Below are 56,523 nucleotides of genomic sequence, written 5' to 3'. Positions count from 1 at the left end.
CTTGCTGCCACCAACAGCGGCGCTTCTACTCCAAGCCCCACAAGTCAGACACCGTCACGACTTTGCCGGGGCCCTGCCCCGCACATAGCTTGTCTCCGGGCACGACGCAGAAGTCCCGACGTCCCTCGGTCACGTCCACGAGGACGTAGAACTGGATCGACATCGCTGTCATCTTGTCGATGTCCGCGATCATCAAACTGCCCTGCACGACCGCCGTCCTACCGTTGATAGTCACGAGGTCTGCGCACCATGCAGACTCGCCGAATTGCCATACAAAAACGCCTCTGTCCACCGCGAGGCGCCGCCCAGCAAGGCGCTTCTAGTGGTTGCTCGGAGCCATCTGCTCTCCTTCGAGGGGTAGAACGAGGGGTTGCGGGCTACGACGGCTGCCAGCCTGCGTCGATCGCATCCTTTAGCCGATTACTGAACACGGCATGCGCCTGCCGATACTCGTTCTCCCGATCCGCCTTGTAGAACGGCGCCTTATACCCGCCAGGCACTGGATTCAGCCTCGGGCCGTCGAGGTACGCCATGAGTTGCTCGATGCCTTCTTTATTTTGTCCATCACCATATGAGTATGGATCCTCAGCAATTCTGCGCCCTGCTGCATCGAACCACATCGAAGCTTCACGATCCGTCAGAATCGGATATCTGGACTTAAGGAGCGCGATCAGTTGTTCGACTTCAATGCCAAGCCAAACCGCGACCAGCGCATCAAGCTCAACGAGGAGCGCACGACGTGCATACTCACTCCGCAGGGGAGTTCCCAGGTCCCACGTCGGCCGAACCTCCCCGAGGGGGCCAAGGAATGACCAATCCCCCGCCCATGCTTCACTTAGCCATGCTTGGTCGAAGAGTTCAGCCCAAAGGTCCGCGTATGCTCCAGTAAGGCAATTGAGGCGAAGGGTGCGAAGCAGTAGCGCGGACGCTAATGGATGGTCCGACTGGGGGGCAGGCATCGACTGACAGTCAGCCGGAGTAAGGTCTGCACGACCCGTAATTCGTAAGTAGTAGTCAAGCGGAAGAGACGCCCAGAAGCCAGCAGTCAGCACTGTAAGAAGGTCGTTTTCCAAAACCATCGAGCGGATGGTGTTAACATGGGCTGGGCCGGGGGGAACAACTGCAGCAAAGAGGGATCTTTCGGTGTTGAAGGGGACCATCCTCCGCCACATTAGCCTGTAGAATTCGGTGCTACTCCGACCGCCCCATTTGTCTTGGCCGGATCTCGTCTTCGCCTCATTGCTCGACAGGACGTAATTTGCCCGCGGAACAAAGTCCTCGGACAGAGTTGTCAGACGAACCGACCTCCAATCGCGATTGCTTCGACAGGGCACTTTTGGCTCTTTCGCCCAAGGTAGCGCAATTCCGAAATGCGGGCCCTGGAGCACCAGTTCTTCAAGAGATCCCGTCGCGCGCTGCTCCCAGCGTATCAGCCCATCCCGCCGCGCATTCGATTCATCGTATCCACGACTAATTCGTGGGGAGTAGCCAGCGAGGCGGCGTTCGAATCTCGCAAGTGCGGAGATCGCATCCGCCTCGAACACTGTGATCGGGAAAAGCATCTGCGCCTCATCGACCGGGCCATCCGCCTCCCCTCTGAGCCGCTGCCACTCGGACATCAGGCGCAGGTCAACATTAACAACGCGCGCTAGATGCGGGCGCGTGTCCCATTTACCCTGATGCTTCAGGCCAGGCGGATCACCCTGTCCGTTATGGGAAAGGGACGCCACGAGGGTGCTTGCGCTATAGAGGCGACTGAGGTGCTTGAAGCTAGGATTCTGCGCTCGACCATAAATGTGAACACCGAATTCAAGGCTTCGCACCGCGTCATCGAAGGCCCAATTAGCGCCGTTCACCAGACTGCCGTGGACGCGCATTCGCCGATAGGCTTCCTTTCGTAGGCGCCCCTCCTTCACGCCACCGAAGTGAGTATCTGGATGAACCATGCCGGCCGCTCCCTGAGGTCGAGCGTTGACCCAAACCCGACACATCATGGCACGATACAGGTCTGGCTGGGTTCCAACGATCAGGGGATAGGTAGTGATATCGCCTAGGAATTCCACCACGCCGCTATTGTTTGCAGCTTCGGCCAAAAAGCTGGAACGAATGCCAGCACTCGCAAGAACATCGTTCATGCGTTCGCGCCAAAGCTCCGCAGACGCTCGCTCTACGAGCTTAAACCACGGCTCGTGCTCAGCAAGCACTACGTCCGCTTGCCAACGTGGGCGGACCCAAGGTGGATTGCCTACCTGGAGGTCAAATCCGCCGTTGGTGAAGGCTTGAGCGAAGGTGAGTTCCCAGTGGAAGAAGCCCTGCCGACTGGCAATCTGGTCGGCGGCGAGGAGCCAGGGAAAGCGGTCGGAGAGGGTCCAGGGCGAGTCCACACCGATGACGCCGTCGAGCTTCCGCTCAAACTCGCTCATCTCGCTCAGGCTCGTGAACGTCCGGCCATAGAACCGCTCGGTGTTCTCGTCCAAGTCGCTCCGGCCGATGAGCGCTTCGGCGAAGGTCAGCCACTCATCCAGGTTGGACAACGGCACCTGCTGGCGGAGCTGCTCCGCAACCGTCATCCGCCGAGTGCCCCCGGTCGGCTTCGTCGGGAGCTTCATCTGCTGCGGCTGCACGTTGCCGAAGATGTCCGCGACCTCGTAGGCGGCCGGCTCCTCGTACGCCGGCTCGTCCTTGATGTGCGACACCTGGACGGGCGCGGCCGGATAGACCGGGTCGGAGCCGTCGAGCAGCCCGACCTTGTCGAGCGGCCAGAACCACAGCGCGCACCACACGTCCATCAGCGTCTTGAGCCGCCAGTACGGCGTGCCCGGCGCGGTCAGGTCAGCGAGAATCTCCTCCCGTGGCACGGCTTCCGTAACCTGCGGCAGATCGTCGGCACCCCAGACTGCGATGTCGCGGCGGATCTCCCGCTCGGAGATGTCGAGCCGCTGCTGCACCAGCCCCCACAGGAACTCAACCCGTCGAGCGAGGGCCTGCAAGCGCTGCACCTGCGAGTTCTTCCCCTTGGCGGATGGCGTGCGCTTCATCGCCGTACGCCACGCCTTTAGTCGGGCCGTCTCAGCCGGCGCCAGCTCGCGGGCCTCCTTCTCCCCCGCTACCGCGCCCCAGCCGTCGGCGGGGAGCAGGAAGTGGTGGATCGTGCCCTCGTCGATCGGCCCGTCCCGGAAGGGCTGCTCCTTCGGCGCGGTGGTGAGCCACGACTTGTCGGCGAGCTGCTTCGGTGTGTAGGTCTTGCGCCCGCCACCGATGAGGGAGTTGCCGCGTTGCAGGTGCAGGCCGAACCAGGGTGCCTGGAGGCCGGCGTGCATGACGTTGAGCCAGAGCGACACCTCGGCCAGCTCGACGGCGGTGCGGTTGAGGTCGACGCCGTAGCTGTTGTGCAGGGCGATGTACGCCTTCACCCGCTGAAGTTCGAGGTGGTAGTCCTCGGGGTCGAGGGTGGTGTCGAGTTCCTTTTGGCGGCGGCGCAGGTATTCGGCGGCGACCTGGTTGATCGCCTCGTTGAGGAACGCGCCTGAGCCGAGCGCGGGCTCACAGATGGTCCAGTCCAGCAGTTCGCGGGCGGGGGTGACCGTGTCGTCCTGGTCGAGCCGGTACTTCAGGGCGAGTTGGACGGTGACCTCGGTGAGCGACTGCGGGGTGTAGTAGGAGGCGCTGGTCTGTCGGTCGCGGCCGGCGAGCCGGTAGACGAACTGGCCGGGCTGGTAGCTGACCCGGCTGCGGACGCCGGTGTAGGGGTCCTCCTTGTAGACGAAGACACCGTCGTCGTACTCGTCGACCTTGGAGGCCGGGATCATCCACGAGCCGTCCTTCGGGTCGCCGTTCTTGGCGACCTCGTAGAGCTGCTCGGTGGCGACGAAACCGGTGTACGACATCAGGCCTTCGTAGACCGCGCCGAGTTGGTTGATGCCGAGCTGGGCGTACGAGATGAAGCCGCCTCGGCGTTTCTTGCCGCCCTTGGTGAGCATCAGCCGGCGCAGCACCTCGTAGAGGACCTTGTTGCGTAGCCGCGTGTCGATCTTCGGGGCGTGCTCGTCGTCGGGGTCGCTGCCCGGCTCGGCGATCAGCCGACCGATGAGCTTGGTCTTCTCCGGCAGGAACAGGTCTGACTTCATGGGCTCGAAGCGCAGCCCCTCCCCCTCGCTGGCCTTGTCGGCGATCTCCGCGCCGCCGCGCGGCCGGTGCCCCTCGTTGACCATGCGGAACAGCAGATCGAGCGACTCGTACAGGTGGGTGCCGTCCTCGGCGGACGGGGCGAGGCGGCGGGAGACGAGGTCACCGAGGCGGGCGAGGCTGTAGCCTTCGGCGTACTGGGGGTCGTTGACCGGCAGCACGCCGAGTTCGGGGCGGGCCTCGGCGTAGAGCAGGAACAGGATCCGGTAGAGGTAGCGCAGCGACTCCCGGCTGAGTTCCTTGGCCAGCTCGTCGAGGTCCATGACCTGCTGCGGCTGGTAGCCGGCCCGCCGGATCTGGTCGAGGACCTCGTTGGCGATGAGTTCGACGGAGACCTTCAGGCCCTCGCGGAGTTCGCTGGACACACCCACGGCGTGCTGGCGGGAGCCGGCGACAAGGTCGGCGAGCGGCTCGGTGCCGCCCTCGGCGGGCGGGCGTAGCGAGTCGGCGCCGAAGAGCGCGGCGACGACGTCGAACTCCTTGTCGTCGTTGCGGGCGTACGCGGTGTCGAGGCTGACGGCCAGGTAGCGGCCCTCACCCCAGACGGTGCGGTCGGCGAGGGTGATCACGCCACCGCTGAGGATCAGCACGTAGCGGGGCTTCGGACTGTCTGCCGCGAAGAGCAGGGAGGCGAGCTTGGCGCCCGTTTCGATGGTCTCGGTGCTCGACAGGGTGAGCGGGTCGAGCAGGCGGCCGGCGTCGTCTGGGTCCTGTGCTGCCTCGGTGTCGACCGCCCAACCGCAGTCCAGCGCGACGATGCCGTGCGTGGTGGTCAGCTCGGCGTGAGCGACGTGGACCGCGTACTCCTGGCCGTTGCGCTCGACGGTGATGGTCTGCGGCTGCGGGTCGAACCCGAGCGCCCGCAGCACGTCCTGGTGCTGCTTGCGCAGCCGCTCGGGGTCGAAGAAGTCGACGTCGGTCAGCTCGGTCTTCGCGTCGAAGTACCGCCGGCGCATACCGCGCAGCTTTGTGCGTGGCGTCTCCTCCTCGGTCTTCTCCGTCTCCGCCCACTGCTTGAGCAGACCGCCCTTGAGGGTGGTGGGCAGGATCTCGGCGAGGTAGTGCGCGGAGAGATACTCGCCGCGGTTGGTCAGCGACTCGAAACTCATGCGGCACTCTCCTGCGACGGTACGAGAACGGCGAGCACCCGCAGCAGCGGGTCGCCGTCGGTTTCCAAGCGGTCGAGCAGGTCGTGCTGCTCCTGGACGGTGGCGTCGACGCGTTGGCGACGCTTCTCCCGATGCGCGCCGGGCAGCTCATCGAAGAGGCTCGCCTGTTGGAAGGCGCTCAGTTGCTCGCGATATTTGCGCAGCGGCTCGGCGTTGGCCTCGGCCCACTCCGCGCGCTTGTCCTCCAGATACTGCCGGGCAACCGCGACAGCCCCCGGCAGCAGCGCCTTCAGCGGGTCGATCGCGATGGCCTCGGCGCGGTTGACCATGGCCGGGCCGACGTTGGCCTCCCGCAACACCTCGTCCATGGGTCGGATCGTCGGCGACGCGGGCAGGTCGGAGACGGCCATCCACTGGACGACCGTGGGTTGGCCAAGGCGGTTGGCGTAGACGCCCTGGATCAGGAACGTCGGCGCGGCCACGTCGGCGATGAGCACCGGGGCCTGCTGGCGGCCGAGCCGGATCAGAACCTTGTCGACCAGCCAGTCGACAATCGGGTGCACGTCACTGAGGAAGGCGATGTCCGGCCACATCGGGGTCTTGCTCTCCCGGGCCTGGTCGAGCTTGCGCTGGGCGAGAGCGCGGTCGAAAGTGACCTTGAGTCGCAGGTCCTCGCCCTCGCGGTGCGCCCGCAGGTAGGTGCGGGGCAGGTCGGTGAGCCGGTGCACCAGGTCGTCTGGGGCGAGGAACGTCATGAGTTCGTCCTCGCGGCGCAGGTCGATGTGATCCTCGGGCCGGTCCTCGTAGATTTCGTAGAGAGCGGCGTCGACGAAGTCCTGGGTGGAGTCGAAGAGTTTCGGCACCTGAGCGCGCGGCACATCATCCGTGACCGGTGCGGTGCCGACGTCGCCGAAGAGGTCGGCCATCACGTCGACCTCGGCATGGGCGGCATCGTAGGACTCGTCCACCGACTTGCCGGCGAGCAGGTCCCGGACCAGCCGGTCCTCCTCGGCCTTGGCGTCGTACTGGCCCGTCACAGCCTCGACGCTGCCGAGGCTGCGGTGGGCGGTCTCCTCCCGGTTGAGCAGCTTCTCGGCGACCGTCCGGTCGTCCTTGGCGTCCTCCCGGTCGGAGGTGAGGATGAGCGCGCGGAACTGGGGCTGGTGCTTCTGCCCGTAGCGGTCGATGCGGCCGTTGCGCTGCTCGATGCGGATCAGGCTCCACGGGATGTCGTAGTGGATCAGGTGGTGGCACTGCTGGTGCAGGTTGACGCCCTCGGAGGCGACGTCGCCGGTGAAGAGCAACCGGACATCGCTGCCGGCCAGCTCGAACTCCTGGAGGATCGTCTGCTCGTCCTTGTCGGCCACCCCGCCGTGCAGCACCCGGATCGCATTCGGCTTGAGGCCGAGCATTCCGGGGACGACCTCGGCGAGCCACTTGATGGTCGGCACCCGCTCGGAGAAGACCACAGCCCGGGTTGCGCTGTTCTTGCCGATGCCGATCTTCTTCAGCTCGTCGACCAGACCCTTGATCTTGCTGGAATCCCTGTCGGTCATCGCGGAGGTCAACTCCGCGAGCCGGTCCAGGGCCGCCCGCTCGGTGTCGGTGGCCTTCTTGCGCCGGTTGGTCACCGTCTCGTGCAGCGCGCGGTGCGAGGACAGGAACGACTTCAACAAGGTGTACGGGAAGAGCCGGTGCTGCCCGGTGATCGCTTCGTCGGTCCACTTGCCAGCCAGCCACACGTCGGTCAGCTCGTCGAAGATCTGCTCCTCGATCGAGGTCGCCGTGCAGTGCACGGCCTTCGACGGGCCGCGGTCGGCCCAGCGGTCGCCGATCTGGTCGCGTACCTCCGGGCTGATCTTCGTGCGGCGCAGGTAAAGGTGCGCGATGTCGCTGGCCTGGTAGTCCTTCTCGTTGGCGATGGCCGCCGGGTCGAGCAGCGAGATCAGCTGCGCGAAGGACTCCTTGTCACCGTTGTGCGGGGTGGCGCTGGCCAGCAGCAACGCGTCGGTCTTCGCGGCCAGGCGGCGGGCCAGCTCGTTGCGCTTGGTGCCCTTGTTGATGAGGTTGTGCGACTCGTCAATGACGACGGCGTCCCAGGTCGTGGCGTCGAGGTGGTGGCCGAACTGGCCGGCGTCCTTGAGGGTGTCGACCGAGATGATGGCCCGCTTGAAGTAGGTGAACGGATTGCGCCCGGCGGGGATCTCCTGCTGTATGCGCTGGATGCCTGTCGAGTCGAGCCGGACAAGGGGGATCGCGAACCGGGTCCAGAGTTCCCGCTGAAACTGTTCAAGGACCTGCTGCGGCGAGACCACCAGGATGCGGTCACCTCGGCCCCGGCGGATCAGCTCGGCGAGGATCAGCCCGATCTCCAGGGTCTTGCCCAGACCGACGACGTCGGCGAGCAGGATTCGCGGCCGCAACCCGGACAGCGCCAGCTCGACGGGCCGCTGCTGGTAGGTCAACGGATCGAGCAGGAACCGGTCGGCGAGGGCCAACCCGCGCTCGGTGCGGGGCAGCGGCGTACGCCGCAGCACCGCTTCCAGGAAGAGGCGGCTCTGCCGGAACCGCGAAGAGGTGTCCTGGATGAGGTCGGTCTCCTCGGGCACCAGCGGCGTGATGTCTTCAAGCGCGGTGAAGAAGGTCGCCTCGACGTCCTGCACGAACTCGGATACGCCGACCGCCTTCACCATCGTGCCGTCCGCGGTGCCGGTCTTGACGCTGCGGATCAGCCATTCCTCGTCGCGAACGACGATGCGGGAGCCCGGGGCGAAGGTCGCGGCCTGGGGGGTGGTCATCGGTGGTGCCTTCCTACAGGGTGGAGCGGCGGGCGTACTGGCGACGCATCTTGTCGACAAGCCATGTCACGTCGGCTGGCGCCCTGGGCCGCTTGCCGTCGACCTTCGTGGGTGCCGTCTGCGGCACCGGGACGGTGTCCGGTTCGATGACCGGCGGGCTCTCCGGGTCCTGCCGCGGATCCTCCAGGTCCGGCGGGACCAGCAACTCGGTGTCCCCGTCGTAGGTGAGCGCAGCCACCTCCTGCCGCAGGGCATGGACGCTCTTGCCGCTGGCAGCCGTAGCAACCGCGAGCAGCCGGCCGCGTACGTCGGTCAGTCCGGGTCGGGCCGTGGGGTCGAAGGCGAGCATCGTGCCGAGCAACTGCACCAGCTCGGCGGGCACGCCGGACAGGTCGGGAAGGTCGCTCGGCTCGCTGATGCGCAGGAGCAGATTCCAGGAGTTGGACTGCGGGTAGAGCCCGTGGCCCGTGAGAGCGAAGACCAGCGTCGCGGCGAGGGCATAGATGTCGACCGCCGGCGTGAGGTCCCGTTTGCCCTTGACCTGCTCGGGCGACATGTAGGCGGGGGTGCCGACCAGCGTGCCGGGCTCGGTCAGGTAGTCGTCCCGCTCGATGAGCACCGCCAAGCCGAAATCGATCAGCTTGGGACCGTCGGGGCCGAGGATGATGTTCTGCGGTTTGAGGTCACGGTGCAAAAGCTTGACCTGGTGCACCTTGGCGAGACCTTCGGCGAGCATCGCCCCGGCCATTGCGGCCAGCGGAAGCGGAAGTGGCCCCCGCGCGTCGACGTGCTGACGCAGCGTGGCCCCGGGGACATACTCAACGGCAAGCCAGGCGGGGTTCGCGTACGGGTCGGCGTCCTCCAGGCGGGCCACCCGCGAGCCGAAGACGAGCTTGAGGCTGTCGACCTCGGCGGCGAACCGCTCGCGCACCGTCGGCGCCTCAATGAGGTGTTGCCTGATCACCTTCACGGCGACCCGCTCAGCGGTCGGCGACACCGCGAAGAACACATCGCCCATACCACCTGAGCCGAGCGGCCTGACCAACTCGTAGCCGCCGATTCTGCCCAGCGTCACACGTCCCCCTCACGATGACACCCACCCAAACTGCTCGTCTGCCCTGTCGGCTCGTCGCCCGGCGGACGCATGACCGTACAACGTTGAACGTTCAGCGAGGTAGCGTCCGAATGGCGGTTCTTATCAGGCGTCGAATTCACACTTGATACGGCTCGATGTATGAGTCGGCGCGTGACGATATCCGTCCCTGATGCCGTGGTCGAGCATTGAATGCCGCTCCCGACCCGCCAGGTTTCCGGCAATGTCACCGAAGCGCTGCGCCGCCGTCGGATATCTGACGACGGTGCTGGCCGCCGGTGCCTGTCATGCGCGGCTGCTGGCGGGAGAAGGTGGATGAGGGTCTTCCCGGGCTACGCCGGCTCTGCACGGTGACCAGCAAGCTCGTCAGCTTTTCCAGAACATCAGCTCGCGTGCCTGCCGCGAACAAGCCGTCAGCTCCGGCACACCCCGCGAAGGGACGACGTAGTCACGCTCGCGGATGAGCGCGAGGAAGTCCTCCGGCAATGCGACGCGGTGACCCCGCACGTAGTAGGCGAGGTCCTTCCGCCACAGCCAGTCACCGTCGGTCAGGACGGTAGGGCCGTTCATCACCTGCCGGGTCGAGTCGAAGGCGTCGTCGGCGACGTCCATCACGTCGATGAGGACATGACCCGAATTGAGATAGGTGACCACCTGGGCGGCGTCGGGCAACTCCTCGTCGGTGACGCTGTCGAAGATGCTCTGCTGCGGCTCGGCGGAGCGGACTGGTCCGAATTCACGGAACATCCCCGCCGCCTTCAGCTGACCGCCGCTCATCAACGCCCACCGTTCGGATAGAAGGTCTTCCACTCCCCGCCGCCCCGGATCATCGGGGTCTGCCCCACGGGACCATACCTGTCGACACCGACAGCGTCCGTCGGTGCCATCACGGGCACCCCGAGGGCGTCGGCGACCTGTTGCGCCGCTGGTGGCACGTCGACATCGGGAGCAACGGCGCCCGTGTGACAGGACACCAGTCGCACCGGGCCACCCTCGTAGTGCGGGTTGGCGCGAACGGTGTCGGCGATCTGCTGTGGGTGGGTGAGATTCGCGGGGTGGTCGGCACCGTCAGCGCCCACGAGGCCAGGCCGGAACAAACCATTGGGTAGGCCGTGCACGACCACGTCGTGATGGCCAGGGATCGGCGCCACCGAGTCGAAGTTGCGCATTGTGGCGCTGTCGTAGCCAATGGCGGTGCTGTTCGGGCGGTGGTAGACGGGATCGCCAGCAGGAAGGTGCGCATCCGACGGGGGCGGTGTCTGCGGATGTGCCGAAGGATCCTCCCAGTCCGACCGACGCCCCATCGAATCCAGGTCTGGCTCTCCCGAGGTGTCAGAACGCCTGGGGATGGGACCGGTCGCCGGGTTGACCGGGTCGGCGCGGGCCGCTCGCCGCAGCAGGCCATTCAGGTCGTCGATCAGGTCGCCCAAGCGCCGGAGCAGTGGTGTCAGCCGACGCAGACTGCTGATCAGCGCGCTGATCAACTTGCCGATCCGCGCCGCCCACTTGGCCACCAGACTGCTCACCTGGGAGATCACCAGCGGCGTCGCCACGCCCAGCGTCGCGCCGGCCTCGGCCAGCCAGAGTGGCAGCCTGACCGCCAACACCGACACGAAGTCCGCGATCAGGTCCCGAACCAACTCGCGGACCAGCGCCACCAGCAGTCCAGAACCCTCCACCAGCGAAGCGATGCCGCCGGCAGCCCGCGCAATGCCCTCCATCGCCCGTACCTGGCCCGACATGTGCGCCCGGTAGGCCTGCGCGGACGCGCCAGCCCACTCGGCGAGCTGCGATGAGGTCCCCGCCTGCAAGTCAGCCACGGCATCGGTGCTCTGCTTCGCAACGTTGCGCCAGGTCGACGCGTACGCGTGGATTTGGTCTGGGTCGCCGGCCAGCCAGTCCAGCGCGTGCAACAGCGGCTTGACGTGTTCGAGTAACCAGCCGACACCCCAGCTGACCAACGAGCCGAGCGGGTCCAACACCGTGGCCAGCGCGTCCATCGACGTGGCAAAACCACCGATCGTGGAGTCGATCCAGCTGCCCGACTCGATACCTGACACAGTGTCGGCGACGTCCTCGACCAACCCGAGACCGGTGTACCACCGGGTTGAATCGTTCCGCGCTGCCACCAGTGGGTTGGCCACCACGCCAGTCACAACGGCAACTCCAGCCGGCCTGCGCTGCCGGTGAGTCGTCGCGCGTTCCCTGCGTCTGTCGCTTCGGTCGCGGCGGCAGCCGCCCGCAGGTTGGCTGCCGCCGCACGCAGTGCCGTGGCGGACTCTCCCAGCGCCGCCACCGCCCTGTCGGCCAACGGGTCGATCAACCGAGGCAGGAACCCGCAGATCTGCCCGTACGCCTCCGCGCCCATCTGCACGTACGCCGCCGCCCCACGAGCGGTTTCCATCTTGTCGGCGATGTCGTTGACCGTCTCGGCATGCCGGACCACCGCCGCCACCGACATGTGCATCTCCGCGTCACCAGCCAGGTCTGGCATCCCGCTCCCACCGATCCGGCTGCTCGTCAGTAGGCCCGGGGAACCGCCTGGCAAAGGTGTCGGTGACCGCCCGCCCGGTCTCCGAGTCGGTGCCCACGGTGTCCTGCACCGCAACGCTCACCTGCTCGATCAACCCGGCCTGTGCACGGGCAATCGTGGTCATGATGGTTCGGGCAAGTTCGGAGCCGGTCATCCGCTGGACGCGGTTGTCCAACTGGAGGTCCGTCACCGCCCCCGAGGCGGCGACCGTCACGCGCACCGCACCGTCCGCGCCGACCGCCGACGCCGTGATGGTCGCAACCCGCTCCGACAGCTCAGCGGCGGCCTGGGCTCGTGTTGACAGCTCGGCCGTCCAGGAATGCAGCAATTCCCGTGCCGCGTCCGGATCTCGGCCCAGCACTCTCGTAACCTCCCCCGTTACGCATCTCGGACCGCCATCGTTCGTCAGACGCCGAGCCCTCTACTGTGCACCAAGATCGCGATCGACGGCGCCCCGCAGTCATCCGGGCAGGGCTGGGGGATCAATCAGAGATGCCGAACGACGACTTAGAACACCGGGATCACGCATGACTCGCGGTGCGCAGCAGAGGAGGAGCCCTATCGGCTGTCGCCGTCTGGCAACACGGCTCCCCGCGCCAAACCGTCAGCGGTGAGCTGTATCAGCTCGGCCCCCAGCGCCATCGTCTCCCGCACTGCCGCCTCAAATGCCTCCAGCCGCCGGAACGCCGCACCGTGCGCCTGCTGCTCGTCGAGCGGCAGCCGCCGCACCTGCGCCCGCCGAATGTCGAACCGCATAGTGCCCGACAGACTCGACGACTGCTTCTCGTTCGCCGACGTCCGTAGTTGACCTGCGAGGAACCACGGATCCAGCGCCGTCGGATTGGGCCGTAGCAGGTACAGGTTGCGCCCCAACAACGCTCCCTCGGCGGTGACCACCCGCGCGGTGAGCTGCCGCGCGATCATCGGCACCACCACGTCCCCCACGGCGAGGGGGAACTCCTGCCCGATCCGATCGTCCACCCGTCCGGAGGCCTCCACGCCGGCGAGCACGTCCGGCACGGTGAGCACCGCAGGCCCGTCGGGGGCGGGTGTGGACGTGCCGGCGCGGACGGGACCGATCAGTTGAAGCGCGCCGGTCTTTGCCAGCTCTCCCACGGTGAGGAATGAGCCCTCCAGCCCGCTGGGCGCGGGGGTTACCTGCGGTAGCAGCGCCGGCAGTTCGCCCACGATGGCGGCCAGCCGTTCTCTGGTGCGTACCAGATGCTCGCCTGTTGCCTCGCCCACGACGGCGGGTTGCCGGCGTGCGGGGGTGAGGTCGACCTCCTCGTCGAGCAGTTCGATGACCGGGACCGCGCGGGCGAACCCGGCCTCCTCGACGTCGCCGTCGGGGGCGGCGGCGAAGGCCCGCCAGGCGGCCAGCACGCGCGGCGCGGTGTCGACCAGGTCTCCGCCTGCGGCGTCGATCAGCAGCGCCCGCGCCGGTGGCGGCGCGTCGGTCGCGGCGCGTCGCAGCACCCACAGATGCAGGGGTACGCCGTGCGGCGCCGCCACTCCCGGCGGGAGCGCGATGACGGCGCGTAGGTGACCTCGGCGCAGCAGTTCGCCGCGGATCCGTTTGCCGGCGCGGCGGCTGGCGACCGTGGGTGGCATCAGGAGGACGGCGTGTCCGCCGACCCGCAGGTGCGCGAGGGCGTGCTGCGCCCAGGCCAGCTCCGGTTCGGTGCGGGGTGTGGTGCCGACGATCCAGCGGGGGTCGTGGCCGAGTTCCTCGTCGCCCCAGTTGGTGGCGCCGAACGGTGGGTGGCAGACGACGGCGTCGACGGCGCGGCCGGCGAAGGCGTCGGCGCGCAGGGTGTCCCCGGCGCAGACCTCCCCGGGTACGTCGTGCAGGGCCAGCCACAGACCGGCGAGTCGAGCCAGGTCCTGATCGAGTTCCTGCCCGTAGACGGAGGTGCTGCCGGCGCGGACAGCGGCTCGCAGGATGGCGCCGGAGCCGGCGGCCGGGTCGAGCACTGAGCCGCCGCCGACGTTGGCGAGCCCGATCATCAGGTCGGCGAGGTCGTCGGGGGTGGCGAAGGGGCGGCCTGGGCCGGGAGCGGAGAACCGCTGCCACAGCTCATCGAACGCGCCCTGCGCGCCCAACTCGTCGGCGAGGGCGTCGACGTCGGGCAGCAGCGGCGCGAGTTGCGCGTCGGGGTGGCCGGTTCGGGAGCCGCGTTGGCGAGCCAGCAGGAACGCGCCGACAGCGGCGAGGCCGGCGGCCGGGGTGTCGCTGGCCGCGGCGAGGTGTCGCCAGAGCCGGTCCGCGGTGGCCAGCTCGGGGAGCTTGCCCTGGGCGCGGAGCCACTGCTCGACCTGGATCAGGTCGAACTCCGGGCTCGCCGTCGTCCCGCCCACCGGGGTGGGGAAGTCGGAGTGCCGTTTACGCCAGTTGCTGACCGCAGCGCGACCGACGCCGGCGAGCCGGGCGATCTCCGCTGCCGTGATGGTCGGGTTCTCCTGCACCCCGAAAGTCTCGCACATCTGTCAAGCACGAGATCGTCTGTTGACACCGCTCTCGGACGATGTTCTTATTGACGCCGCAACGTTCACATCAGGAGGACAACGATGCGCAAGACCACGACTCTCGCTCTGATCGCCACCGGCGTCATCGCCCTGGGCTGCGGCTCCGGCGCCACCGACACGGCGAGCGACTCCAGCGGCGACGACAAGGCGAGCAGCTCCACCGGCGACGAAGGCGGTGCCAAGGCCGAGGACAAGCCGAAGACCGCGAAGATCGGTCAGCCGGCCCGGGACGGCAAGTTCGAGTTCACCGTCAAGTCGTCCAAGTGCGGCGTCGCCAAGGTCGGCAGCGACATGCTCGGCCAGAAGGCGCAGGGCCAGTTCTGCCTGGTCACGCTGAACGTGAAGAACATCGGCAAGGAAGCGCAGATGTTCGACGGCAGCAGCCAGAAGGCGTACGCGGCCGACGGCACCGAGTACTCCGCCGACACCGGCGCGGCGATCTACGCCAACAAGAACGCCGAGACGTTCCTCAACGACATCAACCCCGGCAACCAGGTCAACGGCGTCGTCGTCTTCGACATCCCGAAGAACGTCAAGCTCACCAAGCTCGAACTGCACGACTCGCCGTTCTCCGGCGGCGTCGACGTCACCCTCAGCTGACCACCCGCGCCGAGGGCAGGCCCCGCGAAGCCCGCCCTCGGCGCACCCCTCCCCCGCACCACCGCCACCCCGATTCTCAACGCGAGGAGATCGACGTGCGCCGTGCGAGCCAGCCGACCACGACCAGAAGCACCACGACCAGACCGACCAACCGCCGTGCCGTCCGCAAGGACGACACCCGTCCGCCCTACGACGCGCCCACCCTCTTCGACCTCGACCTGCCCGAGAGGCCGGAGGGCACCTACCTGACGTCGGTCTACCAGCTCGATCGGGTGCCGCCGACCGTCGAGGGTCTGCACCAGGCGGTGAACCACCGCTACGTGCGACAGCACGACTTCATGGTCGAGGAGCGCCTGGTGGCCGGTGCGCCGGCGCTGCTGGTACACGGGACCGTGCCACGCCAGCGGGCCGACTGGTGCGATGTGCTCACTTCGCTGACCGGACAGACGACCGACCTGGGGTTCAGCAGTGGCGGTGCCGCGCTGCTCGTCGTCGTCGACGACCACGTCTACGCGCTCGCCTACGGCACCGTCGGCCGGCACATGGTCGACCTGGACCTCGCGAACTCGGGCTTCGGGATCGGCTTCGCGGTGCGTTCGCTCGCCCCCGACGAGATCAAGCAGGTACGACGGCGAGTGTTCGGCACCACCGGCCGGGTCGACCGGAACATGGTGCCGGGCGGTCAGCACATCCGGATGTACGGCATCGACAAGTGGGGCGAGATCGTCGGCCAGGTCTGCGGGCGGACGTTCAACCCGAAGCTGACCGTCTGCCGGTCCACGGGTAAGGCCACCCCGGTCGAGGGCAGCGACACCCTGCGTATCCACCTCGGCATCGAACCCGCGGGCCTGCTCGCCGACCTGCGAGAGATCGACCGGGTCTGCAAGCAGGAAGCACCGTTCGCCGACCTGGAGTTCATCACCCAGATCCGGCCGGTGCCGGCCCGCGACCCCCGGCTGTCGAAGATGGAGGAACAGCTGGACCGGCTGCTCCGGCTACCGGATCCTGCGGACGTCGGGCTGGCCGTGCCGGGTCGGGTCATCAGCGAGATCGAGCGGGTCCAGTCGTACAAGCTGCGGGTGCAGAAGTCGGGGCTCCCTCCGGCGCGCCTGACGGAACTCACACTGGCAGACGTGCTCGCCCAGACCAAGGGCGTTCCGGACGGAGAGCGCTGGACGTCGCTCTGCAACGGGCGCGTCACCCTCTACGCGGACGCGGCGGGCGACGAGGAGATCGACGCCACGGCCGTGTCGCGGTGGATCACCGCGCAGCTCCCCCACGGTGCGAGCCAGCTCCTGCTGCACGAGGGCAGCTGGTACGAGATCGGCGACCAGCACCGCAAGTTTCTCCGCGACGAGATCGAGCAGATCCTGGCCGGTCCGGCCAGCTTCGCGCTCCCGGCGTGGACCGCCGACCTGCCGGACGAGGAGGCGTACAACATCCGCGTCGCGGAGGTCTGCGGCCTCACCCTGCTGGACCGCCGGCTGCTGCGGACCAACCAGCACCCCCGCCGTATCGAGGCCTGCGACCTACTCGGTCCCAACGATGAGCTGATCCACGTCAAGCGGGCGACCGGCAGCTCGGCCTTGAGCCACCTCTTCGCTCAGGGCGCCGTCTCGGTCGACGCGCTGCGGTACGAGGCTGACGCCCGCAGCGCGCTGGTCGAGATGGTCGAGCAGCAACCGTCCGGACGTGTCGTCGACCTGGACTTCCGGCCCCGCAAGGTCATCTATGCGATCGCGCTCGGCTCAGGCAAGCCGCTCACCGTGGACTCGCTCTTCACCTTCGCCCAGGTCGCGCTCTACCGGGCGATGAAGTCCCTGCGCAACGAGGGCGTCGAGGTCGAGGTCGTCGGCATCCCGTCGGCCTGATCCGTCTACGACATCAGCTTCACAGGATCCCGAACCAAGAACCGCTTCCTACACGCACTCGTCTTTCCGCCGCACATCCCGCGCGGGCGGCCAACCCTGGCCGCCCGCAGAGACCACGCGTCTGGAGATTGACCATGCCCGTCCCCCGCCAGACCTGCGTCGGCACGCCGTCGCTGCCGAGCCGCAACACGGAATCACTGATCGAGCTGATCTTCGACCGGCTTGCCGCCGCTGACGGCGTATCGGCCGAGACCGCCGAGCTGGTCCTCGCCGCGCTCACCGGCGAGGAGGACCTGGCGGCCGCCCTCGACGGCACTCCCACCCGGCTCGCCTCCCGCTCCCCGACCGGCGACGGTCCAACGGAGCGGATCTGGTTGAAGTCGGTGACCGTTGCCGGGTTCCGCGGCGTCGGCCCGGAACGGACCCTCCACATCGATCCCGGCCCGGGCCTCACAGTGCTCGTGGGCCGCAACGGCTCCGGCAAGTCCAGTTTCGCCGAGGCCGTCGAACTCGCGCTGACCGGCGACAGCGCCCGCTGGGCCGATAGGGCCAGCGTCTGGCGTACCGGCTGGCGCAACCTGCACAACCCGGACCCGTGCTGGGTGGGCGTGGAGCTGCGGGTCGACGGGGTGGCCACGCCGACCCGTGTGAACCGGGCTTGGCCCCTCAACGCCGAGCTGGCCGGAGCGGAGGTGACAGTCACCAGCGCCCAGGGCCGGCACACCGACCTTGCCGAGCTGGGTCTCGCCCGTCCGCTGGAGCTGTACCGGCCGTTCCTCACCGCCGCCGAGCTGGGCAAGCTCGCCGCCGGCACGCAGAGCCAACTCTTCGACGCACTCTTCGCGATCCTCGGGCTGGACGCCCTCACCGAGGCCGACAGGCGTCTGCTGCGCGCCGCCCGGCCGCACGACACCACCATCAAGGAGGTACGCGCACAGCGTGCCGCCCTGGCCCAAGCGCTCGAAGCGGTGGCCGACGATCGGGCTCGGCGGGTCGGCGCGTTGTTGCGCCGTCGGGGCGCAGTCGACGTCGCCGCGGTGTCGGCGATCCTCGACGAGCCGGATGAGGCGACCAACGCCCAGACGGTCCTGCTCTGCCGGGAGCTCGCCGCTTTCGCCCTACCGCCGGTCGACGAGGTGGTCCGCCTGGCTGGCCAGCTGCGGGACGCGGAGGCCGAGGCCCGGCGGTACGACGGCGGCCGGTCACGGGCCGCCCTCCGCAGCGCCGAACTGCTCCGCCTCGCCCTCGAACATCACGAGGACGAGGGCGACGGGGCGTGTCCGGTGTGCGCCATCGGCACCCTCGACGGTGGGTGGCGCGCTGCTGCTGCGGAGGCGCTGACGGAGCTTCGGCAGCGCAGCGTCGCCGCCCAGACGGCGGCGACCCGGCTCACGGCTCTGCTGCGCCAGACGCACCACCTGATCGACGACCTCGCAATGCCCGAGGGGCCGGGCACGGAGGCGTCGGTCGGGGCGCTGCGCGACGCCGTGGCCGCGCTGCGGCGCGTACCCGGGGAGCCGGCCAAGCTGGCCGACCACCTGGCCGTGCGGTACCCGGCGGTGGTGGCCGCGGCCGACGCGGCCCGCGCGTACGCCGAGGGGTTTCTGCGGCAGCGCGACACCGGCTGGCGGGCGGTGGCGGCCGAGGTGCGCGAGTGGCTGACCGCCGCCGGCGAACTGCCGGCGCGGGAGGCGGGCCTGGCCCGGTTGAAGGCCGCGCGCGCGTGGCTTACGGACGCCGGAGGAAAGATCCGCAACGAGCGGGTCGCGCCGTTCGCCGGGCACTCGCAGCGGATCTGGGCGCAACTGCGGCAGGAAAGCAACGTCGAGCTGGGGGCGATGACGCTCGAAGGCGCGAACACCCGGCGGCGGGTGGTCTTTCCGGTAAGCGTGGACGGCGCCGACAACGGCACCGCGCTCGGAGTGATGAGCCAGGGCGAGATGCAGGCGCTCGGGCTGGCCACGTTCCTGCCGCGCAGCTGCGCTCCGGAGAGCCCGTTCCGGTTCATCGTCGTCGACGACCCGGTGCAGAGCATGGACCCGGCGAAGGTGGACGGCCTCGCCCGGGTCCTCGCCGAACTGGCCGAGCAGCGGCAGGTAATCGTCTTCACGCACGACACCCGCCTGCCGAACGCGGTCCGCCGCCTCGACGTGGGCAAGGCGCGGATCATCGAGGTGACCCGCGCGGAGCGGTCGGTGGTGACGTTGCGGCCCGGCTCCGACCCGGTGACCCGCTACCTGGAGGACGCGTACGCGCTGGCGCGCAACGAGGAGATCACCGCCGAGGTACGCGGGCCGGTGGTAGCGGAACTGTGTCGCTCCGCGATCGAGGCGGCCTGCCATCGGGCGGTCTGGCGGAACCGGGTGGCACGCGGAACGCCGCATACCGACATCGAAAAGGCGATCGAGGACGCGTCCCGGCGGCTCGCCACCATCGTCGCCCTGGCGGTGTTCGATGACGCCGACAAGGGCGGGGACGTGCTCGGCTGGCTCGGCCGGCGGCACGGACGACGGGCCGTCGACGCGTACCGGGCATGTCGGGAAGGCGTGCACGGGGCATATTTGGCGGACCTGCCCGGCTTGGCCACGGACGCCCGCTTCCTCGCGACGGTCCTGTCGTGACCCCGCCGACGCCGCAGCGCTGCCTGGCGGCGGCCGACCAACTGCTGCGCGGTGCCGGCCTGCTCGGCGCCACGGCCGTGAGTGCGGGATGGTGGCCGCGTGCCTGCGCCTGCCTGATCCGGCTCGCCCTCGAAGGCGGCATCGACGGCTACTGGCGGCAGGTGAAGCCGGCCGTGGCGGCGTGCCGGCAGGGCCGCGCGAAGCAGTTGATGCTGCGTGGCCGGCTCGGGCCAGGCGTCGAAACCGCCCGGCGGGTGGCGTTCGCCTGGGCGACGCTGTCCGCCGCCACACATCACCACTGCTACGAGCTGGCACCCACTGCGGCAGAGCTACGACGGCTGCACACCGAGGTGAGCACGCTGCTCGCGCAACTCCAGCCGAACGCCAGCGGGCGGCGGTAACTGCACGTCGCTGCCGCGACCCAACCATCTCGCAGCACGCGCTAGATCTGTTCAGCTACTCGCGTTTGGACACAACGCGAAATGAGGTGTCGCTCCGGTTGAGCCGGGGTGACCGCATTGACACGTATTGTTTGCTCCCGTTGCCGATCATGAAGGATGTGGGATGGCGCCTGAGGCCGAGGAATCCGAGAACGAACTAACCATCCCCGTCGACTACGTACCCGGCGCGCGCGGTCATGCTGTTCTCGCCGTCGGCCCCGACACGGACGGCGCGGAGGCCGTGGCCGTGTGGCGGCTCAGCCCTACCGGACGCGCTGGCGGGGCGTGGGTGGTGCGCCTCGCTGATGTCGTACAGGACGACCAGTTTCGTCACATCATGTGGATGTTGCAGGGGCGATGCCTGGTCGGGTGGGACCGAGAGATGCCTGCCGCGATCCTGGACAGGGTTGCCCACGTACTGCCAGACGAACTGATCAGCACGCTGCGGGGGCACGTACTGGCCATCCCTGAACTCCTCACCGAAATCAGCGAGCGCAGGGCCACTTACGCCGAAGCAGTCGACCGGCAGCGTGCGGTGTCCAAGTCGAAGCTGGCGCCGCTCGCCTGGGCCACAGAGATGCCGGATCACGAGGAACTAGCGAACCGGCTAGCTCGGCAGCCCTGGGCGGCCTCGCCGATCGCGGCGACGGCTTTGGCCCTGACATCGGCTGTCGCCATGACCGCGCAACTCTGGCAGGACACTGAGCAGGCGCGGTATCGCCGAAAGTACCTGCGCGATCTGGGTGAGCCTCAGCCGCTGCCTCCACGGTGGTTGGCCCGGCTGCGGGCTGCCGCCGACACCTCTGCTTTGGCCACGGTATAAGGAGTCGACTCGACGTGTACGCAGTCATCGACTTGGAAACGACGGGCCTGCGCACCAGCTGGCACGACCGTATGGTCGAGGTCGCCGTGATCCAGCTGGACGGCGCTGGTCAGGTAACGAACGAATGGTGCAGCCTGGTCAACCCCAACCGGGACCTCGGGCCGCAACTCATCCACGGCATTTCGGCCGCCGAGGTACGACGCGCGCCAGAGTTCAGCCGACTCGCGGGCCACCTCGCCAGCCTCCTTCGCGGGAGAGTGCTGGTCGCCCACAACCTGCAGTTCGACGCCGCTTTCCTCCTCGCCGAATATCGCCGGCTGGGGGTCGAACTTCCGATCAGCCCGGCAGAGGGTCTATGCACCATGCGGCTGGCGGCGCACTTCCTTCCGTCGGCCGGCCGCAGCCTGCGCGACTGCTGCCGCGAAGCGGGGTTGCTGCCGCACCAGGAACACTCCGCTCTGCACGACGCGCGGGCGGCTGCGCAGCTGCTGGCCCGATACCTGAGGGACGCAGGCACACCGCTGCCATGGGCGTCCGCAATAGACGCCGCTGCGGCTGCCCCTTGGCCGCCCTTGGCTAGCGAAGCAGTGGTGCCGGTGCCTCGTCGAGCTCCCGGGCACCAGGCAGAGCACTTCCTGGCCCGTCTGGTGGATCGGCTTCCGAGGCTCCGCGAACCGCAGGGCGACGCCTACCTGGAACTGCTCGACCGGGCACTGCTTGACCGGCACATCTCCGCCAGTGAGGCGGACGCGCTCGTCGCCACGGCCGAAGATCTCGGCCTCGCCCGCGTCGACGTCGACCACCTGCACCGCACCTACCTGGCAGGTCTGGCCCTTGTGGCGCTCGAGGACAAAGTCCTCACGTCCGCCGAGCGCCACGACTTGGACGAGGTTGCCTCGTTGCTGGGGCTGCAGGCCACCGATGTCGACCACGCCCTCAAGACCACCCATGACGCCAGCGTGATCCAGCCTGGCACCAACCAGTGGCGGCTCCAATCCGGCGACGTGGTGGTCTTTACCGGCGCAATGGAACCACCTCGGTCGTCATGGGAAGACGAGGCCCGAGCCGCAGGGCTGCAGGTCGGTGACAACGTCACAAAGAAGACCCGACTCCTGGTGGCCGCCGACCCCGACTCGATGTCCGGGAAAGCCAAGAAGGCCCGCCAGTACGCAGTTCCGGTTGTACATCCGGTCGCGTATCAGCGCATGCTCGCCAACCTTTAAGGAGTTCAAAGGCATGGCTACAGAGTCCCTCGACGGACCGGTTCCGGTCCCAGCCGTACGTGGGCAGCGGGTCCTCGACCTCCTGGACAAGGCAATCGACGCCCAGGGCGCCCTCGTGCGCAAGAACATCGCCCGAGCCCGCCAACGGAACCCGGAGGCGACACCAGCAGAGGTGATCCGCAACCTGGAGCGGATGTATGTCAGCGCCCTGACCGGGACGGGTGCTGCCGTCGGTGGAGCCGCAGCGGCGCCCGGCGTCGGCACGGGCATCGCGCTGGCACTCTCGGCCGGCGAGGCATTCTCGTCTCTCGAGTTGAGTGCCCTCTTCGCGCTCTCGATCGCCGAAGTCCACGGAGTCCCCATCGACGAGATCGAGCGTCGCAGGACCATCGTGATGGGGATCATGCTCGGCGGGTCCGGCTCCGCCACCATAACCAAGGTCGCCGAGCGAACGGGGCAACACTGGGGACGTCAGGTTGTCGCCAAGGTGCCCGCCCAGACGCTGCGCCAGATCAACAAGGTCTTGGGGAAACACTTCATCACGAAGTACGGAACGAAGCAGGGAATCATCGTTCTCGGTCGAGCGGCCCCGTTCGGTATCGGCGCCATGATTGGTGGTGGCGCCAATGCTGCCCTCGCCACTCTGGCTGTACGCGCCAGTCGTCGCGCATTCGGCCCTCCCCCGACGTCGTGGGCAGGGCTGAACCCCGACACTCCGCCAACGAGCGAGAGCACGGATGACGGATCGCCGGTGCACTGAAGGACGTCGAGAGCGCCACGACCCAAGCTGCCAGATGCACGGGCCGGTAGGGTCCAGGCACTGGCGACGAACGGCGGACCAACAATGGCGATTCCCCACCTGACGGCTGGTGACGGCACGTCGTTGCCGGCGATCGGCCTCGGCACGTACCAGCTGAATGGTTCGGCGGGGGTCGACGCGATCGGTCAGGCGATCCGGGCGGGCTACCGGTTGATCGACTCGGCGGTGAACTACGAGAACGAGGGTGCGGTGGGTCGGGCCGCCCGTTCGGCGGGCGACGTGCGGGACGAGTTGGTCGTCACCTCGAAGCTGCCGGGGCGGCACCACCGCTTCGACGAGGCGCTGACCACCATCGAGGAGAGTGTGTTCCGCACCGGCCTCGACCGGATCGACCTGTATCTCATCCACTGGCCCAACCCGAAGGTCGACTTGTATGTGCAGGCGTGGCGGGCACTGATCGAAGCCCGCGAGCGCGGCCTGGTCCGGCACATCGGTCTGTCCAACTTCCTGCCCGAGCACATCGACCGTCTGGTGGCCGAGACCGGGGTCGCCCCGCTGGTCAACCAGATCGAGGTGCATCCGTACTTCCCGCAGCAGCAGGCGATCGACTACCACCGGGCGCAGGGGATCCTCGTGCAGGCGTGGAGCCCGCTTGGCCATGGCAACGACGTGCAGCAGCACCCGACGATCGTGGACATCGCGTCCGCGCACGGCATCAGCCCGGCGCAGGTCATTCTCGCCTGGCACCTGGCCCGTCAGGTGATCCCGCTGCCCAAGGCCGCGTCCCCGCATCGGCAGGCGGAGAACCTGGACGTCTTCGGCATCAAGCTCAGCGACGCGGAGGTCGAGGCCGTCACAGCGCTGGGCCGCCCGGACGGGCGTCTCGCTGACCAGGACCCTGCGGTGTACGAGGAGTTCTGAGCGAAACGCCGCAGCGCTCACCGTGCGGTTGGCCGATGAGGTGCGGCTTGGCAATTACCGATTGTGATGTCTGGGTGGGTGGATGCCATGAGGAGCGTGATGACTGGGAGGTATCAATATTCCTCTGAGTCATCACGCTCGTTGGCAGAGCCGCCGCCAACCGACAGAGCCCACCCGACGATCACGACCCGGTCGACGCACGCGGGGCGAGGCGCAGAGCGACCGCGACGCGCACGGGCCGACGCGCGACGCGCGACGCGCGCGGGCCAACGCGCGGGGCAACGGGCGACGCGCACGGTTGGGCGTAACGGGTGATCTGCCGGCGGGTCCGGGGCACCCCGACGTAGCGTGTAGCCGTGTCGACGAAAGATGTACTCACCAGGGCTGACCTCGCCGAACTTCGCCGCTCGGCGCTCGGCACGGCCAACCCGCTCGGTGTCGCCGCCGACATCGCCGAGGCGGTGCAGCAGGGCAGGCTGGAGGATCCGGACGACGCCGGGGACGCGCTGACGCTCGCCGCCGAGATCGCGGAGATCCGGGCGAGGCCGGATGCCGCCCTCCGGTACGCGGACAGCGCTCTGTCGGCGTACCCGTCCGGTGATGACCCCCGGGCTGGCTTCGCCCGGGCGCTGCGGGCACGGGCCCTGTTGCAGGCCGGTGGCCGGGACGACGAGGCGATGGCGGAGCTGGCCGCGCTGCGCCCGTTGCTGCTCGTGCAGCCCGATGCCCCCGCTTACGTCAGTGCGGCGTTGGACGCCGCCGGCCGTTCGGCGATCGCCGAGAGGTGGCTGAGCGAGGCGGTCGACACTCTGCTCGGCGAGCGGGCCACCGCCGCCGGTGCGTCGGCGCAGGCTGTCACCGCCGTCGAGCCTGCGGTGGAGGTGGGGTCGCCCGAGTCGCCCGGAGTCCTGTTCTTCCTGTTGCAGCAGCGCCACCGGGTCCGCCGGAACCTCAACCTGCCGCACGACCGGCACGACGATCTGGCGGACCGCGTGGAGGCTCAGCTCGTCCGCCGGGCGGGGGAACGGGGCGGCGGTGAGCCGGATCTGATCTTCTGGCCCCGGGCCGAGTTCGACCGGCTGCTCTCCGCACACGCGGAGCTGACCGAGGTGTACGGGCCGGACTGGGACGCACACCGGGCGCGGCTGGAGAAGGAACTGGTGCGGCTTGCCGACGCCGGCCAGGTCGGGCTGGCTGTGCTCAGAGCGACTGTCGACGGGCTGGACGGCTTCGCCGGCCGGAAGGACGGCGACCCGTCCGACCGGGAGGTCCGAGCCGGCTACGCGCGGGAGTTGGCGGCCCGGCCGGCGGCGCGGATCGGTTGGCCGCCGGAGCGTAACGACGCCTGCTGGTGCGGTTCGGGCCTCAAGTACAAGAAGGACTGCCTGCCACGGTCCCGCGGCTGAGCGCGGCGGCTACCCCGCGGCGGTGTGTCGCTGGTAGTGGCGGGCGACGCGGGCCCGGTTGCCGCAGGAGGGCTTGCACCACTCCTGACGCGGGTGGTCCTTGACGAAGTAGCGCACGCAGCGGGGCGCGGGGCACGCGCGCAACTGTTCGCGGGTGTTACCGGCGAGGAACTCGATGACGGCCCGGGCCAGCCCTGCCGGGAGGGCCGACCGGGGCGCGGTCGGCTCGCCGTGCCAGGTCAGCACCGGTGTGCCCTCCTGCTCCCAGGTCAGTACGGGCCGGACCGGCACCGTCGCGGCGGCCTGGTTGAGTCGGTCGACCGCCTCCGGCGGGGAGAGCAGCGAGGTGGAGTCGGCGCGGCTCGGTGGGCCCGGCCGGACGGCGACGGCGAACAGGGTACGGGCGGCGCGGCGCACCGCGACCACGTCGAGACGGGTCCGCTCGTCGACCTCACCGCCGGAGGTGTCGAACCCGGCGACGTACTCGCGCAGTGGTTCGGTCTGCTCGCGGAGCCAGGCGGTCAGGCCGGCGACGTCGGCGAGGTCGTCGGCGACGCCTCCGTTGCCGTCGTGCCGGATCGTGCTGACAAGGGCGAGCGCGAGCTGTGCGGACATCGGTGCCTCTCTCGTACGCGGCTTGTGTGGCCGGTGCCGCCAAGTGTAGCGTCCCTAATGGTTGACGCATTCTTATGCATTAGGGGGCAGTCGTGCTTGTCATCGCGCACCTCAGTGACACCCACCTCGACGGGCACCCCCGATCGGCCGAGCGGGCCGCCCGGGTCATGGATCACCTGCACGCCCTGCCGCGACCGGTCGACGCGATCCTGATCACCGGGGACATCGCCGACCACGGCGAGGTGTCCGAGTACGAGACCGCCGCGAGACTCTTCGACTCTCCCCTGCCGGTTTTGGTGTGCCCCGGCAACCACGACGTGCGCGCCGCGTACCGCAAGGGTCTGCTTGGTGACGACGACGGCGGCACCGGCCCGATCAACGCCCGGCACGACGTGGCCGGCGCGGTGTTCCTCCTGGCCGACTCGTCTGTGCCCGGCGAGGACCACGGCCACCTGGACGACGAGACTCTGGCGTGGCTCGCCGACGAGTTGGCTTCGGTGCCGGCGGGAACGCCGACGTTCGTCGCCCTGCACCACCCGCCGGTCGTGCTGCACCATCCGGTCATCGACACGATGCGGTTGCTGCCGGCCGATCCCCTGGCCGCCCTGGTCGCCGCCCATCCGCAGGTCGTCGCCGTGCTGACCGGGCATTTCCACACGGCCGCCGCGAGCACGTTCGCCGGCCGTCCACTGCGAATCGCGCCGGGTGTGGTGTCCACCCTGCGGATGCCGTGGGAGGGCGGAGAACCGCTTACCACCCAGGCCCAGCCGCCCGGCGTCGCGTTCCACGTGTACGACGACAGCGGCCTCTTCACCACCCACTACCGGGTGGTGGTCTGAGCGTGCGCGGCGTGGCGGTGCTCGGCTTCCTGGTCGCCGTCGCGCCGATAACCGCAACACCTGGTGCGAGCCTGACGCTTGTCGTCTCGCGGGTCGCCACCGGCGGTCGGCGGCAGGGGTGGTGGGTGATCCTGGGTACGGTCACAGGGCTCTACCTGCACGCCACACTTGCCGCCGTCGGCCTGGCCGCGCTGGTGCTCCGGTCGGCGCAGGCGTTCTGGGTCGTCAAGCTTGTCGGTGCCGCCTACCTGGTCGGACTCGGGCTCTGGATGCTCGTCAACGCGGCCCGGCGCTCCACGTCAACGCCGGCCCGCGCGCGGAGACTGCCGTGGCGTGTGGACCACCCCTACCTCCAGGGGCTGCTGGGCAACGTCCTGAATCCCAAGGCCGCCGCCATCTATCTGACCCTCGCACCGCAGTTCCTCGAACCGGGCCGGCCGGTTCTGGTGCCCATGCTGCTCCTCGCCACGGCGCACTCCGCGCTGCACACCTGCTGGCTGGCCGGGTGGACTGTCGTCTCCGGCGCCGCCGGCCGGCTGCTCCGCACGGCCGCCGTCCGACGCGTGCTGGATCGCCTGACCGGCGTGATCCTGCTCGGCCTCGGCGTACGGGCTGCGGTGACCTGAGGCGATCCTGGGTCACGCGTCCGGCGGGTACCGTTAGCGTCCATGTCTGGATCATCGAGATCCGTTGTCGCCGGAGGAGCCGCCGATGTTCGAGGAGTTCATGGGCCTTCCCGCCCACCCTCTCGTACTGCACGCCGCAGTCGTGTTCGTGCCGCTGCTGGCTCTCCTCACGGTCGGGTACGCGTTCGTCCCGCCGATCCGCCCGCACACCCGCTGGGTACTGGGGTTGCTTGCCGTGGGAGCACCGCTGTCCGCGCTGCTGGCGAAGCTCTCCGGTGACGCCTTCTTCGACCGCATGCGGTCGGCCAACCGGGTCACCCCCGAGTTCCTGCCGAAGCTGGAGGCACACCAGGAGTTCGGCGACTTCACGCTGTGGGCAAGCATCGGTCTCGCGATCGTGGCGCTGGCGCTGGTCCGGTTCGTCGCGCCACGAACCGCCGACGCGAACGCGGACGCACGACAGGGCCGGGCGCTCACTGTGGCATTGCAGGTGTTGTCGCTGGTGGCCGCCGGCGTCGCCGTGTACTACGTGATCCGCACCGGCGACTCGGGCGCGAAGGCGGTCTGGGAGGGCCAGTGATCGGCCCGGACAACTGTGGTGCGGCCCTGCTGGAGCGGGGCCGCACCACCGTGTCGACCGTCAGCCGGCGGTGTACGCCCGGATGATGGTCTGGTCGATGCCGCTACCACTGTCGCCATCGGCCTTCACCCGCAGCGAGACGGTGGCGGCCCGGGGCAGCTCGGCCCGGTAGGTGTCTCCGCTGCGGGTGACCCGGGCCATCTTCCAGGTGACGCCGTCGTCGGTCGAGGTCCACACCTGGAACGAGGTCACCTTCTGCGCCTTGACGCCGTGCGCCTGGCGGACGGCGAACTCGGCGGTGCCGCCGGTGAGATGGTTGGCGCTGTCCATCGGCAGCGCGTAGTCGACAGCGAACAGCGGCAACGGCACGCTTCCGGTCCCGTCCGGGCCTGCGGACCGGAACGTCCACGAGGTGGAGACCTTCGTGGAAATCGGCAGGATCAGGCTCGTGTCGACGTCGAGGGTCACCCGGTAGTCGGCGGCCTGCTGTCCGACGGTGAAGTCGGCGTACGGCCGGTCCTGCTTCTCGACGAGTGTGCCGTTGCGGTACAGCGACAGTGTGCGCTTCACCCCGATCGCGTTGTTCTGAAGGCAGTCGGCGCGCTGGTGCTTGTCGGTCAACGACACCAGGTCGATGTGCAGGTTGCCCCGGGTCCGCGACGGAGGCGTGGCGCAGGTCCAGCCGTTGTCGGCAGGGTCGTCGTACCAGCCGGAGCGCAGCGGCTGCCGCGCCCAGATCTTCGACTGCCGGCTGCCTGGCTGGTAGCGGCGAGGCGCCTCCTGGGCTGCCAGTCCACCGTAGACACCCTCGTCGGCCCAAACGATCTCCGGCGACAGGTAGTCGGTGCGGTACGGCGGCAGGTTGCCCTCGTGAGTCTGGGTCACGCCCAGCCCGTCGGCTGTGAAGCCGGTCCGGATCAGCTGGGTGACCATTCCCGGCGAGTCCATCTGGTGGAAGCGCTGGTCGATGCGGGCCAGGCGGGCCTGCTCGGCTCTGCTCACCCGGTAGGCGGGGTCGGCCGGCACGCCACCGGGGTACCCGACTGCGGGTACGCGAACGTGCCGAGGTTGACCACCGGCTGGTCGCTTGTCGGGCCGCCGAGCGCGCGGGCCGCGTTGAGCCGGCCGGCTCCGACGGCGTACGGGTCGACGCCGGTCAGCGGGTCGGCCGCACCGACGAGCGCCGCCTTGAGCCGCTCCCCCGTCCAGTCCGGGTGCCGCTGGGCGAGCAGGGCAGCCGCGCCCGCCACGTGCGGGGCGGCCATCGAGGTGCCGGTGCTCCCCTCGTAGAACTTGTCGATCGGGTCCTGGAGGTTGGTTCCGGCGGCGCGGGCGGCCACGATGTCGACACCGGGCGCGACAAGCTCCGGCTTGGCCACGCGGCTGGTGACAAGCGGGCCACGGCTGGAGAAGTCGGCGAGCCGGTCGTCCCGGTCGACAGCGCCGACGGTCAGGGCGCTGGCGGCGGAGCCGGGCGAGGAGATCGCGCCACCGCTGTTGCCGGAGGCGATCACGAACAGCGCACCGGTCCGCTCGCTGAGCGCGTCGACGGCGAGCGAGAGCGGGTCGCTGCCGTCGTCCGGGTAGCTGCCGCCGAGGCTCATGTTGACCACGTCGGCGCGGGCGGCGGCCCACTCCATGCCGGCGATGATGCCGGAGTCCTCGCCGGAGCCGTGGTCGTCGAGGACCTTGCCGATGACCAGGTTGGCGGCCGGAGCCACGCCGCGACGCTGGCCGTTGGAGGCCGCGCCGGTGCCGGCGATCGTCGACGCGACGTGCGTACCGTGGCCGTTGTGGTCGACGGCGTCGCCGCCCTCGGCGGTGAAGTCGGCCCGGTCGACGACGCGGCCTGCCAGGTCGGGGTGGGTGAAGTCGGCGCCGGTGTCGAGCACCGCGACCCGGACACCCTTGCCGGTGTAGCCGGCCTTCCAGGCATCAGGCGCGGCGACCTGCACCAGGTTGCGGTCGAGGCCGGTGGGCTTGCCGACGCCGGTAAGCGCGGTGGCGCGGACCTTGCGGTCGAGCCACACCTTCTTCGCACCGGCGAGCAGGGAGTCGGTGGCGAGCTTCGCGGTGGCCGGGCTCTTCTTGGGTACGCGGCCGGCGACTGCGCCGATGCTGGGCAGCGCCAGCACGTCGCCGAGCGCGGCCACCCGGGCGGAGGCGGTGGCGGGCTGCACGATGAGCGGCAGTTCAGTGGTGTTCTGGTCGTCGTACCCGTCGGCGATCAGCACTGTGACGTCGAAGAGGTCGGGATCGAGGACCGGGCCGACCTGGGACGCGACGCGGGCGGGGATGACGTGCAGGTGGCCGTCCGGACCGCAGGTCTGGTGGATGACCGAGTTGGGGTCGGCGGGTTGCACAGTGGCGTGCGGGCATCCCGATCCGGTGGCCCGTACGGTCACCACGTCCCCGGTGAGCAGGGTGACGGTGTGTGTTTTCCGGTCGGTGGCGGTGTCGGGCGCACTGGGTCGGCTGAGCCCGTCGGGGCTGGCAGTGGCGGTGCCGCTCGGTAGGGCGGTCAGCGCCGTGGCCGTGACGGCGACGGCCAGTAGCCACCGCGTTCTCTTGAGCATCCTGCTCCCTGTCTCATGTGGACAAACACGCCTTTTCGGCGCTGCGCGCAAGATCATATGCACGTGTACGTGATCTTCGGAGCCCCTGGAAGACACCTTTCCTTCGCCCACCTGACAAGGGTTTCGGCCATGTGTCGCCGCCGTACACGGTTCGATGTCGGTTCGATTGCCGCCCCCGGTCGGGGCGCGCAACCGGCCGTCCCACGCGGACGTGTTCACCTACGACGCCGCCCGACGGGATCGACGGAACGTCGCCCCGGACCTAGCATGACGGCGAATGGATCTTCGAGATTGGCCCCTGCCGCGACCCGGCAACCAGCCCAACCGAAGGGAGACGCGCATGCGTCGACCCCGCCATCTGGCCCTACTCAGCGTCAGCGTGTCCGGCGCCCTGGTCCTCAGCGCAGCCCCGGCCTCGGCGACCCCGCCCGCGGTGGCCGCCACCCCCACCGGCATCGTGGTCGCCGACGGCATGACCCAGCCGGTGTTCTCGCTTGCCGACGCCATCGAGGAGCGGGTGTACGTCCAGACCCCGCTGGACACCGACCACGACGGCCGCCCCGACCGGGTGGCCATCGACATCTCCCGACCCCGGGAGACCGCCACGCAGGGCTTCAAGGTGCCTGTCATCTTCGAGCACAGCCCGTACCGCAAGGGCACCTGGGGTGACGTGCCGTACCCGAGCGTGCTTGTCGACGACCTGCCGCAGAACGGCCTCACCGACCGGTCCGGGCATCGGGCGCTCGACATGGGCGTCCAGCGGGCCGAGGCGAAGGCCAACCTGCCCGGCTCGCTTGACGACTACTACGTCCCGCGCGGGTACGCCGTGGTGCTCGGTCAGAGCGTCGGCACCGGCGACTCGGACGGCTGCCCGACAAGCGGCGACCAGGCCGAGACGCTGGGCACCAAGGCCGTCATCGACTGGCTCAACGGGCGGGCAAAGGGGTACGACGCGAGCGGCGCCCCCGTCACCGCCGGCTGGACCACGGGCGCGGTGGGCATGACCGGCGTCTCCTACAACGGAACGCTGCCGAACCAGGTGGCCACCACAGGCGTCAAGGGTCTGAAGACCATCGTGCCGGTCTCGGCGATCAGCAGCTGGTACGACTACTACCGGGCCAACGGTCTGGTCGTCGCGCCCGGCACCTACCAGGGTGAGGACCTCGACGTCCTGGCCCAGTACACGGCCGGGCAGGCACGGGCCGAGGGGCAGTGCGCCGACGAGATCGCAAAGATCACCGCGGAGCAGGACCGGGTGACCGGTGACTACTCGAAGTTCTGGCAGGAGCGCGACTACTACGACGCCCGCGACGTCAAGGCGAGCGTCTTCGTCGTGCACGGCCTCAACGACTGGAACGTCAAGACCGGACACTTCGCCGGCTGGTGGGACCAGCTCGCCAAGCGGGACGTGCCCCGCAAGATCTGGCTGCACCAGGGCGGGCACGGCGGTCCGGGAAGCAGCGCCTCGGTGACCCTGCCCGACGGTCGGACGTGGACCTACAAGCAGACCGAGAACCGCTGGTTCGACTTCTGGCTGTGGAACGTCCGCAACGGGATCATGGACGAGCCGACCGCCGTGTTGCAGCGGGAGGACCGGGCCTACACGACGTACGCCAACTGGCCCGACCCGGCGGCGCGTGAGGTCGGGCTGCGGTTCGCCGCCGACGACGCCACCGCCCCGGGGGCGCTCACCACTGGGAAGCCGCCGAAGGCGAAGGTCGAGCAGAGCTTCGTCGACGAGGGCCGGACCATCGGCCCGGACGCCCTGGTCGCCAACCCGGACGCGGCAAGCGCCAACCGGCTCGTCTACCGCTCCCCCGAGCTGACCCAGAGCGTGCGCATCTCCGGTCGCCCCGAAATGCGGCTGCGGATGGCCATCGACAACAAGCCGGACGCGAACCTGACGGCGTACCTGGTCGACTACGGCCCGGTGGGCTCGACCGCAACGCCGACAGTGGTGACCCGGGGTTGGATGGACCCGCAGAACCGCAAGAGCGCCGAGCGCACCAAGCCGGTCAAGCAGGGCAAGCTGTACGACTACCGGTGGACGATGGAGCCGAAGGACTACGTCTTCCCGGCTGGCCACCGGATCGGTGTGGTCGTCTTCTCCAGCGACCAGGAGTACACCCTGCTGCCGCTTGGCGGCACCCGGCTGCGGGTCGCGCCGAACGACAGTGAGCTGCGGCTGCCGGTGGTCGGCGGACGGGCCGTGCTCGGCTTCTGACGTCAGTCGTCAGGTGGGGCGGTCCGGCACGTCGGGCCGCCCCGTGGCTGTCAAAACGTTCGACCGGGTACGCAGGGATGTGGCACGGTCGTCGGGTGCCGGTATCCCGTCGTGACATCCTGCTGTGGCAGTTCGATTTGACCTGGTCGCTGTTCGAGTACCACCTGGAACGGCTGGAGCCGGCCGACGTCCTCTGGGAGCCTGCCGCACACTGCTGGACGGTGCGCCCGGACGCCGACGGCGGATGGGCGCCGGACTGGGCTGACGTCGAGCCCGACCCGATCCCCGTCCCGACGATCGGGTGGCTCACCTGGCACATCGGCTGGTGGTGGACTGTCGCCATCGACCACGCTCAGGGGCGTACGCCACGGGAGCGCACCGCGATCGGCTGGCCCGGCGACGGCGACAGGGCTGTGGCGTGGCTGCGTGACCTCCGTACCGAATGGTTGGCGGTGTTGAACCGGCTCGACGACGCCGACCTCGACGGTGTCGCGCCGTTTCCCTGGCAGGGCGACCCGGCACACACCGTCGCCCACATGATCGCCTGGGTGAACGGCGAACTCATGAAGAACGCTGCCGAGATCGGTCAGCTCCGCCTGCTGCGCCACGCACGCGGGTAACGCCCCGACCATCGCAGGTGCGGTGCAGGGCCTCCCCTAAGGAAGGCGGGGGTGCGCCCTGGTGGCGCAGGGCGCACCCCGACCGTCTACTCCTGTTCTGTCGCCGGCGTGAATGTCACGCGCGAGCGGATCTGCCGGAAGCCGGTCCGTTCCAGCTCGGCCAGCACCGCGGCCCGGTGGGCGTCCACGTCGGCGATCACCTCCCGGGCACCGTCCTCGGCCAGCACCCGGACCGCCTCGACCAGCAACTCGCCCCGGACGGCGTCGTCGAGCAGGCCGAGGTAGGCAATCAGTGGGAAGCAGGCGTCGCCGGTCGGCCTGACAAGGCCCACCGGCTCACCGTCGGCCAACCCGACCGTCCACTGCTCGGTCGAATCCCCCAGCCAGGCCAGGGGGTCCGTGGCCAGGTCGACTCCGCCGACACCCTGCGCGGTCTCCACCCCGGTCAGCACGTCCGGCTCGGCGATCCGGGCGACCAAGGTGTTGATCTCCGCTTTGTCGAGGGGCCTGCGGAACGTGTACCGCCCGGAGGTGGCCGGGAGCGGCGTGCCTGTCCAGGAGCACCGCAGCCGTTCTCCGCGCTCGACAAGCCCGGCCAGCCGAGCGGCCTCCATCGGGGCGCTGACCACTGCCAGCACCTCCTGTCGACGCCTCCAGTGCGCCGGCAGGGCGGCGTAGTACACGCCCGGCCCTCCGAGCGCCTCGTGGGCGGCGCGCAGCAGCGCGGCCCCCACCTCCGGCTCGGCGACCAGGTCGAACCGGTCCAGCCAGGGGGTGCCGACGGCCCCGGGCGGGAGGAGCCAGGCCGCCCTACCGACCACCTGGCCGCCGCGCAGGACGACCCAGGTGTGCTCGGGCCGGTAGCCGCCGCCAGCGACGCCGTCGGCGTACGCGATCTTGCGCAACTGCGGCAGTGGATCGGGCATGGAGTCGAACAATTCTTCCTCGCCCGCGACGAGCGGGCGGATGACCAGGTCGGTCATGGCAGGTCCTCCGGAAGGCGCGCGCCCCGGTCAGATCCGCGTGGACGCCGGGACGCGGAGGGGGCGCAGAACATCGGACATTGTTCTGACCTCCTCTCAGGCTCGACGGCGTGCCCGCGAAGTTACCCGACGCGCTCGCCGGTCACAAGGCAGACGGCGCCACGTCCCGCGTCGACTACAACGTTGGGTTGGTCTGCGAGCCGCGCCCGTGGAGCACCCCGTCGGCGACGGCGATCCCAACCATGATCAACCCCGCGACGGCGGCCACGGCGACCGGCGGAAGGAAGGCCACAGGCGGCGCCGCCACGATCAGCACCAGCGCGCCGATCGGCAGCACCCCGGAGCGCGGCCGAATCGCGGATCGCTCCAGATAGGCGCGCCCGATCAGGAACAGCACCGGGCCGCCAAAGATGATCGCCACCAGCGCCCAGTCGATCGGCGGGTCGGGGTCGTCGATTACCTGCCCGAGCCCGACCGCCGTGCAGATGATGCCGGCGACGATGAGCATCAGACTGAAGCCCGACGACCGGGCCAGGCGCAGCGCGTCCGAGTCCGCGGACTGCCCCGGGGCCAGGTGGTAGAAGTACAGCCGCCAGAACGCCACGACTGTCACGAAGGCAGCCACGAGAGTGACGGTCCGCCCGGTCGAGAAGCCTGGGAAGCTCACCGCGAGCCCTGTCTCCAGCACCACCTCGGCCAGCGCGATCATAAAGAACTGGTTGTACCGCTCCGCCAGGTGCGCCTCGGAAATCCCGAACGGGTTGCTTGGTCGTTTCTCACCAAGGCGGGGCACCGGCCAGTGGGTGGCGGAGCCGACGAGCTCGATGGCGAGGGCGATGCTCCAGAAGACCCCACGCCCGAAGCCCCCGCTGATGCCGCCACCGATCCACAGCACAGCGGAGACCGCGTGCCAGGTGAGTACCCGGGCGGGGAGCCGCCCTCGCGGGTGCCCCCACTGGGCCAGCGTGAGATAGAGCGGCCGGCCCACCTGGATGATGACGTACGTGCAGGCGAAGATCAGACCCCGCTGGCCGAACGCCTGCGGCAGACTGACCGCCAGCACCAGCGTGCCGAACATCGTCGCCAGCAGGATGACCTGGATGTCGGTGCGGCGGGGATCGTAGGTGCTGGACATGACGGCGTTGAGAAACCAGATCATCCACATCGCCGTGAAGAACAGCAGCGTCTGACCCGCCTCCGACAGCAGTGTGTGCCGGACGATGGTCAGGTCGTCGGCGACCCGGCCCGCCAGACGCGCGAGCGCGAAGACGTAGACGACGTCGACGAGCAGCTCCAGGACTGTCGCGCTGCGCGGGCTGCGGCTGTCGGCCAGCCCGCGCGACCAGGAGGGCATCAGCATGCTCGTGCCCGGCCCGCCGGCCGGCAGGTTGGTCCCCGCACGTTGTCAGCTCAGCCGGTAAGGGGCCGCCGGTACGGTCGTGCCGACGATTCCGGCGAATGAGGTGGCCTGCGCCGATGCCATCGCCCGAGCCTCCCCGCCGACCGGTCCACCCCGTACCCGTTGAGGCACTTTATCCCGATCTTCGCGAGCTCCCGTGGGTTATCGCGGATCCGGCTGCGGCCCGACGGCACGGGCTCAACGACCGGACGGGTCCACATGGTTGCGCCACGAGTGCCGGGGTTCGAAGCCCAGGACCCGGCGGGCCTTGTCGATGCTGAGCAGCGTCTCGTGCTCGCCCAACTCCCGGCGGATCTCGACTCCCGGGTAGACCTCCGCCATGAGGCTGGCGCTGGACCTGGTCATGACGGTGTCGGCGTTGGCGATGATGAACACGTCGGCGCCGGGCCGGTCGTGGGCGAGCGCCCGTTCGACCGCCTGCGCGCCGTCGCGGGCGTCGATGTAGCCCCACAGGTTCCAGCGCCGCGCCCGCGGGTCGGCGTCGAACGAGGGGAACGCCGCGTAGTCCTCGACGTCCATCACGTTGGAGAACCGCAGGCCCACCATGACCAGCTCCGGGCTCCAGCGGCAGAAGTGCCGCGCCATCTCCTCTTCAAGGGCCTTGTTCAGCGAGTACGTCGACTCCGGCCGTGGCGCGTACTCCTCGTCGACGGGGGCGTACGGCGGCGGCGTGTCGAACGGCAAGCCGAGCACCGTCTCGCTCGACGCCCACACCACCCGCCTGATGCCGGCGGCCCTGGCCGCGGCGAACACGTTGTACGTGGCGGCGGAGTTGTTGGCGAACGTCGTCGCGTTGGACATCAGCCCGGGAGCGGGTACTGCCGCGAGGTGCACGACGGCCTCGACGCCGCCGGCGTGCTCGTCGGCGCCCCCGGTGAACGCCTCCACCACCTGGCCGTAGTCGGTGAGGTCGGCGAGGAGGAACTCGCCATCCACATCGCGCGGGTCACGTCCACCGGCGCGGTCCACCGCCAGCACGTCGACGCCCACGGCGCGCAGGTGCGCGACCACGGCACGGCCGAGCTTGCCGGTGGCGCCGGTGACGACGACGCGCCAGGGCAAGGCGGGCTTGGTCATCCTGACATCTTCTCCGGTGAGGCGCGGTGCCTAATACGCGGGTATGGCCCGCTCATCTCTGGGTGCCACCATCCGTGCTTCTCACTCAGCATCGCCGATCATACGGCGGATGTTAAGCAGTCGGTCGCCGTCCAGGGTGGCCGTCATCCGGCCAGCGTTGTCCCATCGCTCTAACGACCATCGACCCTTGTCCCGCCGCAAGGTGACCTTGGCGTACGGCCCCACCCCGTGCCATGCCCCACCGCGCAGCGACACGCCGAATGCGCCACGATCCAGCAGCTTCACCTTGCGCAGCTGAGTACAGGCGAGGCAGCGACCGTCGGTGGAGGCTACGCACCGGCGGCACAGCCGACCACTGCAGAGGACACACGGCTGGACGGCGTCGGGGCAGGCGGGACAGGTGGCGGTGAGGCAGGTCGCGCACACCTCCACGTGCCTCACCAGGTGGTGAAGGCGACAGACGCTCGCCTGATGCAACGGCGCCCCGGTGACGGCGTCGGGCAGGGAGCCGACGGTTTCCCCGGCCGCGACCTGGTACTTGACAGTCATGGTGTCGCCGTTCGCGAGGCGCCACTCCTCCTGCACGTCCAAGCCCACGGTCAGGTCCACTTCGCTGACCCGGCGGGTCATCGCCTGCTGCCGCAGTTCGGTCAACAACGCAGCCGGTATCTGTGGCCCAGCGGCAGGGGCGGTGGGCATGATGCCCGGCATGACGGCCGCGACAGCGGCGGTCGGGGACATCGCGGCCCGGCGCGGCTGACCGAAAGGCAGTCGCGTGATCTTCCGGCTGGCACGACGAGCAAGTGGGGTGGCGCCCAGAAGAGTTGGCCCGCGGAGGTCCCGTTCCGAGGTGTGCGCGGCGATCGACACCAACGCGTGCTCCCCGAGCAGTTCAACGCCGAGCGCGCCACGCAGGAGGTCGAGCTCACTGTCCTTGGTCACCTGATACCAGGTGGGCTGGTCACCGCGATGGCGAACGCCGAGTGACGTGTGATGTCCGACGGCCGCGATCACCACCGTCCAACCGTCGAGGTCGGCGGTGACGATAACCTCGGGTGCCGGACGCCAGCCGGTGTGCACCCACGATGCGATCGCCTCGGGAAACTGCCAGTCGGCCGTCTCCTCGATGACCTGACTACCGAGAGCCCGCCGTCGGACGAGGCCGCGTGCGGTGACGGCCAACGTCACGGCGGTGTGTTGGCGGCAGGCGACGCCGACCGTCCGCGTCGGCGGTGATGCGATGTCACCTGCGGCTTGGCGAATCAACCTCCGTCTGGCCGCCGGTGCGGACACCGGAATGGGTGCCGACGATCTCGTCTCGCCGAAGGCGTCGGCAAGGTCTGCGCGCAGCTCCGGGTCCAGGCCACTAGCAGCGGGCATTTCCGCCAACGAGGGCGCGTTGCCGGCACGCCGCTGACCATCGGTCTGAACCAGCCACTGGAAGGTCGTGTCCGTGTCGTGGCTGAGCACCAGCCAGTCTGGAGGAACCGGTGTCATCTGACCAGGCACCGTGCGAAGATCAACGTCCCCGCTGCCCCCGAGCTCCGCCGCCCGCAGCCGCAGCCGCAACACCTCCGGGTCGTCGGCAGTCGCCGTCTCCCAGTGTTGAAGCCCCGCTGCTCCGATGACCGCGACCTCGCTACGGTGCACCCCCCGCAGCACCACGACCGTGCCTTGCGCGTCGTGCCCGACAAGGACCGTGAGCCCTTCCAGGTGCAACTCACCGGGCAGTTGCCCGCGTTGTTCGGCAGTCGCCGGCTTCAGTTGGCTGCAGGTCAGACAGAGCGACCCCGGCCTGCAGGCCGCGCAGGCCGCGCGGTTGCAGAGTTCGCACGCGCGGACCGGTAGGTGCCGCGCGCAGTCGCCGCAGGATCGATCACCGCACCGTTCGCAGCGGGTCCGCTCAACCGAAGACGGATCCTTCGCCCGGCACATTCCGCAGGCCGGCCGTTCGCACGAGGAGCAGCCGGTGACGGTGCCGTCCTCTCCACAGCAGGGCCCGTAGAGGTGATCGCACACGGGGCAGTTGGCGCTCAGCTCATGGGCGGAGAGATGGCCGCGGCTGTCCACCGAAACCTCGCCCTCGGTGACGGTGCCGTCGGTCAACGCGGCGGCGAGCACCTCACCGGGCTGGACGAGGATGCGTCCCGCAAGCAGCCGGGAATCCAGCGGGGCCGCCGGTGCAATCAGGTAGCGCCGGCTCGCTGTTCCGTAGGGCGAGCGCCAGCTCTCTTCCACGGTCACGTACTGCCCGATCGGCACAGGGGTCAGCAGCTCATCCATCCCGGTCAGGACGGCACACAGCTGCGGATCTTCGACCCGTGCGGCTCCGGCGAACTCCGTGGAGATCGACTGGGTGGAGACGGGTGCGATCTCCGGGTCGCCCTCCCCCTCGGTGAGCAGGGTCCGGGACGTGACTGCGCGACGCACCACGTCCACGCCGTCGGCCGGCTTGCTGTATTGCAGCTCAGTAACAGGCGGTGGCTCCCATGGGTGGCGCACAACGGGCCGCGCGGGTGGCAGGCCCGCTGCGGAAACCAGACGCGCCAGTTGTTCCTCCGCGGCGAGGGTGGCACCGGGTACACCAGGAACGAACAAGGTGCTGCTGTGACTGCCATCGGTCAGCAGGCACACGAACGAACGGTGCAATCCGTCGATCTCCACGCCCACTGGCCCGACGGTGGTGCCGGCGATGGGCCGGCAATGCCGTTCGACGTCGTGCCGGCTGGGTTTCAGCGACGCGGTGTCAGAGTCGGCGAGCAGCGGCGGCCGGTCACCCTCGTGCCAGAACTCCCGGTAATGGAACTCCCCTTCCACGACGTCGACCCGTCGCACCACAGCGAAAGGAACCGCCGCAACCGCAGGCGGTACAGGTGCCGAGCCACGTCGTCGAAGATCCGCGAGCAGGGCACTGACACCAGCAGCGCTCTCTCCGGTGACCTGGAGGTCGGGGACGTCGGGCAGCAGGTCGGCCACGCTGGTGTCGACGTCAGCACCGGCGTGCTCCTGCCACGTCCACCAGACCGACGGTTGCACGTCCGCCCACGCGCTTCCGGCCGACAGATCGGAAGCGGCCATCGGAGGCGTGGCGGCTACCAGACCCGTTCCGACGGGCAACTGCAGCCGGACGGCGAGGCCGCGTAGCCTGGCCCGGACGGGGTCGAGAACGTCCGGGTCGGGCACCACGGTGCTGCGGTGGCCGTGCTCGTCGACGACGACGGCGTGCCGCTCACCCACGAGCAGGTACGCCTGACCGCCCAAGCGCCAGCCATGCTCGTAGTCGGTATCCAGTTCTGTGGCGCGGTCCGGCCGAGCGCAGCCGTTGCACAGCGCTCCGCTGTGCCGGCAGGTGGCGCAGGCTTCGCGACCACAGCCTGCGCAGGCCTGCACGGCGCGGGTCGGTCCGCAGGCACCGCACCATTCGGTCGCGCACACCTGGCAGCCGTGCAACGCCGCGCCGTCGACGACGTGCGCACCGCCGCACAGGGCGAGCGTGTTCAGCGCGGCACCGGTCGCCTCGCAGATCGGGGCGTGGTCGGCGAGGTTGCCGGTCCACGCATACCTGATCTCCCGGGTGATGCCGCTGTCGTGCTGCCAGCTCTCCACCACCATGAGCCGGTCGGAGCCGTGCATTTCCAGAGTGAGCAGTTCCGCTCGAAGCTCGGTGTCGGCCACCGGAGGGGCCGGCCGCCGGGCGGCCTCGATAGCGCGTTCGAGTTGCCGTTCCCACTCCATCAACTGGAGGTACGTCTGCGTGTTTTTGTGCTTGCGGAAGGACTTCTGTGCCGTCCCGAGTTGCTTCTCCAGGTTCGCGACCAGGGTCTCCTGGGCCTCCTTGCGGCTCCGATCCTCGGCCTGCCGCACCTCCCGCAGATGCTGCCGCAGGTGGACGACGGCCTGCTGATCGACAGCGTCCAACACTGCCCGCTCGGGCAGAGCGGTGGGCAGGGGTGCCCCGTCGGGCAGGGGCGAGCGGCTCTCGTCGACGCGTACCTGGGCACCGACATCGACGGTGATGAGCTGCTGATTGCCGCTGGTGGCGCCCTCCTGTACCCGGTAGGTGGCCCGGGCCGACCAGCCCTCGTCGGGCTCCACCCGCCGCTTGACCAGCTGTACGTCCGCCGCATGTCGAATCACCGCGCGTTGGTGCAGATCCGGTAGAACCGCCTCGGTCCCGGCCAGGTCACCCCGATCCCGCAGAACCTCCAACAGTTCGTCGAAGAGTTCCGAACCGACGACGCAGAGCTGCGCCTCGGGGTGATGATCTAGCGCGGCGTTGGTGAAGGCGAGGAATAGTTCGGTACGGCCTCCGAAAGCGGCGGCCAGGTCCGGAGGCAGCGAGGCGACGGTGAAACCCTCCGAGGGATGACTCAGGGTCGCTCCCGCCAACCCTAGGAAACGCCGGACGAACTGCTCGAGGTCCTTCTGCCGACGGCGCGGCCGCTCCGCGAGTTGCGGCAGCAACTCGCGGGCCTGCGGCTGAGCCTCACGCTTACGCCGTTCCTCCTGACGTTGCGCAAGCCAGTCGCTGAGCCCGGCGTCCGCGGCCATCATGGTCATCGCTCGACTGCGCGCGTGTTCGAGTTGGCTGCCCAACTCATCCAGCCGCCGCTGCATCGTGGCGTCGCTGTTTGCGTACAACGCCTGTAGCACCCTGTGCTCCATGCTGGAGTCCTGCGTGCCCTCCAACTCGCCGAGAACGGTCACGACCTGCCCGAAGAGCAGCTCGAACATGGCGAGTTTGTCGTGCAGGAGCCGGTAGACGGACTCATCGAGGGTGTTGCGGGCGAAGAGGTTGGCGATATGGACATCACGAGTCTGGGTAAGCCGGTGGACCCGACCAATCCGCTGCTCGACCCGCATCGGGTTCCATGGCAGATCGTAGTTGAGCACGCAGTTGCTGACCTGCAGGTTCTGCCCCTCGGCTCCAGCATCGGTCGAGACCAGGACCTGCGCGCGTCCCGACTTGAAGTCGGCGACTGAGGCGCCACGAGCGGCGTGGCTCATACCGCCGTGAAACGGTGCCGCGGTGATGCCGTCGGCGTCGAGCAGTCGGAGGATGCCGCCAAGCGTGTCGGTATGCTGGGTGAAGACGAGGACGCGACCATGTTCATCGAGCCACTGGCGGACCACGTTCAGAGCGACCTGTTCGCGGGAGGTGTGCCGGATGTCGCCGGCGAGATGACCAATCTCGGTCAAGGTCTCCCTCAGCCCTCGATCCGCCTCACGCTCGGCCATTCGCAGGGCACTGCGGGAGACCGCCTGGGGCGAGGCGGTGAGCCGCAGGGCGAGTTGCCGTCGCCGCATGGTGTCACCCGGGCCCGTCATCCGGTGCCTCAGGGTGTGCAGGAGCAGGTCGTAGAGCTGGCGTTCGGGGAGGGTCAGCTGCACCCCGTGATCCTGTGGGGGCATCCGGTGCACCCGGTCGACGCCGGCCTGCTGACGGGTGGTGCGGACGACCACGCTGCTGATCAGCTTCCGCAACTCCGCCGCGTTGACCGGCTTGCGCGGGTCGCGGCCGTCAACGAACCGGCGGGCGAAGTCACGTTCGGAGTCGAAGGTGCCCGGTCGGAGCAGCTCCACCAAGCGGTAGAGCTCGAGCAGGTTGTTCTGCACCGGAGTGGCGGAGAGGAACAGGACCCGGGGTGCCTTGGCGACCAGATCTCCGATGATCTCCCGGGTCTTGCGAGCGCCGGCGCCCGCGAGACGGTGCGCCTCGTCCACGATCACCAAGTCGAAGCCCTCACCCAGACGCTCGACGTTCCGCAGCACCAGTTGCAGGGTCATGATGATCCGGTCCTGCCTGAAGGCACGGGCGTCCTGTCCGCTGGCTACCACGGTGAAGTCCTCGTCGAACTTTTCCCGCAGCTCGTCACGCCACTGGTCCCGCAGCGGTGCCGGGCAGACGATCAGGACGCGCTGTGCGAGGCCACGCAGTATCAACTCCTTGAGAACGAGACCGGCCTCCACGGTCTTGCCGAGGCCCACTTCGTCAGCAAGGATGCCGCGGCCACCCATCCGGGTCAGCACGGTGCGGGCCGCGCCCTCCTGGTGTGGCATGTGTTCGATGTGCGCGGCATCGATGGCGAGCAGCTCGTCGAACTGGTCGAGAGTAGCCAGGCGCTCTCCCTCGAGCCGCATCCGCACAGCATCGGCGGGATCCCATCCCCGATTGCGCAGGGCTCCGGTCATGTGTGTGCGAGCGCTTCGAAGGAAGCCGATGTCGCCCTGCCAGGCGTATTCCTCGCGCTGACGCAACCGGTAGCGGCCGCCGGTGCTCCCCCGCCGCTGCGGACGAGTGTCGGCGCGCGCGGCGGCGGCTCCCCGGGCTACCGGGGCCGCACCCGGTGTCCCCGCCACGCCCGGCGGGCGCGTGGTCACGGACAGCCGGGTCCCCGGCGAGACCACGACGAGGCGGATGGCTTCGCTGCCCCGCCGTTCGAGCCTCAGCAGGCCACCGATCCGAGCGGTGTCCTGTAGGTAGTCGGCCAACGTCTCACCAGCGAGCCGCCGCCGACCCGCAACCCAGGTCACCGGCAGGGACTCCTCCTCCACCACCAGCGCCAGGTCCATCAGTTGGTTCGCCAGACCCAAGCGGGCACTCTCGACCGGGCCGAGAGAGATCTCGCCGCTCTCCAGCATCTCGGCGTTGATGACCCTCTCGACACTTGCCACCTCACCCATGCCGGCCTCCCAACCGTTCCCGCCCGGCATCGGTGACAGCCAGACTTGTGTAACTCCTGCTATCCCGCTCGATCTGATCGCGGACGAGCAAGCCAGCACCGACGAGCCGGTCAGTCGCCTCGTCCCAGCGGCGGTCGGCGCCCCGCACGTGGCGCAGCGCACCGAACTGAGGGCAACGACGCAGGCCAGCCCCGATGGGCTGTCCACCGGCCAGGACTTCCGCGCCGAGGACCGCGGCTTTCAACCCGACCGCGCCGTAGCGACCGGTGCGCAGGGTCGAGGCCCATCCCACAGCCTGCAGAACCGTCAGCTCGACGTTGACCAACTGCTCGGGGTCAGGCACCGCCGACGCGGGAAGGTCGTGCCACGGAGATGTCCCCCCGCAGCCGTCACAGGCGTCGTGCTCAGCACCGCACGAGTACGACGGAAAGCCGAAGTAGGCGACCATAGCGGCACGGCGGCACCCGCTACCGAGGTACGAAAGCATCGCTTCGAGCTGCCGCCGCTGCCAGAGGTTCCATCGCCGAACCTCCCGTTGCAACACCGCGGTGTCCAACTGCCGGCTGCGCACTCGCAGCCGGCGGTACCGCTGCGACGACGAGAAGGTGATGAGCCGGTCGAGCGACCAAGCCACGAGATCGCGTTCCAACGCGTCGGGGTCGACACCGTGGTCCGCCTCAAGCCGATCGAAGTCGATCCGGCTGCCCACCTGTGGGCGCAGCTTCAGCAGCACGGACAACTCGCGGAATCGGCGTCGCTCCCCTTGGTCCGCCGGTTCCCGAACACCGACGTGGACCGTGCCCCGGGCCGAGCAGTCCGGAAGCTGTTCCACCGCGCCGGCACGCTCCAGCCAGCCCAGCAGAACGTTGAGCTCGTCCGGCTCGACCGCGACCGCTTCGGCCAGTTCCTCCGGATCGAACACCACGTCAGCGCCACGGCGACGTTGGGTCAGCAACAGGCTCAATGCGCGTCGGGCCTGCGCCAACCGGTGCCCCTCAGTCGTGTCGGCCACCTGAGCGCGGCGGCGGGCGATGTCGCCCTGGCCGTACAACAACACGCACTGGCCGTGCAGATCGGCGGAGCGCGCGGCGCGACCTGCCTCCTGCACGTACGCGTCGAGCGACTCGGGTAGGTCGTAGTGCGCCACCCATCCGACGTCAGGTTTGTTGACGCCCATCCCGAATGCTTTGGTGGCGACGATGACCTGGGTGGTGCCGGCGAGGAAGTCGTCCTGGACGGCCTCGCGCTGCTCCGGCACCATTCCCGCGTGATAGTGCCGGGCCCGGATGCCCGCGCGACGCAGCAGAGCGGCCACCTCCTCGGTGACTGCGCGCCGCGAGGCGTACACGATGCCCGGGGACGGTCCCATCGCCGTCGCGATCCTCAGCAGTTCGCGGGCCCGCTCCCGTTCACCACCCACCTTGGTCACCTGGAAGCGGAGATTCGGGCGATCGGCAGGTCGGGTGACGACCACCGGGTCAACGAGTTCCAGGGTGCCGATAATGTCCTGCAAGACCGGCTCTGTGGCCGTGGCTGTCAACGCCATCCGTGGAGCTCGGCCCAGGTGCGCCACCGCCCGCGACACTCGTCGGAACTCGGGCCGGAAGTCGTGCCCCCAGTCACTCACGCAGTGCGCCTCGTCAACCACGAGGCCGGCCAGGTGCTGCCGCTCCAGCGCCACCCTCAGCACCGGATCCCGCACCAGCCGCTCTGGCGAGACATAAAGCAGACGAATCTTTCCCGCCGCCAGGTCCCGCAGGATTTCGTTGCGAACGGCGGCAGGGGTGTTGCCGGTGATGCCCTGGACGCCCCGAAGCCCTCGGCGACCTCGAAGGTCATCCAATTGGTCCTTGATCAGTGCGACGAGCGGACTGACCACCACCGTCGCCCGGTCCTCCGGGCGCAAGAGGGCGGGAAGCTGAAAGCAGAGCGACTTGCCGGTGCCGGTCGGCAGGACACCGACGGTGTCGTCGCCTGCCAGGTGAGCCCGCATCAGCTGCAACTGCGGATCGCGCAGCTCGTGTACCCCGAAGAGCAGCCGTGCCCCCTCGCGCAGTTTCGGTTCCGGGTCCTCTCCAGGCGCCAGACGCAGTCGTTCCAGCGTGGCGTCCATGTCACTGCGAGCGAGAGACAACGCGGCTGTGAGATCTGGCTGCTCACCAGTGACGAACTGCACGGCGAAGCGCCAAGCGTCGTCGCGGTCGACCGCGTGGTGAATCGCGGGCCCGGGCAGGGAGGAGAGGAGAATCCGGTTGGCGCTGCCGGGTGACTGCATCCGCCGGTCGCAGATCAGCGCGACACCCCGGTCGGTCTCGCTGCGAATCAGGCGACCGAAACCCTGCGCAAGCTGCACTGCGGTCTTGGGTACGAGGTAGTCCAGGAATGGATCGCCACCCCGGTCGGCGATGGCACGGGCCCGGGCACTGACCACTGCGTCGTCGGGATGCGGGTACGGCGGTTTCTCGATGATCAGGTAACTGAGCGTCTCACCTGGCGCGTCGAAGCCCTGCCAGTAGGACCGCAGACCGTACACAACGCTCCCCGGCTCTGACCGGAACCGGGCGGCAATCTCGGCCCGGCCGGCCTCGCCCTGCACAAGCAGGTGCACGCCCCGCTCGGCCAGCGGCTCCGAGCGCTGCCGTACGAGGCCGGCCACGGCTTCCATCCGACGACGCGCGGCGAACAGCGTCATCGAGCGGCCGCCGGTCAACGACAGCAGACCGACCTGGTCGCGGGCGAACTCCTCGACGAACTCCCGTTCCTGGCCCGGCACGGGTACAGGCAGGTGGCTGGTGAGGACGACGGCGGACTGGGTGGCGTAGTCGAAAGGGCTGCGCAGCTGTCGTCCGTCGAAGACACCTGGCTCGCCGCTGCCCCGTTCCACCCGAATCCCCAGCCGGTCACTCAGATAGTCGAAACTGTCACCGGTCGTCAAGGTCGCGCTGGTCAGGGTGACGCTGCGGGCCGGTCGGACAATGCCGTCCGCGAATGCCGGACCGACGTCGACCGGAATGCACTCGAAGGTCCATTCAGTCTGGGTAATCTGATCCGCTGACACCGTGGTGGGAGTAGTCTCGGCGCTCGTTGCAGGGTCCGTGTCGGTGCCTGGTTGGCCCGAGAGCCGGTAGACCCAGAGATGCTCGTCGGGCAGGTCCCTGAGCCGCCCGAGCACCTCGCCGGCGTTCCCGACGGAGCGAGCCAGGCCAGTGACGCGAACCAGCAGGCCCTTGAGCAGCAGCCGTGCGCGGCCGCTCGCCTCGGGGATTTGCGCCCTGGCGCCCGTCTCAAGCGCGGTCAGCTCGGTCCCCAGTTCCCGCAAACTGCGGTTGGTCTGCCGCACCTCCTCGATGAGCTGCCGATACTCAGTTCGGCTGTATACCACCCCCAGCTGCGGGACTGCGGAGCGGTTCACGCCGCCGTACTCGTGCAGATACTGCTGCACTGCGCCGGTCAACCGATCGCAGTCCTGCCGCAACTGTCGAGCCATGACCGGCATGGCCCGCTCTCGGCGCAGGTCGGTTCCGGCAGCGGCGAGCCGGCGCAGGTGCCGGTCGAGTCCGTTCCTGCCGTCGAGCCTCGCCGCCATGCCGATAAGCTCGCGCCGGCCGACGACCTCCGTCCACGCGGCCGTCAGCGATTCTTCCAGCTCGTGTGCCTCGTCGAAGATGACGTCACCGTGGCCCTCGGCGAGAACGTCCCCAGGGCTCCGCTGACCTTGCTGAGCGAGCTTCGCCCAAGTTGCGATCAGGGCATGATTGACAGCGACAACACCGGGCCGTTCCCGCATCCCGGCGAGTCTTGTGAACAACGGGCACCGGTCTGCCCAGGAACATTCATAACGTTCGCAGGACCCGGCGTCGGTACGCAGGGTGTCCCGCAAGCCCTGGTAGGCGGGGCGCCCGCCGGCGACATCCGCGTCCGCGACGTCATCCCACACCCCCGTCTCACCGACGGCGAGCGCTCGGACAGCGACGGCCAGCGCCATCCAGTGGTCAGTGCCGGCGCTCTCATCCGACGACTCCAGAGCGGAGGCGATCTCCCGCGAGCAGAGGTAGTTGGATACCCCGAAGAGCTGACGGAACGGGGCACGGAACAGACCTTCGGCTCGAAGCCGAGTCACATCGCGCCGCAGTTGCTGCTGGAGGACCTTCGTTGCGGTGGCGACCACGACAGGCCGACCAGGACGGGCTTGTCGTCCGGCCGGCGTCAGATAAGCCAGGGACTTGCCCGTGCCGGTGGGCGCTTCGACCGCGAGTAGACCACCCGCGTCGAGCACCTCAGCCACCGCCCCGGCCATTTCCCGCTGCGACGGCCGGGCCGCGTAGCCACGCTCACCCAATTGGCTGAACACCTGACGTACCGCGTCTGCGGCCGTACCGGATTGGGCCCCTCCGACCGGCTCGAGCAGGGGGTCAGGGGCGCAGGAGAGTACGTCCCGGATGTTCACCGGCATCGGTGCCTCCGGCAACAATCGAGCAAGGTCCGATCCGCCCGCGACGAGACAGGCCCGCGCAACCTGCCACGACGCGTCAGAGCCGTCGATCCGGCTGACCAGAACACGCAGACACGCGGCGAGGGCAAGGGCGTCGCCCAGCGGATCGCCGTTCCCCTGCTCGACACCGAAAACCGCGCACATCTCGCTCATTCGACTGGTCGGTCGATTGGGCTCATGAAGCAGCGCCAGTATCCGCAGATCAGCTCGGAGATCAGGCAGGCAGCGGTCGATTTCGCCTGGTAGGTGCGACCAGCGATCACCGTTCAGGCAGTATCCGACCAGGCCCGCAGCTCCGACGAGGAAATCACGAATGTCATCGGACCGGTTCGGACTCGCGCTGAAAATCCGCGCCTCACCACCCCGCATCCGTACGACTGCCAGTTCCGCCTGCTGGTGCGCCGACGTCCCCGGCACCACGACGACGAGATCCTCCAGCAGCGTCGCTGCTGGAGGGTCAACCCTGTTCCATGCAAAGCCTGCCTCGTCTACGACTTGTGCTGTTGCAGACGCCGCATCCGGGCCGGCTGAGCCGGACGGCCGAGGTGGATGGCTCAGTCGGTCGTGGTCGTCGATGACGAACGCCGATGGAAAGCGCTCCGGCAGTTTCGCCAACCGCGCCGCGGGCAGCACGATGCCACTTTCCCGAAGGGCGTCGGCGATTTCATCGGGCGTGAGCGGCCCCCGTTGTGCGATCACGTCGGATGCTGCGGCGACATTCGGGGGTAACGCCCGCGTTCCCATAGCTTCACTCCCCCTCTGCTGCCCCGAAAGCTGCGGCAGCGAAGGGGTCCGAGCCGGCGACGTAGCCCGCCCTTCCGGGCGCTGCCGGCCCGCTTTCGAGCCGGCGACCAGTGATGCGTCGGCAGAAATTGGTCAGCGCCCGCCAATCGGTCACGGGCTGACTAAACGTAGGCAGCGACTCAGTCGGTCGGGATCCTCCGGACGGACGGCTTCGACCAACCGAGCTGCCGCCCGAGTGCCCCGAGTCGACCCGGGAGGGCTACTACCGGCCCACGCAATCCAACTCTGCAATTTCGAGGCCGCGGTCGTCATGCACCAGAAGCCGAACCCGGCTGTTGATTGGCCGGCGTCCGCCGCCACCTGATACCTGTGGGACGACGGCCGGATCCTGGTGAACATGGACGAGTCCCGTCGCCGGCTGGGCACGTCCGCAACGATCCCCGAGTCCTCTTCACCGTGCTGGACGAGGCCGGCTGGTACACCCATCTCAGCGTCACCGGGGCGTGTCGTCGAGCTGCGACTGGACGAGGGCCCCCGCGCCCAGGTCAGCTGACACCTGCCCGTCAGGGCGTCACGGCGGTGGCGGAGCGGGCGCCGACACGGGTCACCCGGTAGCCGGAGGCCGCCCCCGTTCGCCGGATCGGTCAGGAATCGAGAAGTACGCGACGGTGCGCCGTCCCTAGCATCATCGCCATGGACATCACCATTCACACGACAGTTCTTCCCCACGTCGACCCCGAGGAGTCGCTGGTCTTCTACCGCGACGTGCTCGGCTTCGAGGTCCGCACCGACGTCGGGCAGGGCACCATGCGGTGGATCACCGTCGGCCCCGTCGGGCAGCCCGACACGTCGATCCTCCTGGCCCCGCCGACAGCCGACCCGGGGCTCACCGAGGACGAGCGGCGCATGATCTCCGAGATGATGGCCAAGGGCACCTACGGCTGGATCCTGCTGGCCACCCGCAACCTCGACGACACGTTCGAGAAGGTGCAGGCCCGCGACGCCGAGGTCGTCCAGGAACCGACCGACCAGCCGTACGGCATCCGTGACTGCGCCTTCCGCGACCCCGCCGGCAACATGGTCCGCATCCAGGAGCTTCGCTGAGATTCCCCGGCGGCGGCTCGATCGACCTCGTGGCGACCCGCCCGTTGACGCGCGTCCCGGCGTGCACGGCGCCCTTGGATGCGTAACGTGCAGGGGTAACGCTCACGCGAGGAGGAGACTTCATGTCCAAGCCACCGCTTCCCGAGGCCGCTGTCGCCATGCTCCAGAAGCCGAACCCGGCTGTCATGACGACGCTCCAGGCAGGTGGCCAGCCGGTGTCCGCCGCCACCTGGTACCTGTGGGACGACGGCCGGATCCTGGTGAACATGGACGCGAGCCGCCGCCGGCTGGGCCATATCCGCAACGACCCCCGGGTCTCCCTCACGGTGCTGGACGAGGCCGGTTGGTACACGCACCTCAGCATCATCGGGCGCGTCGCCGAACTGCGCGACGACGAGGGCCTCGCCGACATCGACAGGCTGGCGCGACACTACACCGGCGACGCGTACCCCCGCCGGGAACGCGACCGGGTCAGCGCCCTCATCGAGATCGACCGCTGGCACGGCTGGGGCGCGCTCAAGGACAACGACCAGGTCGGCTGACGGCGCCCGTCAGGGCGTCACACGGCTGACCCCGCCGTCACGGCGTCACCGCGCTTGTGGAGCGGGCGCCGACGCGGGTCACCAGGTAGCCGAAGGCCGCCGCGGTGAAGAACATGACGATGCCGTAGACGGCGCCCGGGATCGCCATCTGGGTGCTGTCGAGCAACGCCGGGCTGAGCGCGATCGTGATGGCAAGTGTGCTGTTGTGGATGCCGATCTCGAATCCGGCTGCCGTCGCGGCCCTCCGGTCGACGCCGGCCAGCCGGGGCACCCCGTAACCGATCGCGAGGCTCAGCAGGTTGAACGCGAGGACGGCCAGGCCCACGGAGACGAAGTAGTCGGCGATGTTCTCGCGTTCACCGAGCACGGCCCCGGCGATCACCGCGACGAGCACGACGACGGAGAGGATCCGGACCGGGCGGTTCAACCGCTCGGCGACCTGCGGCACCCGGGCCCGGATGAGCATGCCGATCGCGACCGGGATGAGCACGATGGCGAAGACCTGGAGGACCTTGTCGAACTGTAGGCCGATGCTGCGCCCGTCGGGCAGGAAGTACGCCGCCGACAGGTTGACAAGGATCGGCAGGGTGAACGCGGCGAGCACCGAGTTGATGGCGGTCAGTGTGATGTTCAGGGCGACGTGCCCTCCGAACAGGTGGCTGTAGAGGTTGGCGGTCGTGCCGCCCGGGGACGCGGCCAGCAGCATCATGCCGACGGCCAGCTCCGGCGCCAGGCCGAAGGCGAGGACGAGGCCGAAGCAGATCGCCGGCAGCACCAGCACCTGGCACACCAGCGCGATGACTGCGGCTCTCGGATGCTGGGCCACCCGGCGGAAGTCCTCGACGGTCAGCCCGAGACCCAGACCGAGCATGATGATGCCGAGGGCGATGGGCAGGCCGATCAATGTCAGGGCTGAGTCCATGGCACAACATCGTTACCACCAGGTAACGCCGTCACAATCCCCCATGGGGCTGGCCGCTCTTGACCGTTGACGGTGATCGGCTTAACTTCATCAATCAGATAAGTCTCTTTACTAATTGTGCTTGATGCCCCGTGGGAGTGTGCCGATGCGACAGTTGCGCCACCGCCGTCTCACAGCAGTCGTCGCCCTGGCGACCCTGCTGATCACCGCCGCCCCGCCCACCGCCGCGAGCGCCGCTGCGGGTGCGGGCGCCAAACCCGACCGCGCCGGCTACCACCGGGTCGGCTACTTCACCCAGTGGGGCATCTACGGCCGCGCCTTCCCGGTCAAGAAGCTCGACACCTCCGGGGCGGCCAGCCGCCTCACCCACGTCAACTACGCCTTCGGCAACGTCAGCGAGGACGGACGCTGCTATGTGGACGGCGGGCCGGGCGAGGGCGACGCGTGGGCCGACTACCAGCGACCGGTGCCCGCCGAGGAGAGCGTCGACGGGATCGCCGACGCCCCCGGTCAGGCGCTCAACGGCAACTTCGGCCAGCTGGCCAAGCTGAAGGCCAAGCACCCCAAACTGAAGGTGCTGATCTCGCTGGGCGGGTGGAGCTGGTCGACGTACTTCTCCAACGCCGCCCGCACCGACGCCTCCCGCAAGGCGTTCGTCGCGTCCTGCATCGACATCTACCTCAAGGGCAACCTGCCGGGCAGCCCGGGAGCCGCGGCAGGCGTCTTCGACGGCGTCGACCTCGACTGGGAGTGGCCGAACTGGGAGGGCGAGCCCGGCAACGTCATCCGCCCCGAGGACCGGGAGAACTTCACGAAGCTGCTCGCCGAGTTCCGCAGGCAACTCGACGCGTACGGGCGCACGACCCGCGCGCACCACCCGCTCACCGCGTTCCTGCCGGCCAACCCGGCGACAATGGACGCCGGCTACGAGGGCCGCAAGATCTTCAAGTACCTGGACTTCGCCACAGTGCAGGGCTACGACTTCCACGGCAGTTGGGACGCGGTGACCAACCAACAGTCGGCGCTGCGCGTACCCCGGGGCGCCCCGGACAACCCGGACTTCTCCGCCGAGGTGGCCATCGACGGCTGGATCGCCCGTGGCGCGCCCCGCAACAAGCTCGTCCTGGGCATCCCGTACTACGGCCGGGGTTGGACGGGCGTCACCGGCGGCGGCAACGGCCTCTTCCAGCCGGCCACCGGCCCGGCGCCGGCCACCTTCGAGGCCGGCTACGAGGACTACAAGCAGCTCAAGACCCTCGCCGGCAAGGGCTACACAGTGCACCGCGACCTGCGCTCCGGGCACGCCTGGCTGTTCGACGGCACTACCTTCTGGACGTACGACGACCCGGCTGTCGTACTGCAGAAGACGCTCTACATCAGGCAGGCGGGTCTGGCCGGCGCCATGATGTGGTCGCTGGACGGCGACGACGACAACGCCACGCTGACCAAGACGATCGGCCTCGGCCTGACCACCTGGTAGGCGTACCGCGCTCCTGGCCCGTCGCCGACCGGTTCCCGGCCGGTGGCGGGCCGACTACCGGGCGGCCACCGCGCACACCGCGGCCTCGACGAGCGCCGTCACCTGGCCCATGTCACGAGCCCGGGGTACGTCCAACTCGGCCGACCACCCGGCGGGACCAGTCAGCGTCACAGTCACGTCGTCGCGGCGATGGGTCAACCAACCGGCGAGCGCTTGGACCAGCACCATTGCCGCGCCGGCGTCGCCGACCGCCACCAGCAGAACAGACGCCTCCTCCTCCGTGTCGGTTGCGGCAGTGGTGACCGTCCCGTGCAGCCGGTCGTCGGCGCGCAACCAGGACGCCAGCGACCGCTGCGCGTCGGCCACCGGACGATCCGAGTGCAGCGCGAGTGTGATCGAATCCGGCAACGTTCTCCTCCTCGGCAGCGGAGTGATCGGCGCAGCCCCGTCACTCCCGTCATCCTGCCAGCCGGCCCGGACACCGGCATCCCACCCAGTCACCGATGTCGATCGGGCCTTGACCACGGTATCGACGCTTCATAGGCTCCGGCCACTGCGAGGCTGTTCCCGAGAGGGGAAACACGAGACATGGCCCCATCGATGCGCCAGTTCCGGTCGGTCCCACCGAGGCGGCTCGCGAGCGCCGCCACTATCGCCCTCCTGCTCGGCATGACTCCCCTGCTCGGCGGCACACCGGCCGCGAGCGCCGCCGCCCGGCCCACCCCGTGCAGCAACGACCCGGGCGCGCGGTTGAGCACCGTTCCCGCCCCGGAGGCCGTGCTCGGTTTCCCCCTCGGCGTCGGCCAGGAGCGGGTCGTCACCAACGGCGAGGTCCGCAGCTACCTCGCGGCGGTGGACAACGCCTCGGACCGGGTCGTCACGGGCGTGATGGCCACAAGCGTGCTCGGGCAACCGCTGCCGTACGCGGTGGTGTCAAACGAGCGCCACGTCAAGCCGGCCGCGCTGCGTGCGATCGCCGACGACGTACGCGACCTGCGGGATCCCCGCCGGACCAGCGCGCGCACGGCCGCCAAGACGGCGAAGGACAGCCCGGCCATCGTCTGGGTCACCGCCAACGTGCACGGCGGCGAGAAGAGCGGCACCGACGCCGCCCTCAAGACGCTGTACGAGCTGGCCGCCGGCCTGTCCTGCGACGTTGCCAAACGCAACGACAACCTGGTCACCATCATCGTGCCGACGCAGAACCCGGACGGCCGCGACGCGACCCGGCGGCAGAACGAGTTCGGCTTCGACATGAACCGGGACTGGTTCGCCCGCACCCAGCAGGAGACCGACGGCAAGCTCGAACTGCTGCGCCGCTACCCGCCGCAGGTGTTCATCGACGCCCACGAGATGGGCGGCAGGCAGTACTTCTTCCCGCCCAACGCCGACCCGATCCACCACGAGATCGCCGGTGAGGCAGTGGACTGGATCAACCGGATCGGCGAGGCGAACAAGGCCGGCTTCGGCTACAACGGCGCCTGCGACGACACCGTCACGACCGAGTGCTACTTCAACTACGACACGTACGACATGTTCTTCATGGGCTACGGCGACACCGTGCCGACCACCGGCTTCGGCGCGGCCGGCATGACGTACGAGAAGGGCAGCGCTTCCGCCGTCGCCGACCGGGTGCAGCAGCAGTTCCACACCCAGTGGTCGACGCTCGGCTGGGCCGCCGCCAACAAGCGCGAGGTGCTCAGCGGCTACTTCGACATCTGGACCGACGCGCTGGCCCAGGGCAGGGCGGGCACGCTGGAGCCCAACGAGGTCGTGCAGCCCACAAACGAGGTCCAGTTCCCGGTACCGGACATCACGATCCGCTCGTACTTCCTGCTGCCCGACCGGCAGCTCGCCGACGTCCGGCAGCTCGTCGAGCGGCTACGCCGGATGGACGTCGAGGTCTACGAGGTGCAGAAGCCGACCCGCGTACCCAACGCCCGGATCTTCGGCGGCCGCAGCGCCACGAACGTGACAGTGCCCGAGGGCGCGTACTGGATCCCGATGGACCAGCCGCAGAAACACTGGATCCAGGCGATCATGGGCGAGGACCCGTACGTGCCGTTCCCGTACTTCTACGACGTGTCGTCCTGGAGCAACCCGCTGCTGATGGGCGTGTCCACCCTCTACACCGGCGACACCGTCCGGCCCAAGGCGCAGCTCGTCCGCAAGGTCTCCGGCGGCCGGTCCGGGCTGGCGTGGCCGTGGGGCTCGTACACGTACAAGCTGGACTCGGCTGCCGCTGCGGAGTTCACCTTCACAGTGCTCGGCCGTGGCGTACCCCTCGTGCGGGACCTCACGACGAACACTGTGGCCATCGCGGCGTCGAAGGTGAGCCGGAGCGTCGACGACCTGGCCCGGTCGCTCGGTGTCACCCTGACACCGGCCGGGCGGCCCACCGGCACCCGACTCAGCCTGCCCGACGTCGGACTGTTCCAGGGCACCGGCATCTCCACCACGTCGGGCTCGCACGGCGAGGCCCGGTACGTGCTCGGCAAGCGGTGGGGCCTGGACCTGAAGCCGGTCACCACCGCCGACATCAACGACAACACCGAGGCGTTCACCGGCCGTACCGTGCTGCTGGTGCCCGACGGCAGCAACGCCACCGGCGGGCTCACCGCCACCGGGCAGGCAAACCTGCGCGACTGGATCGCGCAGGGCCACACCTACATCGGACTGCGCAACGAGGGCACACGGATGGCCCGCGCGGCCGGGCTCACGTCCACCACCGAGAAGCCCAAACCGGCCGACTACCTGGTGATCGGCTCACACCTGCGGGTCGACGTCGACCGCGACAGCCCTGTCGCCCTGGGCCGTCCCGCCGAGGACTTCGAGTTCAACAACAGCGACCCGATCCTCAACCCGAGCACCACCGGGACGAACGTGCTCACCTACCCGACGGGCGACACGTTCTGGGCTAACGGCTACACAGTGGGCGCGGACACCCTCAAGGGCACGGCAGCCGTCGTCGACGAACCGACCGGCGCGGGTCGGGCGGTGCTGTTCGCGTTCAACCCGCTGTTCCGGGCGTACAACGAAAATGGTCTGCACCTGGTGGCCAACGCGCTGCTCTACCCGGCGGGCGCGACCACGCCGGACGCCCGGCGCTCGACCGGGGTCGACCCGGCGCGGGCCAACGCCGCCGCCGCGCCCGTAACGGCGGACCTGGGCGGCGGGTGGCGGCCCATCACCATCCAGGTCGCGGCCGCGGACCTGCCGCGCGCCCAGGCCATCGTCGAACGCTTCACCACCGACGCGAAGATGTCCGCGAAGAACGGCTCGGTGTACGTCGTGATCCCGAACCCGGAGGGACGCCAGGTCGACGAACACCCGTTCCTCGCCAACCTGGTACGCGCCCTGCGCGACGCCCAGGTGCCGCTGCGATCAGTGGTGGGCTGACGCGAAGCGCCCGCCCCTCGACCTGGGGGGCGGGCGCTTCCGCGCGATCTGGGGTCAGCATCGCGTGGTGTAGGGATCTGGCGGGATCCATGACCGCCGGGCGACCTCGGCGACGACGCTTGCCAGGAGGCCGGGCTCTTGCTTTCGGGGTCCTTGGAGTCCTTAGAGTCCTTGGAGTCCGCACGCCGACGACGTGTGGCATCGCCTGGCCACGCTCGCCGGTCTTCGCCACCCACCGGTTCGACCGCGCGGTCCTCCTCGCCCACCTGACGACGCTTCAGGCCGAGGCCAACAGCAACCCGACCGCCCTGAACCCGACCGCCCCGCCGGCCGACCCGATCGAACGCCTCACCCCCCGGGCGTCCGCCCGCTAGCCGCCGCTAGTTGCCCGCGCCCCCGCAACGGCGCCCAAATCCCGGAGATCTTGGACAGTTTCCGTTAGCCGCTAACGGAAACTGTCCAAGATCTGGAGGCACGATGGCCAGGCGGCCCGGCGGACCAGCGGCACGACAGCCCGGAGCACGACGGCACGACGGCGAATCGGCGGCCCGGCGGCACAACGGCGGATCAGCAGCGCGGCCAGAGACCGGTGGGCCCGGCGGCGGTTCGGCGGCACGACGCCGGATTGGCAGCGCGGCCCGCAGACCGGCGAGCCCGGCGGCCGCGGCACGACGGCGCGACGGCACG

37 protein-coding genes are annotated in these 56,523 nt (G+C 69.1%); 18 read left to right on the top strand and 19 right to left on the bottom strand.

The window, feature by feature from the left end:
- Window positions 1-25: 25 nt before the first annotated feature.
- The 9 genes from ACLQ23_RS17980 to ACLQ23_RS17940 form a co-directional block, all read right to left on the bottom strand.
- Entirely contained in the window at window positions 26-235 is a 210-nt protein-coding gene (locus ACLQ23_RS17980; RefSeq protein ID WP_425880855.1) for a hypothetical protein, read from the bottom strand.
- A gap of 142 nt (window positions 236-377) precedes the next feature.
- A complete protein-coding gene (locus tag ACLQ23_RS17975) occupies window positions 378-5,294 on the bottom strand; it encodes a class I SAM-dependent DNA methyltransferase (RefSeq protein WP_425880854.1) in 4,917 nt (1,638 codons plus the stop codon).
- Entirely contained in the window at window positions 5,291-8,092 is a 2,802-nt protein-coding gene (locus ACLQ23_RS17970) for a helicase-related protein (protein WP_425880853.1), read from the bottom strand. Before ACLQ23_RS17970 ends, ACLQ23_RS17975 begins: the two co-directional genes overlap by 4 nt.
- Before the next feature lie 13 nt (window positions 8,093-8,105).
- Entirely contained in the window at window positions 8,106-9,167 is a 1,062-nt protein-coding gene (locus ACLQ23_RS17965; RefSeq protein WP_425880852.1) for a serine/threonine-protein kinase, read from the bottom strand.
- Between the two features lie 384 nt (window positions 9,168-9,551).
- Window positions 9,552-9,962, bottom strand: coding sequence for a hypothetical protein (locus ACLQ23_RS17960; protein WP_425880851.1), 411 nt, complete (start codon window positions 9,960-9,962; stop codon window positions 9,552-9,554).
- Entirely contained in the window at window positions 9,962-11,341 is a 1,380-nt protein-coding gene (locus tag ACLQ23_RS17955; protein WP_425880850.1) for a WXG100 family type VII secretion target, read from the bottom strand. The genes ACLQ23_RS17960 and ACLQ23_RS17955 overlap by 1 nt, the downstream gene beginning before the upstream one ends.
- On the bottom strand, window positions 11,338-11,679 hold the full coding sequence (locus ACLQ23_RS17950) for a type VII secretion target (RefSeq protein WP_425880849.1): 342 nt from the start codon (window positions 11,677-11,679) through the stop codon (window positions 11,338-11,340). Before ACLQ23_RS17950 ends, ACLQ23_RS17955 begins: the two co-directional genes overlap by 4 nt.
- Entirely contained in the window at window positions 11,660-12,079 is a 420-nt protein-coding gene (locus tag ACLQ23_RS17945; protein ID WP_425880848.1) for a YbaB/EbfC family nucleoid-associated protein, read from the bottom strand. The genes ACLQ23_RS17950 and ACLQ23_RS17945 overlap by 20 nt, the downstream gene beginning before the upstream one ends.
- A 197-nt stretch (window positions 12,080-12,276) precedes the next feature.
- Window positions 12,277-14,202, bottom strand: coding sequence for an N-6 DNA methylase (locus ACLQ23_RS17940; RefSeq protein ID WP_425880847.1), 1,926 nt, complete (start codon window positions 14,200-14,202; stop codon window positions 12,277-12,279).
- Between the two features lie 84 nt (window positions 14,203-14,286).
- Between ACLQ23_RS17940 and ACLQ23_RS17935 the strand changes: the two genes are divergently transcribed.
- The 9 genes from ACLQ23_RS17935 to ACLQ23_RS17895 all read left to right on the top strand — a co-directional run bounded on the left by ACLQ23_RS17935 (window position 14,287) and on the right by ACLQ23_RS17895 (window position 24,909).
- Entirely contained in the window at window positions 14,287-14,844 is a 558-nt protein-coding gene (locus ACLQ23_RS17935) for a DUF4352 domain-containing protein (protein WP_425880846.1), read from the top strand.
- A gap of 95 nt (window positions 14,845-14,939) precedes the next feature.
- On the top strand, window positions 14,940-16,715 hold the full coding sequence (locus tag ACLQ23_RS17930) for a DUF6119 family protein (protein ID WP_425880845.1): 1,776 nt from the start codon (window positions 14,940-14,942) through the stop codon (window positions 16,713-16,715).
- A gap of 134 nt (window positions 16,716-16,849) precedes the next feature.
- A complete protein-coding gene (locus ACLQ23_RS17925) occupies window positions 16,850-19,336 on the top strand; it encodes an AAA family ATPase (protein WP_425880844.1) in 2,487 nt (828 codons plus the stop codon).
- Window positions 19,333-19,737 carry a hypothetical protein gene (locus tag ACLQ23_RS17920; RefSeq protein WP_425880843.1) on the top strand — a complete coding sequence of 135 codons (405 nt, stop codon included), beginning with the start codon at window positions 19,333-19,335 and terminating at the stop codon, window positions 19,735-19,737. The genes ACLQ23_RS17925 and ACLQ23_RS17920 overlap by 4 nt, the downstream gene beginning before the upstream one ends.
- Window positions 19,738-19,900: 163 nt before the next feature.
- Window positions 19,901-20,599, top strand: coding sequence for a DUF6218 family protein (locus tag ACLQ23_RS17915; RefSeq protein ID WP_425880842.1), 699 nt, complete (start codon window positions 19,901-19,903; stop codon window positions 20,597-20,599).
- A gap of 14 nt (window positions 20,600-20,613) precedes the next feature.
- Window positions 20,614-21,822, top strand: coding sequence for an exonuclease domain-containing protein (locus ACLQ23_RS17910; protein ID WP_425880841.1), 1,209 nt, complete (start codon window positions 20,614-20,616; stop codon window positions 21,820-21,822).
- Window positions 21,823-21,835: 13 nt separating this feature from the next.
- Window positions 21,836-22,582: a hypothetical protein gene (locus tag ACLQ23_RS17905; protein ID WP_425880840.1), complete on the top strand. Its 747-nt coding sequence runs from the start codon at window positions 21,836-21,838 to the stop codon at window positions 22,580-22,582.
- Between the two features lie 84 nt (window positions 22,583-22,666).
- A complete protein-coding gene (locus tag ACLQ23_RS17900) occupies window positions 22,667-23,503 on the top strand; it encodes an aldo/keto reductase (protein WP_425880839.1) in 837 nt (278 codons plus the stop codon).
- A 356-nt stretch (window positions 23,504-23,859) separates the two neighbouring features.
- The gene (locus ACLQ23_RS17895) at window positions 23,860-24,909 is read left to right on the top strand and encodes an SEC-C domain-containing protein (RefSeq protein ID WP_425880838.1); all 1,050 of its coding nucleotides are present in this window, start codon (window positions 23,860-23,862) and stop codon (window positions 24,907-24,909) included.
- 9 nt (window positions 24,910-24,918) lie between these two features.
- On the opposite strand, the gene ACLQ23_RS17890 is transcribed toward ACLQ23_RS17895, so the two are convergent.
- The gene (locus tag ACLQ23_RS17890; RefSeq protein WP_425880837.1) at window positions 24,919-25,524 is read right to left on the bottom strand and encodes a CGNR zinc finger domain-containing protein; all 606 of its coding nucleotides are present in this window, start codon (window positions 25,522-25,524) and stop codon (window positions 24,919-24,921) included.
- Window positions 25,525-25,616: 92 nt separating this feature from the next.
- Here ACLQ23_RS17890 and ACLQ23_RS17885 point away from each other — a divergent pair, with 92 nt between their 5' ends.
- From ACLQ23_RS17885 to ACLQ23_RS17875, 3 genes are all read left to right on the top strand, one after another.
- Entirely contained in the window at window positions 25,617-26,363 is a 747-nt protein-coding gene (locus tag ACLQ23_RS17885; RefSeq protein WP_425880836.1) for a metallophosphoesterase, read from the top strand.
- Between the two features lie 2 nt (window positions 26,364-26,365).
- Window positions 26,366-26,989 (top strand): LysE family translocator, encoded by a 624-nt coding sequence (locus ACLQ23_RS17880; protein ID WP_425880835.1) that lies wholly within the window; start codon window positions 26,366-26,368, stop codon window positions 26,987-26,989.
- 85 nt (window positions 26,990-27,074) lie between these two features.
- Window positions 27,075-27,569, top strand: a complete 495-nt coding sequence (locus tag ACLQ23_RS17875; RefSeq protein WP_355588687.1) for a DUF2231 domain-containing protein — start codon at window positions 27,075-27,077, stop codon at window positions 27,567-27,569.
- A gap of 60 nt (window positions 27,570-27,629) precedes the next feature.
- On the opposite strand, the gene ACLQ23_RS17870 is transcribed toward ACLQ23_RS17875, so the two are convergent.
- Together ACLQ23_RS17870 and ACLQ23_RS17865 are read right to left on the bottom strand one after the other, a co-directional pair.
- Window positions 27,630-28,595: a hypothetical protein gene (locus ACLQ23_RS17870; protein WP_425880834.1), complete on the bottom strand. Its 966-nt coding sequence runs from the start codon at window positions 28,593-28,595 to the stop codon at window positions 27,630-27,632.
- Entirely contained in the window at window positions 28,568-30,145 is a 1,578-nt protein-coding gene (locus tag ACLQ23_RS17865; RefSeq protein WP_425880833.1) for a S8 family serine peptidase, read from the bottom strand. Before ACLQ23_RS17865 ends, ACLQ23_RS17870 begins: the two co-directional genes overlap by 28 nt.
- 340 nt (window positions 30,146-30,485) lie before the next feature.
- On the opposite strand from ACLQ23_RS17865, the gene ACLQ23_RS17860 reads away from it, so the two are divergent.
- Window positions 30,486-32,369: a Xaa-Pro dipeptidyl-peptidase gene (locus ACLQ23_RS17860; protein WP_355588683.1), complete on the top strand. Its 1,884-nt coding sequence runs from the start codon at window positions 30,486-30,488 to the stop codon at window positions 32,367-32,369.
- Between the two features lie 95 nt (window positions 32,370-32,464).
- A complete protein-coding gene (locus ACLQ23_RS17855; protein ID WP_355632748.1) occupies window positions 32,465-32,989 on the top strand; it encodes a DinB family protein in 525 nt (174 codons plus the stop codon).
- An 86-nt stretch (window positions 32,990-33,075) separates the two neighbouring features.
- On the opposite strand, the gene ACLQ23_RS17850 is transcribed toward ACLQ23_RS17855, so the two are convergent.
- The 5 genes from ACLQ23_RS17850 to ACLQ23_RS17830 all read right to left on the bottom strand — a co-directional run bounded on the left by ACLQ23_RS17850 (window position 33,076) and on the right by ACLQ23_RS17830 (window position 48,389).
- Window positions 33,076-33,972: an acetyltransferase gene (locus ACLQ23_RS17850; protein WP_355588679.1), complete on the bottom strand. Its 897-nt coding sequence runs from the start codon at window positions 33,970-33,972 to the stop codon at window positions 33,076-33,078.
- A gap of 175 nt (window positions 33,973-34,147) precedes the next feature.
- Window positions 34,148-35,332: a low temperature requirement protein A gene (locus tag ACLQ23_RS17845; RefSeq protein ID WP_355632745.1), complete on the bottom strand. Its 1,185-nt coding sequence runs from the start codon at window positions 35,330-35,332 to the stop codon at window positions 34,148-34,150.
- A gap of 237 nt (window positions 35,333-35,569) precedes the next feature.
- Complete coding sequence (locus tag ACLQ23_RS17840; RefSeq protein WP_425734795.1) at window positions 35,570-36,469, bottom strand: NAD-dependent epimerase/dehydratase family protein; 900 nt, start codon at window positions 36,467-36,469, stop codon at window positions 35,570-35,572.
- Between the two features lie 81 nt (window positions 36,470-36,550).
- Window positions 36,551-43,153, bottom strand: a complete 6,603-nt coding sequence (locus tag ACLQ23_RS17835; protein WP_425734796.1) for an SNF2-related protein — start codon at window positions 43,151-43,153, stop codon at window positions 36,551-36,553.
- Complete coding sequence (locus ACLQ23_RS17830; protein ID WP_425880832.1) at window positions 43,146-48,389, bottom strand: RecQ family ATP-dependent DNA helicase; 5,244 nt, start codon at window positions 48,387-48,389, stop codon at window positions 43,146-43,148. The genes ACLQ23_RS17835 and ACLQ23_RS17830 overlap by 8 nt, the downstream gene beginning before the upstream one ends.
- Window positions 48,390-49,082: 693 nt before the next feature.
- Here ACLQ23_RS17830 and ACLQ23_RS17825 point away from each other — a divergent pair.
- Window positions 49,083-49,493, top strand: a complete 411-nt coding sequence (locus ACLQ23_RS17825; RefSeq protein WP_355631204.1) for a VOC family protein — start codon at window positions 49,083-49,085, stop codon at window positions 49,491-49,493.
- Between the two features lie 122 nt (window positions 49,494-49,615).
- The gene (locus tag ACLQ23_RS17820; RefSeq protein WP_355631207.1) at window positions 49,616-50,035 is read left to right on the top strand and encodes a PPOX class F420-dependent oxidoreductase; all 420 of its coding nucleotides are present in this window, start codon (window positions 49,616-49,618) and stop codon (window positions 50,033-50,035) included.
- Window positions 50,036-50,072: 37 nt separating this feature from the next.
- Here the strand turns inward: ACLQ23_RS17820 and ACLQ23_RS17815 are convergent, their stop codons facing one another.
- Window positions 50,073-50,957: a bile acid:sodium symporter family protein gene (locus ACLQ23_RS17815; RefSeq protein ID WP_425734797.1), complete on the bottom strand. Its 885-nt coding sequence runs from the start codon at window positions 50,955-50,957 to the stop codon at window positions 50,073-50,075.
- A gap of 145 nt (window positions 50,958-51,102) precedes the next feature.
- On the opposite strand from ACLQ23_RS17815, the gene ACLQ23_RS17810 reads away from it, so the two are divergent.
- Complete coding sequence (locus ACLQ23_RS17810) at window positions 51,103-52,437, top strand: glycoside hydrolase family 18 protein (RefSeq protein ID WP_355631213.1); 1,335 nt, start codon at window positions 51,103-51,105, stop codon at window positions 52,435-52,437.
- A gap of 54 nt (window positions 52,438-52,491) precedes the next feature.
- Here the strand turns inward: ACLQ23_RS17810 and ACLQ23_RS17805 are convergent, their stop codons facing one another.
- Window positions 52,492-52,845, bottom strand: a complete 354-nt coding sequence (locus ACLQ23_RS17805) for an effector-associated constant component EACC1 (RefSeq protein WP_355631215.1) — start codon at window positions 52,843-52,845, stop codon at window positions 52,492-52,494.
- Window positions 52,846-53,025: 180 nt separating this feature from the next.
- Here ACLQ23_RS17805 and ACLQ23_RS17800 point away from each other — a divergent pair, with 180 nt between their 5' ends.
- Entirely contained in the window at window positions 53,026-55,836 is a 2,811-nt protein-coding gene (locus tag ACLQ23_RS17800; RefSeq protein WP_425880831.1) for a M14 family zinc carboxypeptidase, read from the top strand.
- Window positions 55,837-56,523: the final 687 nt, after the last annotated feature.

It is taken from the genome of Micromonospora sp. DT41 (assembly GCF_049841715.1).
Lineage (GTDB): Bacteria > Actinomycetota > Actinomycetes > Mycobacteriales > Micromonosporaceae > Micromonospora > Micromonospora profundi.
Note: the sequence above shows the minus strand (reverse complement) of the source record. Positions and strands in the feature narration are given on the sequence as shown.

Excerpts from the sequence above, each read along its gene's own strand:
- ACLQ23_RS17975 (WP_425880854.1), bottom strand. The coding sequence starts at position 5,294 with ATGAGTTTCGAGTCGCTGACCAACCGCGGCGAGTATCTCTCCGCGCAC.
- ACLQ23_RS17970 (WP_425880853.1), bottom strand. The coding sequence starts at position 8,092 with ATGACCACCCCCCAGGCCGCGACCTTCGCCCCGGGCTCCCGCATCGTC.
- ACLQ23_RS17960 (WP_425880851.1), bottom strand. The coding sequence starts at position 9,962 with ATGAGCGGCGGTCAGCTGAAGGCGGCGGGGATGTTCCGTGAATTCGGA.
- ACLQ23_RS17950 (WP_425880849.1), bottom strand. The coding sequence starts at position 11,679 with ATGCCAGACCTGGCTGGTGACGCGGAGATGCACATGTCGGTGGCGGCG.
- ACLQ23_RS17940 (WP_425880847.1), bottom strand. The coding sequence starts at position 14,202 with ATGTGCGAGACTTTCGGGGTGCAGGAGAACCCGACCATCACGGCAGCG.
- ACLQ23_RS17935 (WP_425880846.1), top strand. The coding sequence starts at position 14,287 with ATGCGCAAGACCACGACTCTCGCTCTGATCGCCACCGGCGTCATCGCC.
- ACLQ23_RS17925 (WP_425880844.1), top strand. The coding sequence starts at position 16,850 with ATGCCCGTCCCCCGCCAGACCTGCGTCGGCACGCCGTCGCTGCCGAGC.
- ACLQ23_RS17915 (WP_425880842.1), top strand. The coding sequence starts at position 19,901 with ATGGCGCCTGAGGCCGAGGAATCCGAGAACGAACTAACCATCCCCGTC.
- ACLQ23_RS17905 (WP_425880840.1), top strand. The coding sequence starts at position 21,836 with ATGGCTACAGAGTCCCTCGACGGACCGGTTCCGGTCCCAGCCGTACGT.
- ACLQ23_RS17900 (WP_425880839.1), top strand. The coding sequence starts at position 22,667 with ATGGCGATTCCCCACCTGACGGCTGGTGACGGCACGTCGTTGCCGGCG.
- ACLQ23_RS17890 (WP_425880837.1), bottom strand. The coding sequence starts at position 25,524 with ATGTCCGCACAGCTCGCGCTCGCCCTTGTCAGCACGATCCGGCACGAC.
- ACLQ23_RS17875 (WP_355588687.1), top strand. The coding sequence starts at position 27,075 with ATGTTCGAGGAGTTCATGGGCCTTCCCGCCCACCCTCTCGTACTGCAC.
- ACLQ23_RS17865 (WP_425880833.1), bottom strand. The coding sequence starts at position 30,145 with ATGCTCAAGAGAACGCGGTGGCTACTGGCCGTCGCCGTCACGGCCACG.
- ACLQ23_RS17860 (WP_355588683.1), top strand. The coding sequence starts at position 30,486 with ATGCGTCGACCCCGCCATCTGGCCCTACTCAGCGTCAGCGTGTCCGGC.
- ACLQ23_RS17850 (WP_355588679.1), bottom strand. The coding sequence starts at position 33,972 with ATGACCGACCTGGTCATCCGCCCGCTCGTCGCGGGCGAGGAAGAATTG.
- ACLQ23_RS17845 (WP_355632745.1), bottom strand. The coding sequence starts at position 35,332 with ATGCTGATGCCCTCCTGGTCGCGCGGGCTGGCCGACAGCCGCAGCCCG.
- ACLQ23_RS17840 (WP_425734795.1), bottom strand. The coding sequence starts at position 36,469 with ATGACCAAGCCCGCCTTGCCCTGGCGCGTCGTCGTCACCGGCGCCACC.
- ACLQ23_RS17835 (WP_425734796.1), bottom strand. The coding sequence starts at position 43,153 with ATGGGTGAGGTGGCAAGTGTCGAGAGGGTCATCAACGCCGAGATGCTG.
- ACLQ23_RS17830 (WP_425880832.1), bottom strand. The coding sequence starts at position 48,389 with ATGGGAACGCGGGCGTTACCCCCGAATGTCGCCGCAGCATCCGACGTG.
- ACLQ23_RS17825 (WP_355631204.1), top strand. The coding sequence starts at position 49,083 with ATGGACATCACCATTCACACGACAGTTCTTCCCCACGTCGACCCCGAG.
- ACLQ23_RS17820 (WP_355631207.1), top strand. The coding sequence starts at position 49,616 with ATGTCCAAGCCACCGCTTCCCGAGGCCGCTGTCGCCATGCTCCAGAAG.
- ACLQ23_RS17815 (WP_425734797.1), bottom strand. The coding sequence starts at position 50,957 with ATGGACTCAGCCCTGACATTGATCGGCCTGCCCATCGCCCTCGGCATC.
- ACLQ23_RS17810 (WP_355631213.1), top strand. The coding sequence starts at position 51,103 with ATGCGACAGTTGCGCCACCGCCGTCTCACAGCAGTCGTCGCCCTGGCG.
- ACLQ23_RS17800 (WP_425880831.1), top strand. The coding sequence starts at position 53,026 with ATGGCCCCATCGATGCGCCAGTTCCGGTCGGTCCCACCGAGGCGGCTC.